Raw genomic sequence first — 57,671 nt, 5'->3', positions numbered from 1 at the left:
TGACGATATGTTCCAGCTTACAGAAGAAGATATGAATCAGCTGCTGGCTCCCGAATTATTTATCGGAAGAGCGCCAGCGCAGGTGGATGAGTTTATTCAGAACTATATTGAACCTATTTTAGATAGTCACAAGGAACTATTGGGTATCCAAGTAGATTTGAAAGTTTAATATAATGAATAATTTGGAGGTGCGTGTATGGCAGTAGTTACTACTATCGAAAGAATTAGCAAATATGTGGATCAAGATGTTACAATCAACGGTTGGTTATTCAATAAGCGATCCAGCGGGAAAATACAATTCCTGCAGATCCGTGACGGTTCTGGATTTATCCAAGGTGTTGTTGTTAAAAGTGATGTATCTCCGGAAGTTTTTGAAAAATGCAAAACCATAACGCAAGAATCTTCTATTATGGTAACGGGGAGTGTCCGGGCGGATGAACGTGCACCTTCCGGCTTTGAGTTAACAGTGAAGGATGTTGAAATTGTAGCAATTGCACAAGAATACCCGATTTCATTAAAAGAGCATGGAACAGACTTTCTGATGGATCACCGGCATTTATGGATTCGTACGCCGAAGCAGCATGCGATTTTAAGAATCCGAGATGAAATCAATAGAGCAATCAGGGATTTCTTCCACGAGAGAGACTTTGTATTGGTTGAACCGCCAATTATTACACCTGCATCCTGTGAGGGAACTACTGAGTTATTTGAAATTGACTATTTTGGACAAAACGCTTATCTTTCACAAACTGGACAGCTTTATGCCGAGGCTGCAGCAATGGCTTTTGGAAAGGTATATAGTTTTGGGCCAACCTTTAGAGCAGAAAAATCTAAAACCAGAAAGCATTTAAATGAGTTTTGGATGGTAGAGCCAGAAATGGCTTATGTGGACTTTGAAGGGAATTTGAAAATTCAAGAAGAAATGATAGCGTATATTGTAAAAAGAGTGCTGGAAAATCGCAAAATGGAATTAAAAACCTTAGAGAGAAATACCGAAAGCTTAGAGAATGTAAAAGCGCCTTTCCCAAGAATTACATATACCGATGCAGTAAAGCTACTGCAGGAGAATGGTTTTGAGTTCGAGTGGGGGGATGATTTTGGAGCACCTCATGAAACCTTTATTGCTGAGCAGTATGATAAACCGGTATTTATTACGCATTTTCCAACAAAAATGAAAGCTTTCTATATGCAGCCAGATCCTGATAACCCGGAGGTAATTTTAGGGGCTGATTTGATTGCACCAGAAGGTTATGGTGAGATTATCGGCGGCAGTCAGCGTATTCATGATCTTGAATTGTTGCTGCATAAGCTGGAAGAAGAAAAACTGCCAAAAGAAATTTATGAGTGGTATATAGACTTAAGAAGATACGGCAGCGTGCCCCATTCAGGCTATGGGTTAGGTTTAGAAAGAACAGTAGCTTGGCTGTGTGGCATTGACCATATTCGACAAACGATTCCATTTGCAAGAACTTTGAATCGTGTATATCCATAAATAAAAATAACCAACTGGTTTGAGCCGGTTGGTTATTTTTATGCCCCTGGATCAGGAATGAAGGAATTTAAGAGCATATATAGAATAAAATATATAGGTTATATGAAGGATATTTTATCATACTGAATAAGGTGTTATTGTGGGGGGTGATCAAGAATGTTGGAAAACAATCTGTTGTATTATCGAATTCGAGAAATATTGTCAACAAATATTTTAAAAATCCTTCCCCATATCTATCTTTCAGAAGCGATTGAAAAAATGCTCTATGAAAACATCCCGGAAGTAATCATTGTAGAAAACTTTTCGCAGAAAGAAATAATAAAAGGGATCCTTACATTGGCAGATGTCTCAAGAATAAAAAAAGAAAATATTCCACTGGACTTACCGGTTGCAGCATTTATGCAAGAAAAAGTTGTGAGTGTTGATATTGATGAACTGGTCAGCCGTGCTAGAGAAACGATGATAGAAAATCGAATCGGAAGATTGCCTGTAACAGAGCATGGAGGAATTGTCGGAATCATTCGCAGTGATAATTTAAGGGATAGTTATTATATGAAGTTGGAGTCAATTAACAGACAGTATAAACAAATTATTCATCATATGCATGAAGCAGTAACCGTGACAGATGCACAAGGCCACATACTTGTGTGGAATAAGAATGCTGAAAAACTATATGATATGAAATGTGAAGACTTGATATATAAAAAGTTAGAAGATTTTTTCCCAAATGCGTTAACTCTTTCAGTACTGAATGAGAGAGAACCAATCGAAAATGTATATCATTCTCCAAAGCCAAACTATTATGTGATTATAAGTGCCCTGCCGATCTATATTGATGATGAGTTTGTAGGGGTTGTGGCTACAGAAAGAGATGTCACAGAATTTACTAATTTGTCATTGAAGCTGGAAAATGCCAATTCAGAAATCAATTTACTTCGGGAAGAAGTGAGAAAAATTACTACTGGAATTTCCTCTCTCGGACATATACAAGGGAAAAATCCTAAAATGCAGAAAAAAATCCAATTGGCCAAGCATGTATCACAAACAGATACAAGTGTACTCATTACGGGAGAAAGTGGTACGGGTAAGGAAGTTTTAGCGATTGCAATACATCAGAATAGCGGACGAACAGGCCACTTTGTACCTGTAAACTGCAGCGCCATTCCCTATACGCTATTCGAGAGTGAATTTTTTGGCTATGTAGGCGGTGCATTTACGGGTGCGTTAAGGGGAGGGAAGCCGGGGTTAATTGAATTAGCAAATGGTGGAACGCTATTTCTTGATGAAATTGGTGATTTATCTATTGAAGCCCAGGCAAAGCTGCTGCGTGTACTACAAGAAAAAAAGGTAGTTCGTGTGGGTGCGGGCAAGCCAATCGATGTAGATATTCGCATTATCTCTGCTACAAATAAAAACCTTAAAGATTTAGTACAGAAAGGGTCTTTTCGGGAAGATCTCTACTACCGGTTAAATGTAGTAGAAATTGAACTGCCACCGTTGAGAGAAAGAAAAGAAGATATTATTTTATTGTTTAATCACTTTCTAAAGGAAATTTGTAGAAAAAACAAAATCCGTATTTCGCATGTTGAAAAGGATGTATTTAATATACTACTGAAGTATGGATGGAAAGGAAATATCCGCGAACTGAAGAATACTGTAGAATATATGGTAGTTGTAAGTAAAAATGGTGTATTGGACATTGATTTGATACCCCAATATATACTGGACAACATCACAACTGTAAAAGTAGACAATAATGATCAAATGAATCTAGAAGAAATCATAAAGCGTTCTGAAGCGGATATGATTAAAAAGGCTTTGACTGAAACAAAAGGAAACAAAGCAAAAGCTGCCAAAATGCTGAACATTCCAAGGAGCACCCTCTACTATAAATTAAAATTATATGATCTGGAAAAAGCGTCTAATAATTGACATGTGTCAGTTATTAGACGCTTTTATTTTTATGCGAAAAGATGAATGAAATGACAGACGTAACAACAAAGTTCTGAAAATTATGAATGAAAAATATAAAAAAAGTGACTAAAATCTGACATGTACGAAAATAAGTTTTTACTTTATGATTTCTGTAAATGAGTGAATAGCTTGAATTTATAAGGATAAAGAGCGGCTGCAATATTTTTTTACTCTTGGCATAAGAATTGCGATAGATAGTCCTATTGTGCTTTGATTATTGTCTATATCTTGCAATGATTGGTAAAAGAAAAAAGGAGGGTAGAGGTCCAAATATAAAAATAATCAAAGGAGGGTGTTTATGAGTCAACAAAAAGAGCAATGGGGAAGCCGATGGGGCTTTATTGCAGCTTCTATCGGAATGGCAATCGGTACGGGTAATGTTTGGAGGTTCCCGAGGGTAGCTGCAGCCAATGGTGGAGGACCTTTTATCATCGCATGGACAATTGCCCTATTTGTTTGGGTACTTCCGCTCCTAATGGGAGAGATGGTAATGGGACGCCGTACAGGGCTGGGTACAATCGGTGCATTCAGAGATTATATGGGCAAGAAATATACCTGGATGGGTACGTGGATTGCAGCAGTCTGTTTACTCATTATGTTCTATTACTCCGTAATCATGGGCTGGTGTGTAAAGTATTTTACACTAGCGGTATCAGGAGCTTTCCAACCGGGAATGGGAACAGAAGCAACACAGGCAATTTGGAATGCCTTCACAACAACACCATCACAAACCATATTCTTTCATTTTATCTCAATGAGTATAGCTGGAATCATCATATATAAAGGGGTTACAAACGGAATAGAAAAAGCAAGTAAAATCATGATACCGACCCTATTTGGACTATTACTCATCGCATTATTCAGAGCGGTCACATTGCCGGGGGCAGCAAAGGGTTTGGAATTCTTATTTAGTCCAAAGCTGCATATGCTGACAGAACCAAAGATATGGCTGGCAGCCTTTACCCAAGCTGCATGGTCAACAGGAGCAGGATGGGGATTTATCATTACTTATGCAGTGTATACAAAGAAGAAGGAAGATATAGCAGGAAACTGTATGATCATGGGCTTTAGCGATAACGTAGGGGCCCTGATCTGTGGAATGACCGTACTGCCGGCAATTTTTGCATTGTCACCGTCAACAGAGTTTGCAGATGCGGCCCTATCGGCAGGAAATACAGGACTGACCTTTATCTATCTGGCGCAGTTATTCCCGACGATGCCATTTGGAAATATACTAGCGGGCATATTCTTCTTTGCAATGTCCATCGCAGCATTATCCTCCCTATTGCCAATGATAGAAGTAGGGGTAAGAAACATCATGGATGCAGGAGTAGAGCGAAAGAAAGCAACATTAATCGTAATCATCGTTGGATTCTTGGCAGGAGTACCATCGGCCTACAGTTTAAATATCAATGACAACCAAGACTGGGTATGGGGAGTAGGCTTGCTGTTAAGCGGACTGTTTGTAGCCATAGCACTGATGAAGAAAGGACTTGAAAAAGTAAGAAACAACGACATCAACACCCCATGGTCAGATTACAAGATAGGAAAATGGTGGAGTGTATGTGTGGCCTTATTCCCGGTATTTACCGTAGTGATTATCGGCTGGTGGATCTGGCAGGCGATTACCTGGTACCCGGGGAACTGGTGGGATCCAAGAGAAATCTTTAGTGTAGGAACGATAATCGTACAGTTTGCAGTACTCATTGGCATTGCACTGCTGACGAACAATTGGCTGGCCAATAAGATTGGGCAGGGACATGACATTATGGAATCAGCCTTAGAGGATACGAGGGGGTCGAAATAATATGTCAACGACATCGATTGTTATGATGATGATTACCTTAGGATTTTATGGAGGTGGGTTTATATACCTTCTGAATAAGGCTTTCCTATCGAAAAAAAGCAACCAATAGATTGTAAGGGATTCTTCTCCTTAAGGAGAAGAATCCCAACTAAAATAGGAGGTGTAGACGTGAGGATTCAGGAACATCCTATATTGTTCTTTGAAAGAGGGAAAAAAGTAAGCTTTACCTACAATAATTCACTGTTGGAAGGTTATGAAGGAGAAACGATTGCAGCTGCGCTCCATGCAGCTGGTGTACGGGTTTTAAGTCATAGTCATGAAAAAAATAGACCGAGAGGATTTTTCTGTGCTATTGGAAATTGCTCATCTTGTCTGATGGAAGTCAACGGAGAGCCAAATGTAAGAATATGTGTCGAAATGGTTAAGGACGGTATGATTGTAAGAACGCAAGAAGGGAAAGGGGATATCTTATGAAGCCTGCAGAAGTTTTAATCATTGGAGGCGGCCCTGCCGGTTTGTGTGCTGCTATTAGTGCAGCAGAATTAGGTTGTAAAGTACTGCTTGTGGATAGAAATAAAAAACTGGGTGGTCAATTAGTAAAGCAGACGCACATGTTTTTTGGATCTGAGAAGCAATATGCATCTATAAGAGGCATTGATATTGCAGATCTGCTGCTTGATAAAATTGAAAATAACAAAAATGTTGAAATATTAAGTGATACTACAATTTTAGGAATCTACGAAGATGGTGTTGTAACTGCCGATCAATCGGGTAAATACTTTAAAATTAAACCAGATGCTATTGTAGTAGCTACTGGAGCGAGTGAGAAAACTCTAGCTTTCCCCTACAATGATCTGCCAGGGGTATATGGTGCAGGTGCAGTTCAAACCCTAATGAATGAGTATGGCGTAAAGCCTGGCAATCGCGTAATTATGCTAGGGGCAGGTAATATAGGTTTAATTGTCAGTTATCAATTGATGCAGGCAGGTGTAGAGGTGGCAGCAGTCGTGGATGCATCCCCTAAAATCGGAGGTTATTTGGTTCACGCTTCGAAAATTCGAAGAATGGGCGTTCCAATCTTTACAGGACATACGGTAAAAGAAGCCTATGGTTCGAAGGCACTGGAAGGTGTAACCGTCTGGCAGTTGGATGACAAATGGAATGCCATAGAGGGAAGTGAAAAGCACTTTGATGTGGATGTTATGTGTATTGCTGTAGGTTTGACACCATTGTCGGAGTTATTATGGCAGGCAGGCTGTGAGATGAAATATGTAAACGAGTTAGGTGGGTTTGTACCGGTTCGAAATGAAGACTTAGAAACCTCAGTAAAAGGAATTTTTGTAGCTGGAGATGTATCCGGTGTGGAAGAGGCAAGCAGTGCCATGGTGGAAGGATATTTAGCAGGGTTATCCGCTGCAAACTATCTCGGCTATACACTATACAATATAAATGAAAGGAAACAGGACTTGCACCAGCAGCTTGATGCACTACGTTCAGGACCAGTAGGAGAGAAGATTCGAAAAGGAATCTCAGAATTGGTCTATAAAAGTGAAGCAGCAGTTTCAGAGGAAGTATAATATATCTTCGGGAGGTGTATAGAATGCTAGAAAGAACGGGCGTACCGACTATAAAAGATCTAAAAAGTGTTATGCCGTCAGAAGAAAGATTGAATAAAGGCCCTGTTGCAGTGATCGAATGTTTTCAGAACATTCCCTGTAATCCCTGCTACACTGCGTGCAATAGGAATGCAATTAAGGAATTTGATGATATAAATGATTTACCCAATATTGATCATGAGGTTTGCAACGGATGTGGTTTGTGCGTAAGCAAGTGTCCAGGACTGGCTATTATGGTTATGGACATGGCCTACTCAGAAAATGAGGCATTGCTGAAAATACCCTACGAATTTTTACCATTGCCAAAGGAGAATGATTATGTAAGAGGATTAGATCGAGAAGGCAAATACGTTTGTGATGTCAGAGTAATCAAGGTAATGAATCCAAAGGCTTTTGACAAGACACCGATTCTCTCGATAGCAGTAAATAAAGAATTTGCTAAGATTGTACGAAATATTGGAATGGGGGATGAAGATGGACGATAAATCAATCGTGTGCCGATGCTCCGATTTAAGTGTCAAGGATATCCGTGATCTCATTGCACAAGGATATACTACCTTTGATGAAATAAAAAGAATTAGCAGAGTGGGAATGGGACCTTGTCAGGGCAGGACTTGCACCCAATTAGTTTTACGGGAGCTTTCCATTGCTACAGGCAAGCCACTTTCTGAATTGCTGCCTGGTACCTATAGACCGCCTGTTAAAGCGATCAAACTAAAGGCAATTTGTGAATGCACCCAGGGAGGTGAAGCACATGATTAAAACGGCTGATGTGGTAATTATTGGTGGCGGTATTTCCGGCTGTGCGATTGCATATAATCTATGCAAAAAAGGCGTAAAAAAAGTTGTCATTATTGAGAAAGGTTATATTTCCAGTGGTGCTACTGGACGATGTGGTGCAGGAATCCGTCAGCAATGGGGCACAGAAATGAATTGTAAGATCTCTAAGCTCTCCTGCGAATTTTTTGAAACAGCGCAAGAAGAATTGCAATATGAAGGAGATATAGAATTTAAACAAGGTGGATATCTCATTGTATCCAGTACAATGAAAGAGCATGAACAATTTAGGAAAAATGTTGAATTGCAAAACCGCCTAGGCATTCAGTCTAAGCTTCTAAGCTTAGGCGAAGCAAAAGAAATCGTGCCTTTTCTAAACACCGATGGATTAATCAGTGCCACCTTCCACCAAAAGGATGGACACTTGAATCCATTCCACGCTACCCAGGCTTTTGCCAATGCAGCGAAAAGACTAGGCGCTGAAATCTATACTTTTACAGAGGTAACAGGAATCCATGTTGAGAATGGAAAGATAAAAGGTGTTCAGACGAACAAGGGGGATATTGCGACAAACCTTGTTGTAAATGCCGCCGGAGGATATTCTCAGCTAGTCGGTAAAATGGCTGGGGTAGACTTGCCTGTTTATTCTGAAAGACATCAAATTTTAGTGACAGAGCCTGTAGAACCTATATTAGATCCAATGGTCATGTCCTTCTCGCTGAACCTATATTGTCAACAAGTGCCACACGGCAGCATTATTATGGGCCGTGGAGACGAAGGAGAACCAAGGGATTTAAGAATCACATCAGGTTGGCACTTCTTAGAGGAAATGGCAAAAACCATAACAAAGGTGCTGCCGCCGCTGGAAAATGTAAGACTTTTAAGACAGTGGGCAGGGTTATATAATATGTCACCGGACCGACAACCTATCTATGGCTCTGTAGATGAAGTAGAAGGCTTCTATCTAGCCATAGGATATAGTGGACATGGATTTATGTTCGGACCTGCTACAGGATTGCTGATGGCAGAAACGATCTTAGGAGAAGAAACGACGCTTCCGATCGATATGCTCCATATCAATCGCTTTAAGACCGGTGAATTAATATTTGAACCGTCGGTTGTATAAATCTCTATTCTTTTCACCGGAAGGGAGTATAATTGTATAAAAGTTTAACAGACTGAAATGATTCCCTGAGGTTTGAAATGAATTAATAATTGACAAATTCATTAAAGAATGTGAAAATACTGAAAAAGCACTAAAATTAATCATCTAGGAGGTGAATCACTTTTGAAACGATTAGAAAAAAATGAAGCGCAATGCATCGCATGCGGAAGATGCGAAGAAGTCTGTTCCAATGCATATTTTAAACAGCAAAACAGGGAAAAATCCTGCATTCAAATCAGCCAGGATCAAGGAGAAAGTAAAATCAATGTATGTAATCAGTGTGGTGTCTGTATCGATATCTGTCCTGTAGAAGCTTTGTATAGAGATAAGAACAATGTGGTTCGAATCAAGAAAGACCTATGTGTAGGCTGTTTTATGTGTGTTGGTTTTTGTCCGGAAGAAGCTATGAGACAACATGATGACTATATTGAACCCTTTAAATGCATAGCCTGTGGTTTATGTGCCAGAGAGTGCCCTACAGAAGCAATTTTTATAGGAAATCGGGAAGTAGATGCAGTAACAGGAGCGATTGAAGAGACAGCAGCCGTTGATGAACAGTAAAGGGGATACTAAGTAAGGGGGATGAAATAAACATGAATGTAAAAGATATGCAAAAAGCTCACAATCTTTTAGCCGAATATAAGTATGAACTTGGAAAATTAGATAAGGGTTATACGAACAGAACTTTGTATGTTAATCTTTCTGATCAAAGAATAGAATCAAAGCAAGTTACGGATCTTATGAAGGAGAAGTTCATAGGCGGTAAGGGTTTTGGGTTATGGTATTTGTGGAATGCAGTAACTTCTGAAACGAAGTGGACAGATCCGGAAAATGAAATTATTATATCCAGCGGACCTATTGGAGGGATTACACAATATCCTGGATCAGGAAAGTCTCTGGTAGTTACCCTATCACCACTTACTGGAATGCCTATAGACAGTAATGTAGGAGGATATTTCGGCCCGTTGTTAAAGTTTTCAGGGTGGGATGCCCTCGAAATACAAGGGAAAGCAGAGAAGGATGTAATCATATATATTGATGGCAATGAAGGGATCGCACGGATTGAAGAAGCACCTTTAGAAGCAGTAGACGGCCATGTGCTGGGAGAGCAGTTGACAGAAATGTACGCGGTTTCTGAAGAAGACAAACGAAATATCTCAGTAGTGACTTCCGGTACCGCTGCTGAGCATACTTTACTAGGCCTTCTAAATTTTACTTTTTACGATATTCGGAGAAAGGTAGCACGATTGAAACAAGCAGGAAGAGGCGGAATTGGAACAGTCTTCAGAGATAAGCGCATAAAGGCATTGGTAGTAAAGTTTAAAGGTGTTAAGGGCGATTTGAATCATCCAGCAGATATTTCACAAATTAATAAAGCAGGAATCAAGCTGCATAAGGAAATCAGCCGTCTCGATCACGTACAGAATCGCATGCGTCAGATCGGTACAGCAAATATCATAGAAATCATGGATGAGTATGATCTGCTGCCTACACATAATTATAAATATGGAAGTCACCCAGACACCTATAAAATTGCCTCCGATGTTTTTGTTAAGAAATATGTGACACAAGGAATGGCAGATGGCTGCTGGTATGGCTGCTCTTTATCCTGTGCAAAGGCAGCTGATAATTTCAAATTGAAAACAGGTCCCTATAAAGGACACTGTGTAACGATTGATGGACCAGAATATGAAAATGCAGCTGGATTAGGATCAAACTGCGGTATTTTTGATCCGGAATATATATTAGAGGCTAACTTCTACTGTGATACCTATGCAGTAGATACCATATCTTTCGGAACGATCACCGCATTTATTATGGAATGCTATGAGAACGGTATATTGGATAAAGAAAAAACCGGTGGATTAGAGCTGAATTTTGGAAATGCGGATGCTGCCCTTGAGCTACTTCATCAAATGAGCAGAGGTGAAGGTTTTGGTAAGATCGCCGGTCAAGGTGTTCGTAGAATGAAGAAAATGTTTGTAGAAGAATATGGTGCAGACCCAGACTTTCTGCAAGACATAGGCATGGAGCAAAAAGGATTGGAATTCTCTGAGTATCTGCCAAAGGAATCCTTAGCACAACAGGGAGGATACGGATTGACAAACAAAGGGCCTCAGCATGACGAAGCATGGCTGATCTTTATGGACATGGTAAATAATCAAATACCGACTTTTGAAGATAAAGCCGAAGCACTCCATTATTTCCCAATGTTCAGAACTTGGTTTGGATTAAACGGATTGTGCAAATTGCCATGGAATGATATTGCGCCAGAGAGTAATTCCAGTTCAGATGAACCAGCTAAAATACCAGAACATGTGCAAAATTATGTAGATATATTTAACGGTGTTACAGGGAAGAATATTGATAAGGAAGAGTTGATCAGGCAATCAGAAAGAGTCTATAACTTCCAAAGAATATTTAATATTCGCATGGGTTACGGAAAGCGGGAACACGACAGAATTCCATATCGCTCTGCAGGGCCGGTTACAGTGGAAGAATATGAGTCCAGAAAAGAAAGATATGATCAACAGTTGAAAGAAGTTTTAGATTTTGATCCTAAAGGAAAGACAACAGAGGAAAAAGTCAAGGAATTGAGAAGCTACCGTGAGGAACAATATGAGAAACTGGTTGATGCCGTTTATTTGCGCCGCGGCTGGACTATGGAGGGTGTTCCTACAGTAGAAAAGCTCAAAAGTTTGGGAATGGACCTGCCAGAGGTTGTAGAAGTCGTTAGCAAACATTTATAATCAAATCATTCGTACCTGGGAGGATATCATTTTGATTAAAGTAAATGGAAGAGATTCTGATTGGGAAGAGAACCTGACAGTAGAAAAATTGCTTCAAAATAAAAGATATACATATCCTAAAATAATCGTAAGAATTAATGGAGAACTGATTAACCGGGAAGAATATGCATCAACGCCCATTCGTGATGGAGATGATGTAAAAGTGATCCATCTATTAGCTGGAGGATAGGGCGGGAAAGGATAAATGGCAGATATGTATCTGCCATTTATTTAAGTCTACTGAAAGATAAAAGTTCATCAAAACCTATAAAATTCATTGACAGGAGATGTGTATTCGGATATAATCAATCATAATATTAATAAGGAAATGCAATGAAGGAGAAAAGTAAAAAAGTAATGTATCACAGAGAACAAAGCATTGGTGAGAGCTTTGTATGCTAGCTTTTTGAACCCGCTCTGGAGTATAACGGCTTGACCACGTTAAGGTCTTTCTAAGTGAGTCTGATGACTAATTAGGGTGGTACCGCGGGTAAACTCTCGTCCCTTATGGGATGAGGGTTTTTTTATATACAAAATAGGAATAATAAGGTTACATAATAATATTATGTAAATTATAAAGGAGTGAATATAGATGTCAAGTTTAATTATTCAATGTAAAAAGCTGCGAGATGCCGCTAAGGTATTGGGTATAGCCGACACAAAAACGAAAAATAAGGCTTTAGCAAATGTTGCAAAGCGACTACGGATCCATCAGGAATATATTATGCAAGAAAACGAAAAAGATGTTTTCAATGCCAGAAAAGCCGGTATAAAAGAAAGTCTGATCGACCGGCTTCGCTTAGATGAAAATAGAATAGAAGATATGATACAAGGAATACAGAAAATTATTGATTTAAGAGATCCTATTTGGAACAGTGATAGGGTATGGACATTGGAAAATGGTTTAACCATCAGTAAAATGACGGTTCCATTGGGTGTTATCGGGATTATTTATGAATCCAGGCCCAATGTAACGATTGACGCTTTTGCTTTGGCTTTAAAAAGTGGGAACTGTATTCTTTTGCGCGGGAGTTCTACATCGATACATTCTAATCGCGCTCTTGTATATGCTGTAAAAGAAGGATTGAAAGAAAGCGGTCTGCCGGAGGAGATTATCGGTTTCATTGACGATGTGGACCGGTCTGTTGTCATGGAAATGCTTACCTTAAATGAATATATAGATTTAATCATACCACGGGGCGGAAAAGAATTAATTCAGTTTGTTATCGAAAATGCTACTGTGCCAACAATAGAGACAGGAGTAGGGAATTGTCATATTTATATTGATGAGCGTGCAAATTTGAAGAAAGCTCTTAGGATTGTTGAAAATGCAAAGATACAACGACCAGGTGTTTGTAATGCATGTGAAACCATACTAATACATGAACAGGTTGCCAGTGAATTTTTACCCCAATTATATAAGCAGTTTGATGGAATTGTTGACATCATGGGCTGTGAAAAGACAAGAGGGATCATCACTGTAAAAACAGCTGAAGAACAAGACTGGATGGAAGAATATTTGGATTATAAGGTGGCCATAAAAGTTGTGCAAAATATCCAGGAAGCCATTTTGCATATTGACCGGTATGGTACGAAGCACTCTGAAGCCATCGTAACGGAAAGCTTAGAAAATGCAAACTTGTTTTTACGGCAAATAGATGCAGCAGCAGTCTATGTGAATGCATCAACACGCTTTACAGATGGAGGCCAGTTTGGATTTGGGGCAGAAATGGGGATTAGTACGCAAAAAATCCATGCACGGGGGCCTATCGGATTAGAAGAGTTGGTTACATCAAAATATACAATAATGGGAAATGGACAAATAAGAGAATAGAGGGATAAAATGCTTGCATCAATTATTGAAAACAGCAAAAAAATTGTTATTAAAATTGGAAGCAATACACTGGCCAATGCAGATGGGAGTATTAATAAGGAATTTTTGAATGCCTTAAGTGATCAGGTAGCAGGTTTAATTGGAAATGGAAAGCAAATTGTGCTGGTATCCTCAGGGGCTAGAATCGCCGGGGTAGCCACCATTGGCAAGTGGATGCGCAAGGCAGATATGCACTATAAGCAGGCTTTGTGTGCAATTGGTCAAGTAGAACTAATGGACGCTTATCGAAAAGTATTTGCTGCCCATCAGATCCATGTAGGGCAAATGCTTTTAACAAGAGATGATTTTTTAGATGGAAGCAGAACCCTAAACATTAGAAATACGCTGTTCACACTGCTGGATGAAGGGGTTGTGCCTATTATCAATGAAAATGATACCGTTAGTGTAGAGGAAATAAAGATTGGAGATAACGATACGCTGGCAGCTCTGACGACGAACCTGTGGAACGCAGACCTACTGATATTATTTAGCGATATAGACGGACTATACAATAGGAATCCCAACGAACATCATGATGCTACTTTGATTGAAGAAGTAGAAGATATAGATCAGCTGCTCACGACGGTCGAAGTTGGAGACACCAGCGATTTTGGTACAGGAGGAATCGCTACGAAGCTGGAGGCAGCAAAAAAAGTAAATAGTTATGGAATACCGATGATATTGGCTAATGGGAAGAAAGAAAGAATATTAGACAGACTCCTCAGCGGAACAGAAAGAGCCACAGTGTTTCTTCCCGGTCACAGTACAACAGGGAAAGAGCAAATAAAAACATCTCCAAAATAAGAATATTTTGGAGATGTTTTTTCATTCTATTTCATGCAAAAGCTCTAGAATACTTTTGAGCCAAGTAAGCTTATGCTGAGAATTCTTTTTGTGTGTCCGTAATGTCTGTTTCTTTAATATCTATTTCAACCCAAAAATCAACACCATTTTCTCTGTTAATAACTCCAAAGTTATTGGAATGTGCCTCCTGGATAGCCCGGACAACAGACAAACCCAGTCCTGTTCCTCCCAAATCCCTCGTTCTGGCTTTATCTATTTTATAAAAGCTGGTCCATACTTTATTCAAGGATTCATCAGGAATGGTTGACCCTGAATTATATACCGAAACCCTGATTTTTTTGCCGATAGATTCTACAGTCAGCTTGATAACTTTGTTTTTGTCTACATGATCGATTGCATTATTAATAAAATTTACGATTATTTGTTCAATTCTTACCGGATCAGCATGTGCCGTCAATTCCTCTTTTATTTCTATGGATATATGGATATTTTTATCGGTGAGGATCGGTTCATATTTTGAAACAATATCTTTAATCAGCGAGGAAATATTGAAATCAATTTTATTGATTGGAAACATGCCCGATTCAATCTGGGAAAGATCCAGTAGGTCTTTAAGCAGGCCCTCCATTTTGTCAGTTTCTTCCATGATAACATCGCAGTAAAAATTCCTTTTTTCTTCGCTCTTAGCTACATTGGCTTTAAGGCCCTCCGCGTAGCCCTGGATTAAGAAAATAGGCGTCCTTAGTTCGTGAGATACATTGGAAACAAATTCACGTCTCATTTTATCCAGATTCCGTTCACGGTCAATGTCTTGCTCCAGTTGCCGGTTTTTGCTGTTTAGTTGGCTGATTGCCTTGTCCAGGCTATAGGACAGGTGGTTTATACTTTGAGACAGTTGACCGATTTCATCTTTATGACCAATTTCTAAAGTTTGGGAAAAATCAAGATTGGACATTTTTTTTGTAATCTTATTCATTTCCATAATAGGGCGGGTAAACTTCTCAGAAATAAACAGTGCCCAAATTCCCGTAATCACAATTGTAATCAATCCGATGATTGTCGTAAAATTGTTGGATATGGATGCGTTTTCGGATATTCCAGTCATAGGAACCCATACCAAAAGGACAAAACCGTTATCCAACTGGGCTTGATAGCGTAATGTCTCAATTTTGAAATTTGGATCCTTGGTTATAAAGAAAAATGAAGTTTCGTCATAAGGTTCCCAGCCCTGTATGTTACGCTTAGGGGTTTTAGGGAGTCTAAAATCAGGCCTGGGAGGCGGACCGGGTTCGTTGTCCGGATTAGGGAGATCCGTTATAAAACCAGGCCGCTGCGGCGGACTATGACCGGTTGAAAGCGGATAATACACGGTTCCGTCTAGTGTACCGATAAAAATAGTTCCGCCGATACTCTTTTCCAACGTGTTAATTTCATAAATCAGATTTTCATCATGGAAGTCGGATTCTCTTCTTTTTTCAGCAATAAGCTCCGAAATTTTTTGACTGCTTTCAATAAGGGTATTTTTTTTATGGTTAATATAATATTTCTCGGCAAAAAATGTGTTGGAGCCATATAAAAGCACTGCAAACAGAACGATATTTACGGTCATATATATTAGCAGTTTAAATCGAATGGACACATTCATACTCATCCCTCAAATCTATATCCGAAGCCTCTGATTGTTGTAATGGCATCGCCCTTTTTTCCGAGCTTTATTCTCAATCTGTTAATATGTGTGTCTACCGTTCTCAAGCTTCCATAATATTCATAGCCCCAGACCAGATTAAGCAATTGTTCTCTGGATATGATCTTGCCTTTATGCTCAACCAGAAACAATAGAAGGGCATATTCTTTTGGACTCAAAATGATTTCTTCATTTTCCACTTTGACAGTATGGGCGGCATCATTAATTTCAAGCCCACCGTGTGCTAATATTTTGTTTTCAGTTTTACCGTTATCTATTCTTCGGAAGAATGCATTGATCCTGGCAATTAAAGCTGTAGGTTTTACCGGTTTTTTTACATAATCGTCAGCGCCAATTTCAAAACCATGTACTTCATCAAAGTCTTCACTTCTAGCCGTCAGCATAATAATCGGTACTTGGGATACCTTTCTAATCTCTCTGCAGACTGTCCAGCCGTCGTATTCAGGAAGCATTACATCCAAAAGAATGAGATCGATGTTCTTACCCGAGTTTTGAAATGTATCCAGTGCATGTTTTCCATCAGGAGATTCTATAATGATAAAACCTTCCCTTTCAAGGAAATCTTTTAAAAGGATTCGTATTTTTAATTCATCATCAACAACTAAAATAGTTTTCTTCTCCAATTAAATCCACCTTACCTTATCGAATAGATGCTTTGCTAGAAAGATTATATCATATTCTTTTTTCCAATCTAAGTGAAAATAGATTTGTTGACAAAACTGTTACAAAACCTATTTTATTTTGTGACAATATGTAAAAAAAACTGAAAAAAACAGAGTGTATGATAGAGATGTGCTCAAACAGGGCAAATAAAATTTTAACCATGAAAGGAGAATAATGTATGAAAAGGAAAGCAGCATCTATCGTAAGCACGGTTGTAATCGGAGGCGCACTTTTGGTCATGGGAGGTGTAGGATTTGCGAATAATGTCAATGTAAATAATCCATTAGATCAAAAACTGGGTATAAACCAATCAAATGAAACAAGTCCCGGAAAAATGGGAGGGGCAATAGGGGAAGAAAGACCCGGCCCAATGGACCAAACTGGAATGAGAAACCAACAGGATATGATGAAAACACTAACGGAAAGTCTCGTAAATGCAGGAATTATTACACAGGAAACCGCAGAGAAGATGGTCAGCTTCTATGAGGAAAAGAATGAAGAACGAAAAGCTGAGATGGAAAAGACAAAAAGCATGACGGAAGAAGCACGTAAATCATATTATGAAAGCAGAAAAGAGGAAAAGCCGGAAGGTAAATCCGATTTTACGGCAGAAATGGTTGCTGCCGGGATACTAACACAGGCGCAGGCAGAGGCCATCCATACATATCAAAAAGAACAAATGGGAGTAAAGATGAACGATAATCAAGAAAAACGTCAGGAAGAAATAGAAAAACAGCTGGCTAGTCTTGTGGATGCCAATACAATTACAAAAGCACAAGCGGGTACGATCCTGGTTTATTTAGAACAGGAAAAAGAAACCCGCAAAGCTGAAACGGAAAAGTCCAAAGACATGACAGAGGAAGAGCGCAAAGCTTATTTTGAAAGCAAAAAAGGCGCAAAACCTGAGGAAGGTGCAGCAGCCGGCCCTATGCAGAAACTGGTGGAGGATGGAACTTTGACACAAGCGCAGGCCGATACAGTTGCCAAAGTGTTATACCCCCAGCGCCTTGAAGGCGAACAGCCAGGCAGGCCGGAAATGAAAACATCAAATAATTAGATTTGAAAAGGTGAATCAATGATGAACACATTGTAATACCGATTAGAAAATCAAAGGCATTATCGATGGATGATGCCTTTGGTTTTTTGATTGTAGTGAAGTGTTCGAGTTTAAAGATCTTTCCGGAGGTGTAGGAAGCATGATTCCAACTGGAATATTTCTTATATGCGGGGAAGTCAGCGTCAGTACCATGCTTGAACGGTGAACCCACATTAATGATATATGAAAGACGCTCCATCTACCATTTCGATATTGCTGTAAGCTTTCAACTGTTCTACTAAATTGAACAAAGCAATATCTTTATTTTTTGCCTCAAGCATGGCATCAAAGTTCCGGTTACAGGTTTTAGCCTGCTGCAGAAAATGATAAAAGAAATTCACATCAACATCATCTGCATGGGCACGGATATTTTTGCCTGGTTTAGGACTGGATACATGAATTTTCGGAGGGTAAATTTCATTATCCCAGGTCTTAAAGATATCTCCCAGCAGCTGGGACAAATTTTCTCCATTATTATTGCACCAGTGGTGATGGATGTCCAGTACCATAGGGATGCCCAGGTCTTTGCAGATAGATAATGCATCACGAGCAGTATAAACCTTATCATCATTTTCCAATACAATTCGATTGCGGATCGACGGCGGAAGCTTGACAAAATTAGTCTTAAAACGTTCAATTGCTTTGGATTTGCTGTCGTAGATTCCTCCGACGTGGAGTACGAGCTTAGCTTCTTTTTCAGATAAATTCATTCCCTCAAATAAATTAACATGATACTTAAGATCTCTGAGGGAAGAAGCAAGAATATTTTCTTTTGGGCTATTCAGTAGTGTAAAGTGATCCGGATGGGCACTTACTCTTAGCTGATGCTGCTTAGAATAGCTGCCAATATCCAGCAGTTCTTGCTCAAAGGCTTTTGTATAATCCCACTGAATCACATCTGGATGAGTGGCTAAGGGAATCAGTTTTGAAGTAAAGCGGTAGACCTTTATATCGTGAACCTGGTTATGAATCAGAATTCTTTTTGTATTCGCCAGATTTTCTTTTACCAAGTCCTTGAGCCGGTAGAGTTTTGATTCATCATCTTTCAGTTTTTCATAGCTTTTATAAGTAATGGTTTTATTAGGTGAAGCTTCATGCAAAGACAAAGAAATTGCAACATAACCGAGACGAATGATCATGATAAATCATTCCTTTCTTTGGGAGCTTATGCAGTTTACCTGGTTCGACAATAATATTCTACTAGATATCTATAACAGACCCTTAAAAAGACAAAAACAGCATCATATCATATGATAAGGGTTATCATTTGATGGAGAAAATAATGTCGAATGTGCGGGCAGCAAGACACCCTTATGATCATTAAAACTAATAATTGTATGATTTGCGATCTGCAGAAATTTATACGAGGGGCTTTGTGGATGAAATACACGGGGAGCCGCTATCAATTGGTGAATATTAACCTGTTGACGGCGGCTCCATCTATGCGGTTGAATAATTTTTAAAAAGAGCTTTTTAAAGGTTCGATCTTAATATCATTGTAAATATATTGATATAAATGATCCGATGTAACCTGAAGGTCCGTAGTTAGATACCATACTTTATTGATGATCTCTCCTTTACAGTATCCATACAGAGGAAATCTATACCAATCCATATCAGAAATGCCAAGCTTGTACAGGTCAACGCCTAAATGGATAATATCTGTCCCGGACATATTTGTTTGTACATAGGGCAGAAGGGATGCGGCAAATTGAGGATATTTGGAAATATCCCGCTCTTGAATTTTTTGTACCAGTGCGGTTAGGACATTTTTTTGCCGTTCGGATCTGTCAAAATCCCCTTCACCTACGTTTCTGATTCGGGCATAAGCAACAGCTTGATTGCCGTTTAACAACTGTTTGCCGGGTTTTTGGAGGGGTGTGGGTTTTTCTTTTTTGATTTTGGCAACTTCCTCCATATATTTGTTAATTTCCTGTATTTCATTACGCTTTATATCAACTTCCACCCCATCTAAGGCATCGACAATTTTGGACAGCCCTACAAAATCCACAGTAGCATAATGCTGGATATCCATATTGAAATTTTCATTGATCGTCCTAACGGCAAGCTCAGGGCCACCGATGGCATAGGCCATGTTAAGCTTTGTTTTGCCCCGTCCCGCAATATCCACATAGGTGTCCCGCATTAGTGAAGAAAGTTTTATTTTTTTATAGATATGATCGACTGTAACAATCATGATGGCATCGGAATGGGCAGCTTCGTGTTTTTCGCGGCCTGTATCAATGCCGAAAAGCGCTATATTCATAACTTTATTATTTTTTTCTTCTGTAGCTTCTTGAGAAGGAGGAGACGTATGCTGGCTTTCCGTATTCTTTTCACCGGGAGGCTCCCGGAAAGAATATGTATAGGTGCCCGCAAGAAAAAGAACAATAAATAACAGTAGTATCAGAATAACTTTGCCCTTCATTTTTTATCCTCCATTTTAAAAAGTATAATCTTCCAGCGTCTTAAAAACATAGCCTTGGACTTGAAGGTAATCAAGGATTGCAGGTAATGCTTCTGCAGTTGTATGCTTGGTATTGGAATCATGCATCAGTATCACTGCCTGATCACGGCCTTGGGTAGTTTCTACAATCCTGTCCACTAACTTTTCAGTGGATACATGCAAGGCTTCTGCATCTCCGTTAAGTGCGTTCCAGTCTAAATACTCATAACCATGGTCTTTAACAGCTTCCCGAATGAGCTGCTTTTTTTTACCAAAGGAGCCTGCAGGAAAACGGATAATTTTTGATGTATAACTTTCTCCTAAAATTGATGCCAATACCTCATCACATTTTTTAATATCTTCAATAAAAGCGGCAGGACTTGCATAGATTTTTTTATAATCATGGGAATAAGAATGATTGCTGACAAAATGGCCTTCTTCATGAATTCTTTTTAAAATATGCGGATGGGTTTCTGCCATTTTTCCCACTACAAAAAAAGTTGCTTTTATCTGATAGCGATCCAAAGTATCTAGAATTTGAGGCGTTATATTTGACGATGGACCATCGTCAAAGGTTAAATAGGCAATTTTCTTTTCTACATCCTCCGCGGCATCTAGATCCTGAATATCGGAGGGCTCAGGTGTTTCTTCATTCGTCTCCGGTTCGACGGGAATTTCTATGTCCTGATTTTTTTCAATAGATGAAGCTTCTACCGTTCTGTCGGCCGAAATATTAGCCAGGTGTCCGCCAAACCCTGTAAGGGGGATGAGCATCAGGAACAGCAGGGAGATCAGAAGGGTTGTTTTGATATAGCGGTGCATAGCATGTCCTCCTATTCTGTTTCGTTTGGATTCGATACTTCTATGCTACAATGTTTCAGTCGACATTGATTTACAAATTTATTAAAAAAGTTTACGAAAAGGTTAAGAGATTTTTACCAATTTTTCTTTTAGGATTGGGAAAAATTTTTGGTAGCCCTAAAAATAAAACTATAGTACAATACCAATTAAGTATAGAGATGGAGTGATTGACATGGAAGAAGAAAAAATAAATGTACTGGTGGTAGAAGATGAAGCTTCTATAAGGAAATTTATATCTATTAATTTAAACAGAGAGGGCTTTGCGGTAGTGGAAGCTGATTCGGGGGAAGCGGCCATAGAGATGGTCAAAATATTTCAACCTGCTGTGATTATCCTCGATGTCATGCTGCCGGGAATAGATGGCTTTGAGGTATGCACGCAAATTAGAGAGAAAATGCCTAATGCAGTAATCATTATGCTGACTGCCCGGAGCCAGGATATGGATAAGATTATGGGTTTAGAGTTAGGGGCAGATGATTATATGATCAAGCCATTTAATCCATTGGAACTCATAGCGAGGATACGTGCAAACCTGAGAAAAATGCAAAAGGTAGCTGTTATACGGGATCAATGGATCTCATTTGCAGGTCTTAAATTGGATTTGGATGGACAACGGTTTTATAAGAAAAATATAGAAATAGAATTGACGCCAACAGAGTTTGCAATCATGAAAGTACTGATGAAAAACCCTGGCAAGGCTTATAGCCGTGATGATATACTGAATCTGGTATGGGGTGAAAACTATTTTGGAGATATGAAGACAGTAGATGTGCATATACGAAGGCTTCGGGAAAAAATCGAGGATAATCCTTCAGATCCTCAATATATTGAAACGGTTTGGGGATTTGGCTATAGGCTGCGGAGGGATCAATAAATGAAAAGTATTCGCAAAAGATTGGTATTTTACTTTATGTTTATTATCATCATCACCGTTGTTACGCTGGAAATTTTCCTGATCAATAATGTTAAACAAAATTATTATAAAAACCTGGAGGATAGCCTGCATAATCAAATCAAGGTATCTACCGATCTTTATCATCGATATTTTGCTGATGCTACTCTTCATGAAAATGTGCTGAACAATGTGGATACCTTTTGGAAGCAGACCTCTGCGCAAGTGGAGATTATTGATACAGATGGAAATGTTCTAATGGATTCCATTGGGATCATCCCTGCTAATGTGGTTGGTATGGAGGATGTGAATAAAGCGCTTCAAGGACAGACGGGAAAATGGATGGGTAAAGTAGAATATGACAATGAAAAAGTGATGGCCGTATCCTATCCGCTGTATTCTGGAGAAGAAATTGTAGGTGTACTACGTTTTATTACTTCTTTAAAAGAAGTGAATAAGGATATTCGGAAAATAGCTACAGTCTTTATGGCCTTTGGCGCCTTAGTAATCGTGATTTCTGGATTTGTCAGCATTTTTCTGGCAAGTACCATTGTAGACCCGCTGCAGGAAGTCACTGCGGCAGCTGAGAAGATGGCTTTAGGTGATTTTAAGACCAAGAGCCAGAAAAGAGTCGATGATGAAATCGGCAAGCTCTCCGACACATTAAACTACATGGCCAGCGAAATTCTTAAGAAAGAGGAATTGAAAAATGACTTCATTTCATCGGTTTCCCATGAACTGAGAACGCCGCTAACCTCTATCAAGGGTTGGGCGGTTACGCTAAAGCAAGGATATGAGGATCGGGAAATGCTGACAGACGGCCTGGAGATTATAGAAAAGGAAAGTGATCGTCTGACCCATATGGTTGAGGAACTCTTAGATTTTTCAAAGTTTGTTTCAGGAAAAATAACCCTAGAGAAGCAGCCAGTCGATATAACTGGAATTCTGGAACACATCAGAAAGCAGTTAACCCCTCGTGCTATAAGAGATCAAATTGACTTTCAGATTGTATATCCGAAGGGATTACCAATAACTTATTCTGATGAGAACAGATTGAAGCAGGTATTTATTAATATATTGGACAATGCATTCAAGTTTACATCTCCAGAGGGAAGGATAAGGCTGGAGACTTCCTATGAAGATGGTCAATTTCTATTTCATATACGAGATACGGGATGCGGTATTCCTGAAGAAGAACTTCCAAAGATAAAGGAAAAGTTTTATAAAGGGAAATCCAGTAAATCCAAAAATGGAATAGGTTTATCCATTTGTGATGAAATAATAAAACGAATGAACGGGAAATTGGAAATCACCAGCAAACTGAATGTGGGTACAGAAGTTGCAATAATATTGCCATTGCAGGAGCGTGAATAAATGAAAAAGATTAGGCTGATTATTTTATTAACGCTGATAACCCTATATGTTACCGGTTGTGTTAACATAACTACTAATTCCGTACAAATGCTTACGGCACCGAAGAATCAGCAAATACCGGTAGGCGGAACCTGGAAGATTATTGAAGTTTTGAAGACCGCAGCTAAAGATTCAGTGACTGTAGAAGAAGCATGGTTGGAGAAAACTGTGCAATTTACTCCGGATTACATGGTGTTAGGAGAGTATTTATTAAAAGAGCCTCGCTATAAAATAAAGAGAGTAGACGGAGAAGAGTATCTTTTATACAGTCGAAGGTCTATACCTAAAAATATAGCGCTGCCTTCTAAAGAAATAGATGTGATTACTATAACTGATCAAGATAAGTATTTTTGCGAAATTCTGAGGTTAGATGCAGATAAGCTGGTATTAGAAATTCATAACTATAGTTTTTACCTGGAAAAAATTTCTGATGAAACGACCCATATAGTACTGAATACTGACGAAGAGAAGAATCGTGCACAGAGCTTAAATATTGTCAATTACCGTGAAGATAATTTGACTCGGACAGGAGTTTTGGTAGGACTTCGGGCTTTAGAAGAAAATGGAGATCCTGTGCCTAAGTATCGATATAGAACGCTATGGATTGCAGCAAAGAACAAGGAACTGCATCCGATTCTAGAGACTAAGGATATTTTTTTTCCAAGGAAAAGCGGTTTCTGGAAAATGGAAGTCCAGAGAGAAATGGAAGGCGATTGGGCTGAAGATTTTCTTTTAGCCTATAATGTGGCAACAGATAAAACCAATAGCACTTGGGATTTTGAAACAGCACTGCAGAGAGAGCCGGATAAAACAGGAGGGATCAGCAGACAGATAAATTATGTAGGCAATGACTATGTATCTATTGAAACCGCAGGCGTTGGAAGCTATAAAGGCAGCAGCGGGAAATGGAAGGAAAGCAGATTACAGATCGTGCCGATAGATAACCTGTCTAATAAAAGAGGTGTTACAATCAGAGATTTGGCAGGGGAAGAGGGGATCTCTTCCATGGAAGCAGGCAGACAGAGAGTGCTTCAAGACCGAAAACTTCGTAATCAGAAGATTATGGATGCGGCGAGGCTGGAGGAAAACTTTGGGTTAGAGAGAAAGATGGGACATTGGTTTTACAAAGGGAGAGTCAGCTATTTTGAAGGGGAGGATATTCATTTTGTGGATTACAATATCAACTTAATCCCTTCTCTAAAACTGGTGTTTTATGATGAACTATCTGTCCCGTGGACACAAATTAAGGATAAAATACCAGGAACCATTGATGTATATACTTCTCCAAACAAAGATATTGCATTGGTGGTTACAAAATCAGAAATTATGGTTTATGGCATTGACAATGGTCAGCTTCAAAGCAATCCTTTGGGTAAAATCGCACTCGAAAAGGGAGAAACGATCATTATGGCCGAATGGGCCACCGGTTCCTATGTGGAAAACTGGGAACAGACCTTTATGAGTGTAAATACGCCCTAAAAAGATTTTATGGCAATTATCTTCAAAATTCTTTAGGGGAAGAAGACTTGCAACATTCCATTAAGTTGTCTCAGCTGGGAAATAATAATAGTCTGTATAAATGGGTAAAAGTAGAGGAAATAAAAGAAATTACCGATTTATTTCCTCCAAGTAAAAAAGTCATAGAGGTATTTATCCATGAACTGTTCTAAAAGCTTTAGTCTAAGACAGCATAAATGATTATTTTATAAGAAAGGTTGAGTATTGAAGTCCACTTATTTTCCATTTTTCATTCTCGTATTTCCATAGGGATTCTACTTCAGAGATTGTGTCCGCATTGCAAGAGCCAATGATCCGCTGATAACCGCAGATTTCATAAGTACCATCTCCATTATAGTCAATAGGACTTAGTTTTGAAAAGGGTATGGCATAGGGGATTGTTTCTGATAGTAGTTTCCCGTCTTTATCATAAATACCCAAATCGATATATGCATCTTTGCTGGAACTCAAATCCAATCGGATAGTCTTACCCAGATGGATAAATTCTATTTCTGCCAGAAATCCATCTATATATTTTCCGTCAATGGTTGCTCCATAATTATCCTTTTCCCCAAATATAACTATAGAAGTATTATCCTTAAAAGAAGCGATTAAATGTTGAATAATTCCGCCGCTCCCACCAGTTGCTGCGGATAGCATTACATCTTTTATTTTGTCTCCATCAAAATCCCCTAAAAAAAGGGTGCCTTCATAACCTGACAGGTTTTCGCATGTAGCTTCTGAGTATATTTTAGATTTACCATCCTGAACGATAATCCTTAGATTTTCAGCATAAATATCATCTTTACTATTCAGCTTATCACCTATCAGCAGGATATGATCCGCTTCATTGTCCCCCGTAACATCTGCCGATTGATAGTCAATAATATAAGTATTTTCTGTAGTATTTAATGCTTTATTTGAAAACCTGTTACCGATTTGATATTTATTCTCAGCTGCTTGCGCCCGCGTTAAATTGGATGCGCTTAGTGCGATAGCACCTGCCAGTAGCAGAGCAGCAGCTGCTTTTGAAATTTTTTCCCTATCCATTGAGGTTCCTCCTTGATATGTATTTTATATTATCAATTTTATATGCCATAAAAAAACAAGTCGTTACAAAGAAGTTACAAAACAATATTATGACACTACTTATGATAAAATATATATCAAGGAGTGATCTATTTTATGGAAGATAACCAGGTATCCAGCCCTATTTACCACTTCGATAATAACTTGTTCCCAATTCTACATCTATATCTATTTCTTTTTCCTTAGCATATTCTGTTATTTTTCTCTTTCTACTATTAGGCTCGCTTGGATTCAAGGTCTGAATAATCCCTTTTGCTATTGTAGAAAACATATGAAAAGGCATGCCAACTCCCATTTCATTGTCATTCCATTTAGCTGCAAGTCTTGTATTTGCACATAAAAGTGATATATTCAAGTCATTATTTTCATATGGGGTAGCAGTGCATTCCGAGCACAGTCCCTGATTACCGGTAAGTTTAATGTTTTTAGCAATACCATAATGGTATGAATAACCCTGTACTATCCTCATGGCCTGATAAGGATTAACAATCATTATAACAACATCAGCTTCTTCTTCAAAGCATTGAAGTGGTTTCACAACAATACCATAAATTTTATGGTCAATATAGGTTACGTTTTTTTGAACTTCTTTTGCAATGCCAACGCTGTTATACATTTTAAACGAGTAGTATAGTCTGCCTGATATGATTTCATCATTTACATCCATTAATCCTAAAGCCCTTGCAGATGCTTTGCAAAAAAAATGATTCAAATTTGCTTTAAAACTTCTTCCTTGTGAAGCAAGTCTTACTGTATTACAATAAGACATTTTAAACTTAACTTGTTCTACATTGATATGTTCAAATTCTTCTTCAGTAAATATAAATTTCACTCCAACAATATCTCTTGAAAGGTCTAAGATACAATCTAATGTTTCAATTTCGTTAAATAATTCCATGTATATCACCTTCAGCCTATTTTTAGATTTATATCTACTATATCATAGTAGCGACAATAAAAAGTCGAAAAATGATTTTATAAAATGTTTTGAGCAGAGGTCAGGGGAGATTAGAACTGATATATTTTGGTTACCGCAGGAGCTACAGGTAATTGCCAGACTGAGCAGTATCATATCATTGATGCATTCACGATTTACGGGAAGTACTTAAAAAATAACGCACTCATAAGGAAAACTTAAGAAATTAATAAGAAATTATTTAAAGAAAGCCTATCCCTCTTCGGTAGAATGAAGTTATCGAACGGATAGGCTTTCATAATTTCAGAAAGGGGATCTCGGAGATGAAAAGAAAATAGATCATGCAAATGTTTAGAAAGCTTCATATGGTTGATTAAAGTAAGGCATATGACTTAAAAGTGAATTATATCGCAGGAGGATGGAGGATGTCAGCATTATTAAAGTCAGGAAAAAAATATAATAACAAAACAGCACTATTCTTTCTTGCACCAAGTCTTATCGGGTTTTTGATCTTTTTCTTTGTACCCTTTGTAGGCGGGTTATATTATTCATTCGTAGACAGTCCGGTGGGTGGCAGCTTCGTTGGGCTGGCAAACTATATCGATCTCTTGAGAAATGCTGTTTTTTTAAAGGCCGGATATAACACCATGGTTTTTACAGCAATTGCAGTTCCTCTCAATATTCTGTTCTCTCTTGGGTTTGCTCTGCTGCTTAACAGGAGGATTTACGGCAGGAATATTATACGTATGGGTTTTATCATACCCCTGGTGGTTCCGGTGGCATCGGTTGTTCTGGTATGGCAGATATTGTTTGATATTAACGGCTCCATAAATGCCCTTATTTCTTCCTTGGGCTTATCGCCAATAGACTGGATGAAGACTGAATATGCAAGGCTTGTAGTCGTAATAGTATATTTGTGGAAGAACACCGGATATAATATGGTGCTGTTCCTGGCAGGCCTTCAGAACATACCGCCGGAGTACTACGAAGCTGCCGATATTGATGGGGCAAGCAATTGGCATAAGTTTAGAAACATCACACTGGTTTATCTGACACCTACAACATTTTTCGTATTCGTAATGTCTATAATCAATTCCTTCAAGGTGTTCAGGGAGGTATATCTGATTTCCGGGGCATATCCTCATGACAGCATTTACATGCTGCAGCATTATATGAACAACAAATTTGCATCCCTGGATTACCAGATGCTAACATCAGCTGCATTTATCATGGCTGTTGTCATTTACATACTTGTACTGTTTTTATTCAGGATTCAAAGAAGAATCAACAGTACAATAGGAGGTTGATAAAGTTATGCAGGCTACCAAGCATATAAAGAGAAGACTTAGAAAGGTAGTACTGTCGGTTGTATTGCTTGCCATGGCGGTAGTATTCTTATTCCCTCTGATATTGGCTGTAACAAATTCTTTTATGAGCGAAAAGGAGATAGAGAATAGCTACAGCATGGTAACTTCAAGCAACTCAGGCCAAAAGGACAGTACTTTATCCGGAAAATATGCCAATATAAAGTTTATACCTGATATGGTGACCATTAAGCAATACTATACGGCCCTGATCAAAAGGACACAGTTTCTTATCAAATTCTGGAATTCATTGATAATAGTGGTTCCGATAATATTGGGGCAGATACTTGTTTCATCCATGGCTGCATATGCCTTTGCGAAGCTGGAGTTTGTTTTCCGTGACAAGCTGTTTTTTACATACATCATTATCATGATGATGCCCTTCCAGGTCACGTTAGTCCCCAATTATATAATGGCCGACAAGTTGGGCCTTGTGGGGAGCTACTCCTCCATCATACTGCCCGGCATATTCGGAACCTTCGGTGTATTTTTGATGAGGCAGTTTATGATGTACATTCCGGATGCATATGTCGAATCTGCAAAAGTGGATGGTGCCAGCCAGCTCAGGATATTTTTCAGCATTATTCTCCCCACGTCGAAAACAGGGCTTGCCGCACTTGCCATACTGGTTTTCATAGACAACTGGAATATGGTGGAGCAGCCGCTGATATTCCTGCAGGATGTCAATATGCACCCTTTGTCGACTTACCTGTCCAGCATCAATAGCGGCGAAATGGGGATAGCTTTTGCCGCATCGATCATCTATATGCTGCCTATGCTGTTGATTTTTCTTTACGGAGAGAATTATCTCGTGGAGGGGATACAGCTATCGGGACTTAAAGGTTGATACAGGCGGCAGCTTTAGTATAGAAAAATGTAGCAAATCGGAAAGGATTGGAGGTAGGCCATATGAATGTAATAGATGAGGATGCAAGCATCAAGAGAAGAAGGATAACGGGAAGAGCAACAGTTGTTTTCATTACAGTAATGTTTCTTTTAACCTTTTTCTCAAAAAGCATAAATAACTTCACCCTGCCAAAGGTGACTTATGAAACTCCTGCAAGCGGGGCATTGATCAAAGAGGTCTCAGGCACAGGCAATATAAAGGCTAATAATATCCAGGACCTATATGTAAGCAGCAGTATGAAGATTACGGGAGTAATGGTCGATGTAGGAGACTCTGTAAAACAGGGACAGACGCTTCTGATCCTTGATACAAGCGATATAGAAAATCAATTGGAGGATGAGCTGGATAAGTATGCTCAGAAAAAGCTGCATTTTGAAGAGCTCATGGAAGCCGGTTCGCCGGAAAGCATGATGAGTCTGGATAAAGCGGTTCAAATTGCACGGCAGAATGTAGAAAAGGCCCAGAAAAACTACGACAGCAGCAAAGTTCTTTATGAAGCAGGTGCTATAACTGCAATTAATCTGACTGATGCAGAAGTGAATCTTGATAATACCAAGCTGGACTATGAGATAGCAAAGAATAATAAGGATAAAGCAATAAGCAGTAATAAAAGAGATATTGAAAGCACGAAGTTTGATATAAGTATGGCGGAGCGGAAAATAGCCGAGCTTACCAAAGAAATGAACATGAGCACAGTAACGGCCCCCTGCGATGGGGTGGTCACCGAGCTGTATTATTCAGCGGGTATGACGGCAAATGCTTCCCAACCGCTATACAGAATTGCGGACACAGGTGAGGGATTCCAATTTGTAGCCTCTGTAAATATAAGTGCTGTAGAATACCTGGAGTCCGGAGATGGGGCTGAAATAACTATAAATTCATTGAATGGCAAAATGATACAGGGGAAAGTAAAACAAATCAGAAACAATCAACAGCAAATTGGCGTAAAAAAGGATGTCGTCATCGATATTCCTTTGAATGGACTGGTTGGAGGAGAAAGCGGCAAGGCAGACATTAAGAAGAATATCGGATCTTATAAAACACTCGTATCTAATTCAGCCGTTGGGCAGGACATCCGCGGATATTTCGTATATGTGCTTAAAGAAAGAAAAGGTCCGCTGGGGAATGAATTTTATGTGCAAAAAGTCACAGTCAGCATCGGTGACTCAGACAACACAAAAACCGTGGTTCTTAGCGGTATAAACGCTATGGATAAGGTGATCTCAGACAGTGATAAGCCATTAGCCGACGGCTCGCCCGTTATGATCGCCAATTAAGGAGTTGGTATGATGAAAAGACGAAAAGCTGTATGGGTTCTGACATTTTCCGGAATTTTGCTGATGCTTTCATTTATTATATTGGGCGGAGCATTGGTTGAGCAGTGTGTCCGGTTAAATGGCGCTTATTCCATGCAAAAGGTGCTGGTGTCCGGTAAAAACCAGGCAGATCCACAGGGAAAGAATTCTTTTTCCATTGATGATATAAAAAGGCTTAAGAAAGAGCTTTCAACAAAGGATATCAGTTATACTGCACGATCCGGTCTTGTTGACACTCCGGTATCCAGTGGCAGTATGGCTTTTCCTGTCAGGCTGATCGGTACTGATTATATGTATCCGATGTTTAGTGGTCTGTCATTGGAAGAAGGGAGCTTTATTACACAAAAACAGGAAGAAGAGGGGGCGATGGTTGCTATAATCGATGAGGAGGTGGCCTGGGATATTTTTAGAGCAAAGAATGCTACCGGCAAGACGATTGATATATTTGGTGCCGCCTTCAGGATCATAGAAGTTATGGAAAAGGATGATTCAATCATAGGAAAATTGACGGATGACGGCCTGCCGGAGGTATACATACCTGCTTCGGTAATGCTGGAGTTGGATACTACGGCTCGTATTAACGATCTTCAAATAAAAACAGCCGATGCCAATACTCTGGATCAGAATACCACCGAAATTTCGGCTGCTATCAGGCAAATAGGCAAAAATCCTTCAAACTACAATATCAATGACTATAACCTTAAGCTTGCATTAATGAAGCAGAAGCCGCTTTTGCTGGTATTTATAATTGGAATTGCATCAATGCTCATATTGTTGTCACATGTAAAAAGCCTAATCAAAGAGATATATTTTCTGATCAGAGATAGGTGTAAGACAGATTATTTTTCAAATGTAATTAAACACAATCTGAAGGGAATAGGGCTCTGCATCCTTGAAATGGCACTTTCACTAACGGGAATCGTGCTCATCTGGATAGGGATCAGATTCACACTTTATATTCCACCGCAGAATATTCCGGATGAGTTGATAAATATTTCTTACTATTCGGATCTGCTCAAAGCAGCTATTCAAGGAGGCATACAAAACAGGGGCTATCTAGCACCTCAGGTCGAGTTGATTGTTAATGTCTCCGATATGCTCCTGAACCTGTTTTTCTACATTTCCTTCATACTGGGCTCCCTGCTTTTGTATGCAGGCCTCCGGGAGCTTAAGGAATTAAATATGGATTCCAGCAGGCTTACACCTGTATTAGGTTTGTTGTTCATTCTTTCAATGGTAATTCAGATTGCGGCAGCTTTTTTGTTAGGCTTGCCGTATGCAACGGATGTAAAGGGTGTCTTGGTGGCATGGGTCTTTATATATATAAATTTTATAATAAAAAGAAAGGGAAGTGGTGTTAAAAATGTATAAAAAAACTATAAGTTTGTTATTGGTAATAATTTTTGCAATGGGCTTATCTGCTTGTGGTAGGGGAAATGAAAAGGTTTCTCAGGAGAACGGAGACAACACAGTTCAAGATCAAAAAGTAATCACTGTATCAGTTCCTGCGTCCAATAGACAGCTTGAAATAGCAGCAAGCAAATTCCAGAAGGAGCACCCTGAGTACAGGATAGATATACAGACATATCCAAGCAGCGATTATGAAACATATGTGAAAAACCTGAATACACAGATAATGTCGGGTAAGGGAGCGGACATCATATCTGTTGCCGGGCTGCCCTTTGAGAACTATATAGATAGGAATATACTGGCTGATATAGGTGATCTGATGGCTAAAGACAGCAGCTTTGATATGAGCAAATATTATACCAATATCTTCGATGCATTGAAAAGCAACGGCAGCCTGTATGTTCTGCCCACGAGCTTTACTTTCAATGTTTTGATGGCAAATCAGGAGATACTTGACAAGGAAGCAATAGAAATTGATGACAGTAAGTGGACGTGGAATGATTTCAAATTAGCCTCGGAGAAAGTGACTCAGAAGGACGGAGCCGGTGCGGGTAACCGGGCAGCATTACCCGGCGTAAGCTCTATGGATATGCTGAATCTATTTACCGGCGGCAGCTATAGTAATTACATTGACGCTGATAACAAGAAAGCCAGCTTTACTTCTGAGGGCTTCATAGACCTTCTGAATACAGTGAAGGCTTTTGGTGATGAAACGCTTGTCAACAGCAATGTACAAACAGATATGGTTTCGGTTTTGGAGGCTGCGGGCAGAGGATCGATAGTCTTCTATCCCTGCAACATCGATGATTATTTTATGTACTGGTTTATGAAATCTGCACTTAACGACCATTTAAGCCTTTACAATATTCCTTCTGCAGGCAATTCCGGTTCGAGGACCTTTACGACAAATTCGCTTTATGCCATAAACAAGAATTCCAAATATACAGAAATAACCTGGGAATTTTTGAAGGTGCTTTTGTCCGATGAAATCCAATCACAGGCATTGCAGGAAGAGGGGGCGCAAGGGAAACCTGGAGCATCAGGTGGTATAGCCCTTGGCGGTTTTCCAATAAACAGAACTGCACAGCAGCAGAAAGCACAGCTGGCTATAGATATATCAAAAGACATGAAAATGAATATAAGGTTGAAGTTGGATGGCCCCGGCGAGATTTCATTAAGCCCGGCAGCCATGACTCAAGCGGATATCGACTATATAGACAAGTTTATCTCAGAGTTGAATACTTATGCCAATGCAGATCCCAATATCGACAAAATCATTCGGGATGAAGCAAAAGCGTTCTTCAACGGGGATAAATCAGCGGAAGTAACTGCAGAGCTGATACAGAGAAGGGTAAATACCTATCTTGGAGAATAGGTAAGACCGTATATTGATAATTTAACTTCTAGGGACTGTCCCTAGAAGTTAAATTATTCAATTGGAAAAATTTTCACAAAATACAGGACTTTCAAAAAAGGCATCGAATATATAATCATAAAATTTATTAGAACAGTGGAACTACAGATACAATTGGACGCCTTATGCTGTAGGGATGTGGTGGCGTAACCGGCTAACAATCATTTTTGTATTGTTAGCCTTTTTTTACAGATTTTATTGTCTATTTATGAGGCTTAAACGCACTTTGTGACAACTGAGAGGACGGAGTCTGATGAATGCCAAGAATAAGCGATTAGGAGACCTGCTGGTAGAATCAGGATTGATTACAGAAGAGCAGTTGATGCATGCATTGCAGCTGCAAAAGAAACTGAACAAAAAGCTAGGAGAAGTCCTCATAGAGGAAAAGATTCTAGAAGAAAAGCAAATTATCGAAGTATTAGAGTTTCAATTAGGCATTCCCCATGTGGTATTGGACAAATACTACATCCAGCCCGATATCCCAAAGCTTATCAGTGAACGGTTGGCCAAAAGACATTTATTGATCCCGATTCGACTGGACCGAGGAAAACTGATAGTAGCCATGTCCGATCCACTAAATATCTTTGCCATGGATGACATCAAACTTATCACAGGATACGATGTAGAACCGGTGATCGCAACCAGAAAAGATGTACTGATGGCCATAGATCAGTACTACCAAAAAGCAAGCGCAGAAAAGGCATTGGAGGAATTTAAAGAAAGCTATGATGAAGTAGTCGAGGAAATAGACGAAGAGAGCCTGGCACAGATCAAAAATGCACCGGTGGTCAAACTGGTTAACTCTATCATTTCCCAAGCTGTCAAAATGAGAGCCAGTGATATACATATAGAGCCTTATGAAAAGATCCTGCGGGTACGCTTCCGTGTAGATGGAGAACTGCAGGAAAATATGACACCTTCCAAATCCAGCCACTCTGCCATTGTCACCAGGATCAAGATCATGGGCAAGATGGACATCGCTGAAAAGCGGATTCCCCAGGACGGCAGGGTAGAGATGAATGTTGAAGGCAGAGATATTGATATGCGGATCTCCATACTGCCTACCGTGTATGGAGAAAAGATCGTTATCCGTCTCTTAGACCGCAGTGGTGTGGTGATCTCCAAAAGCGAGCTGGGTTTTACACCACAAAACCTACGGGTCTTTGACCAAATCATTAAGAATCCTCATGGGATCATCTTGGTCACGGGGCCTACCGGAAGCGGTAAAACGACCACGCTTTATGCAGCCTTAACGGAGCTTAATGATGTCCATAAAAATATCATCACCGTAGAAGACCCGGTAGAGTATAGATTGGAAGGAATCAACCAATCACAGGTAAACATCAAGGCTGGACTTACCTTTGCCAGCGGACTGCGTTCCATTCTGCGTCAGGACCCGGATATCATTATGATCGGTGAAATCCGGGATGGAGAAACTGCACAGATCGCTGTTCGTGCAGCCATCACAGGGCACTTGGTTCTCAGTACCTTGCATACCAATGACACCGCATCTACCGTAGCCCGTTTGGTTGATATGGGAATTGAACCCTACTTGATCTCCAGCTCCGTCGTAGGGATCGTAGCCCAGCGTCTGGTAAAAAGAATCTGTAAGAATTGCAAGATTGCCTACCACCCCAGTGTAGGAGAAATCAATCTGCTGCAGCTTCCCCACGGAGCTATGCTTTACAAAGGCGAAGGCTGCAACGCCTGTAACCAGACCGGTTATAGAGGCAGAACCGCAATCCACGAAGTTATGCCGGTCACGAAAGATATTAAAAAGCTCATCGATGAGCGTAAGAATACAGAGGATTTAAGAAAAGCTGCAGTTGAACAGGGGATGACGACACTTCGTCAAAGCTGCAGAGAATTGGTCATCAACGGTATCACTACAATAGAGGAGCTGCTCAGAATGACCTACAACTTAGATTAGGAGGAACGTGAATGGACATTTTAAGTTTGTTGGAAAGGGCCGTAGCTGCAAGAGCATCCGACCTGCATATCACCGTTAATGTCCCGCCAATCATTCGGGTTGACGGACAACTTATAAAAATGGGAGAGACAACATTAAGTGCTGAGGATACGGCCAGCCTGGCAAGGCAAATGCTGACAGCAGAACAAATCAAGCAGCTGGAACAAACGGGAGAACTGGACTTGTCCTTTTCAAACTCAGGCTTGGGCAGATTTCGTATGAACATCTATAAACAACGGGGCAGTTATTGTATGGCCATCCGTGTCGTCAATATCCGGATTCCATCCTTAGAAGAACTGGGCCTGCCTGCCAGTGTCAAAGAACTGACTAAAAAAACAAGGGGACTCATTTTGGTGACCGGTCCTACGGGAAGCGGTAAATCTACTACTTTGGCGTCCATGATTGACTTAATCAATCATGAAAGAAGTGCCCATGTATTGACACTAGAGGACCCGATCGAGTATTTACATAAACACAATAAATGTATCATCAACCAGAGAGAAGTAGGAGATGATACACAAAGCTTCAGCAAAGGACTCCGTGCAGCCCTGCGTCAGGATCCGGATGTCATTTTGGTAGGGGAAATGCGTGACCTTGAAACCATGAGCATTGCCATTACTGCAGCAGAAACCGGCCATCTGGTACTATCTACTCTGCATACCCTGGGGGCTGCTAAAACCATCGACCGGATCATCGATGTATTCCCGCCTTATCAGCAGCAGCAAATCCGTATCCAGTTGGCTGCAGTATTGGAAGGCATTATCTCACAACAACTGCTGCCGAAGGAAGAAGGAAAGGGCCGAATAGCCGCCTTTGAAATCATGTTGGCAACCAATGCTATTCGAAACCTGATCCGTGAAGGCAAGACCCATCAGGTCCAAACCTCCATCCAAACAGGACTCAAGTTTGGTATGCAGACTATGGATCACTCCCTTACAGAGTTGTATAAGCGCGGCATCATTTCTCGGGAAAATGCACTGACCTATTCACTGGATCACGACATGATGAAGAAAACCATTGGTTTTTAATTGATAACGGACCTGCAGGTCTACCTAAAAAACATGGGGATGGACCTCGTGTCTACCAGAGTATAACAAAATAATGTGTAGGGAACGACGCCCTCGTCGTTCCGCAAAACTCACACAGCGAACCGAGGTGATCAAATGCCTACATATAAATATAAAGCCATCAGCGTCAACGGTCAAAGCCTCCAAGGCACCTTCGTGGCAAACAGCCGGAATGACGTCATCCAGATGCTCCGGGGCAACAACAGCTATCCTGTGATGATCCAAGAGGACGTAGACAGCCAGATGCGGGAGGTAAACCTCTTCGGCGGAGTAAGAACGAAAGATCTCGCCGTATTCTGCCGCCAGTCCTACTCCATGCTCAATGCCGGCGTACCGATTATTAACTGTTTGGATATTCTGCGGATGCAGACAGAACATAAAAAACTGAAAAACACAATCGGTGAAGTCTATGAAAATGTACAAAAAGGCTTGACCTTCTCCGAGTCTCTCAAAAAACACCTGGATGTATTTCCGGAACTGCTGATCTATATGATAGAAGCAGGTGAAGCCAGCGGCTCCCTTGATACCATCCTGGAGCGAATGGCAGTCCATTATGAAAAGGAAACCAAGATCAATAGCAAGATCAAAGGGGCTATGGTTTACCCCATCATCCTCAGCATCGTGTCGGTAACAGTGGTGATTTTTTTATTAACCTTTGTTATGCCGACCTTCATCGGAATGTTTCAAGGCAGCGGCGTACCACTGCCGCTGCCTACGAGAATTCTAATGAAATTCAGTGAACTTCTGAAAAATTACTGGTATCTGTTTTTATCCGGAACCATTGCATTGATTTACGGCACCAAACGCTATATCCTAACTTCCGCCGGACGACTTCAGTTTGATAGACTGAAACTTCGTCTGCCAGTAATAGGTAGCTTGAACCAGAAGATTATCACAGCCCGATTTGCGAGAACCCTGTCCACTCTGATGGCCAGCGGGATTCCACTGCTGCAGGCCATGGAAAACGTAGCCAATGTAGTAGGCAATAAAGTGGCTGCTGACGGCATCATGAAGGTACGGGAGGAGGTACGCAGGGGAGCCCCTTTAGCCCCACCGGTAAAACGATTGGGTATTTTCCCGCCCATGGTGGATAATATGATTCATATCGGTGAAGAATCCGGTACCTTAGATGATATCTTAGAGAAAACAGCCAACTTTTACGATGAGGAAGTGGAAGCATCCCTGCAGAAGATGATTACATTGTTTGAGCCTGTAATGATTTTAGTGATGGGATTAGTCATCGGATTCATCGTTATCGCTATGGTACTGCCCATGTTTGATATGCTCAAAACAGTGCAATAAGACGGTTTTGTGGATAAATAGAAGCTGGCTATCATTTATCCTGAATAGTAGATTGAAAAGCAACTATAGGCCTTATCCTGGGGGTGATGGGTAAAAAAAAGAGTAGAAAGAACATAGGAAGATATAGGAGGAGAAAGAGAGAGAATAAAACTAAGGAGGAGAAATGTATGATTAAAATGTTCACAAAAAGAATGAAAAACAGAAAAGGCTTCACGCTTATTGAACTGATTGTCGTTATTGCAATTTTGGGTATTATTTCTTTAGTTGCTGTTCCTAGACTAAGTAATCTGCAAAATAACGCTCGTATTGATGCAGATAGAACAACAGCAAGGCAGATTGTAAATATGACAAAAGTCTATATAGCAGATAAAAACCTGACAAATTCGGATTCAACTGCTGTAACAGTTACTAAACTAGTAGAGGCTGGATTATTAGAAACAATTCCTAAAACTCAAATGACAGATACCAATTTTACAATACAAGTAACTGTAGTTGCAGCAGTAACAGGAGTACCAGAGCATTTAAAGTTTGTAGTAAAAGATACTGCTACTAGTGCTGAAGTAATCTATGATTCTTCTGTAACAACTGCACCATATGGAGCAACAGGAAAATATAGAAAATCAAATGACCCTGCTGTTACACCTACTACATAAAAAAGAATCAAGAGTCCGAGATACTGCTTCTCTATAAGTCAATCGGGACGGTTCTCTTTGACTCACCAATATGCTAACCATCAAATGTGGATGGCTACCATTACCACATTTGATAGAAGTGGGATGTTTGATTACATCGTGAGATAGATGTTAGAAACCTAAAATAAACACTAAAACATAAATGGGGGTCAATTGATAGCATTGACTCCCATTTATGAATTTTCTTCCATACTAAATGAGAAAAAATTTTTCTTCTAAGGGATCTTAATAAAACACATAAACTAGAAAACAAAAGCAAAGCTTATCACATAAACCTATTCTCAAATCATATCCAGGAGGGGTCATGATGTATAGATACTTAAAGAATCAAAAAGGTGGAGCCTTAGTAATGGTTCTTGTAGTTATGGTGGTACTATCCATATTAGGCGTCTCTCTTTTAGGTTCTAGCGTAGCAGAAACTAAATTTGCTGTTCACCAGAATAACAAAATAAAAGCATATTTTTTAGCTAAATCGGGTGCCGAAGCCACGGCTGCATGGATGAGAAATCCCGCTAACAATGGCTCAAGTCTAATCAATAAAACTGCAAATAATAATACGATTGTGGGAATTGACGGTGCTTTTGATATTATTACAACACAAGATGCTGTGGATCCTGACTTAGTTCATATAAAATCTATTGGAAGAGTAAATAATGCACAGTCAGAAGTAATACTTACACTAAAAAAAACCGTTACCAGTTCCCCAGGAGTTTTTACAAATGCCTTAAGTGCAACAAATATGATAGCCCTTGCTGGGGAATCAAAAATATTTAATGGAGACATTCAAAGTGGAACAATAAATAATTCTGGAGGGCTCACATTAGCCCAAAGACTTAATGGATATAGCGCATCTTATGACTCTTTTACTGCGTCTCCCTTTGGATTTCCTGTTGACCCATCAGGCTACGGAAATATTCTAATGAAAAGTAGTGGTGGTGGTAGTGTGCAGCCTGCAAGATTAAATGATGATGGTTCTTCTAACCTGCTAGTATATAAAAAATTTACTGTTGAAGGTAGAAATACAATTGCAAAAATAAATACTGGTGGAACAGGCAATATAGTTGAGTTAGTTGTAGAAGAACTTGATTTACAAAACGGGATATTTAAAATAGACGGTAGCGGCAAACTGTATATCTATGTTAAGAGTAAGGCTTTCTTCGGTAATTCAGCAACAAACTTTATTAATGAAACCACTCCTGATTCTCCATCGAAACTAGTTCTTTTTCTGGGTAACAATATGACTTCTACCACTATACTAGATTCTAACACTGGTTTTAGCGGATTTATCTATGCACCTGAAGCAGATATAACGATAATGGGTTCAAGAGGATTCTATGGTGCAATCATAGGAAAAAATGTAACGGTATCTGGACAGGGAAAAGTATATTTTGATGCAGCCGCCGCAGGAAGCATAGGTATTACTAGTCCTATTATAAGTTTTGATAAAGTACGATGGGAAAAACCGTAGAAGTGAGTTCTTTAGGTTTATGAATCTAGGAGGTTATATCATGAAATACTTTAACAATAGTAAAGGTTTGACACTCGTAGAACTCATTATAAGTATAGCTATCGTAGGAATTATTGCCGTTGCTTTTTTAGGCATTTTTACATCAGGTATCACAGGGATTATTTCCGGTGGTAACCTCACGAAAGCTGGATATGTTGCTCAACAGGCTATGGAGAACCAGATTGAAGGATTAGCTATCTCATCCACAGCTGTAACAGCCTCTACTAATCCCCCTATTCCTTCATTACCGCCTGTCGCTGTAACTCTTAATTTTACAGGAGTTGCAGTACCTATTACAGTTAATGGTAAAGTTGAACAGATAGAATATGATGATGGCAGATATAGAATAAACATTGGTACGTTTATTCCTAATCCATAGCCAAATGGAGGTATTCTCATGAAAAGACCATTGAATAATAGTCGTGGCATAACCTTAATAGAACTGCTTATCACTCTAGCCATTATCAGCATCGTTACCTTAGTAATATCTTCATTTCAAATCTTTGGAATTAGAACCTTTAATATCGGTCAAAGTCAGACCAGAGTTCAGCACAACATAAGGATGACGGCCGACTATATTACAAAAGAAATGAGATATGCATATACAGTTGAGTTTTTTGATGCCCTGCCTACTCCACTGGAAGATGGGAAAAGATATTTTGTTGTAGAGGGAAATACAATCAAATATTATATAGATAACGTAGTTGCTCCACTGGATGTCCTCAATGAAACATCAGTAGATTTTTCGCCAATACTTAAATTTGAAAAGAAGTCTAATAAAACGTTAAATTTTGCTATTGAAGGAACCTATAAGGGGCAGGACTATAATATCTCTTCTGACGTAACAAGCCTAAATCTTATAAGTAATATACCTGATGGAGATGGTTCAGTAGTGGCTTTTAGCAGTCCTATTTCAGATAAAGAAGCTGTTTATATTGATTGGAGTTTAGTCAACTTAAATAACGTTTTTGTAGAGGTTATTGGCAATTATTATAGATACTCACAAAGTGCGTCGCTAATACTTGGTTATACAAATACTACTTCTCCTAAGTGTGGGTCAACTGTCACTTGGACATCTAGTGATCCTAGTTTAATAGGACATAATGGATATATACAGCAACCTGCTGATCCAGCTGATCCTCCACTTACAGGAACAGCTACTTTGACTGCAAAAATTAGAAAAAATGATTCAACAAGATACAAAACTTTTGTAGTTGAAGTTATCCCGTAGGGTGCTATTAAAAGTTGCAGTATAGCTGCTTTTAATAGCACCTAGGTAGAGAGAAAACCCTAATCTTAATAATTATTGAAAGGGGAGCCATATGACTATAGAAGCTCATAAGAAAAGAAAAACTGCAGGTTTTACACTCACAGAACTGATTATTGTCATTGCAGTTTTAGGAATATTAAGTGCCATTGCTGTGCCGCGATTTCTCAATCAGATCACATCCGCACAGAATAGGGTCGATGACGCAAATGCCAGGCTGTTAACAAATGTTGTTAATATTCAGCACGCAGAAGGCACCTCTCCGCCTTGGTATAATGGTGAGCGTTTTAATGCGGTTAACGCAGGTACAGTACACCATTTAACAGAGAAAGTGGAAATACAAAATCCAGCCAATGAGTTTGTCTATGATTCTTCTACAGGTATTGTAACCGTAGTCCCAGTCAGTGGCGCGAGCGGCGGCGATGGGAGTGGTGAAACTGAGGAACCTCCAGAACCCGGAGTACCAACGGTTGAAGAAATCATACAAGCTGCACTTGACAGTATAGTAGATTTAAGTTTCTCTACTGCAGCTACAGATGATCAACCGCGTATAGTGGTACCACCTGAAGCAGATGGGATTGTATTTACGTTTACCAGCACAACAATACATCATAATCACATTGATATATCTTCTGATAATAAGTCAGCAACCTTCACCAGACATAATAATCAAATAAGGGAAGGAAATCTGACACTGACAGCGACAAAAGATGGAAAAAGCAGTACGATTACATTCAAAATAGTTATACCAAGCAAAAATGCCGCAAATAAAGAAGTAACCGTTACAAAAATATCCTGATAAGGAATCTATAAATCTGTTTTTTTCATACAGTAAAACAACAGGATAAAATAATATTCTTTCGATCGGTGGAAAGATACTAAAGCATTCTTATAAGAAGAGAAAAGTACCTAATCTTGTGAATAGGATTAGGTATTTTTTATATCTAAATACAGTACATAGATTGCTTGCAACCTATCAGAATATATAGTTTTGAATGCTAATACAAGTACTTATCAAGACAGATAATAATTGTCAAAATATGCAGAAAATAATTCATTGACTCGCCTCTACGTATGTCTTATATTTAACATATAGGCAATTGTTACCATGATCTACTACTTTTTACCCATAAACGAATCACTTATGCCTAATTTCAACAGCATATCATGGAGGTGAGTCAAAGCTACATCAATATTTGGGCTTTAAAACTTGGGGTAGCTGAGAAGTATAGTCCGTATATGGACACTTGGGCTATATGGAGCTAGTAGTGTAACCGACCCTCTTGCAATGGAAAATTTTAAAATGTGAGAGGAGAATGGCAAAATGAAAAAAGTATTAGCAATTTTATTAACGTTAGTAATGGTATTAAGTTTAAGCATGACAGCTTTCGCTACAGGTTTAACTATCACAATGAATGAAATTGGTGATTTATACTTTACAAGCTTTCCACAGACAGTTCAAGTGACTGGTGCAGTCTCAGGTTTTGAGTCCCCTCATGGTGTAGAACTAAAACTCTATGTGAATGATGTACAAGTTGGCTCAACTCAGCAATATGCAACCAATCCATCATCACAAAACGCTATAACTTCACCATACAATTTTAGCTTTAATTGGGCTATCGCAGAGCCAAATATTTATGAGGTAAAAGTAACAGCTAAACAAAGAAGCACTACTGTTGAAGATTTAGAAGAAGTAGTAGTATCCTATCAAACAGTAACCGCTACATATCCTGCAGCACCAGCAGTAGCTGCTGAATTATTAAGCGAAGCCGGATTAAAAGCCAAGTACGGAAAGAATGGCAATTACATCTCAGATGTAGCAAAAGAAATGGGACCGGGTGCAACGTTTAAAGGTATTCAAAAATCTGATGTAAATGCTTATAGAAATGCTGTAAAAGCATTCTTAATCGAACTTGGAGCTGACTTACAATAAAATTATATAGGTATTTCTTCTTCTATCTTTACTTTAAGATCATGGAAGCAATAGGTACGGTTTCCTATTGCGCTTGATAATATTAAGGAAATTGAGTTGGTGTCTTAGGATGCTGGCTCTTTTTCATGCTAAGACATCAAAAAATATTATTCATTTTCTTCCATGATTGTTAAATGAAACAAAATGATTTAATAAGGTTCTACTTATCAGAGCATACCTAGGATTGTGAATATTTCAATATTATGGTATAATTTTCTAGTAATATTGTCCTATTTTTATAAATTATCAGTGAAGGGAAGAAGCTTGTGAATATCATTATTTTTATTTACGGACTATTAATCGGTTCTTTTTTAAACGTCTGTATTTATCGTATTCCCATAGAAAAATCCATCATTTTTCCAGCCTCTCACTGCCCTCTATGCAGTACTTCTCTAAAACCGATTGATCTTATCCCTGTAGCAAGCTATCTCTCAACAGCCGGAAAATGCCGGTATTGTGGAGAAAAAATTTCTCTAAGATACCCTACTTTTGAACTGATCACTGCGTTAATTTTTTCTCTACTTTATTATATCTTCGGATTATCAGTAGATTTTTTTGTTTACACCTTCATTGCCTCTCTGCTGATTGTTGTTACTGGAATCGACCTTGATTATCAGATTATCCCGGATGAAATCGTACTGATCGGCATAGGCGCTGCTGTGATTTACATACTATATAGTTATTTTATCCTCAAAATTCCGATAAGTCTATTGAGCCACTTGGGAGGTCTGCTGGTTGGCGGTGGCCTCTTTCTTCTGATTGCCATAGCTTCAAACGGCGGCATGGGTGGGGGAGATATCAAGCTGATGGGCATGCTTGGACTCTGGTTAGGTATTAAAGGCATATTAATTACGACCTTCTTATCATTTATTATTGGTGCAGTTATATCTTTGATTCTATTAGCCACAGGACAAAAAACACGCAAAGAAGCGATTCCTTTCGGTCCCTTTATCGCTGCAGCTGCACTGATTACCATCTGCTTTCAAGAAGAACTGTTGACTTGGTATATCCAAAGGTTTATTTCATAAATCCAAAAGGAGGAGACACCTTGAGAAAAAGTAAAGCTGCTTCGAAGGAGAAAGAGCTTTTGTCACTGGATATCGGTACATACAGCTTAAAAATAGTCATAGGAAAAATCGACAAAGACATGATTATGCTAGATAAAGCCTTTACAGTACCAATACCTTCGGATCTCTATCAGGATGGACAAATCATTAATATTCAAAAGCTGAAAGATGTTATCGAAGGGACACTTGAAGCAAATAAAATTCGTACCAAGTCTGTTGTATGTACGTTGGAAAGCAGTACGATTATTACTCGGGAAATAGTTTTACCGATGGTAAAGCCACAAGAACTAAAGGAAATGGTTCGTTATGAAATTCAACAGTATCTCCCCATCGAGCTTGAGCAATACGTCATTCAGTACAAGTTGTTGGAAGAATTTAAAGAAGGGGATACAAAGCATGCCAATATTTGGGTGGCTGCATTACCCAAAACCATCGTAGAAAGTTATCTTTCTCTTTTAGAATCCCTCAACTTAAAACCGGTTGCACTGGATATCCATTCAAATACAGTTGCTAAGATTATCGATTCAAATTGCCAGATCAACAAGGCCGCAGCTATTTCCGACAAAACGGTTGCGCTCATTGATTTAGGCCATCATCATATGAATGTTACTATATTGGATAATGGAAGCTTTAAATTCAATCGGCTGTTAAATATGGGTGGTAAAGACATTGAAACAAATCTGTCCAATTTTTTGGATTTTTCAGTGGAACAAGCAAAAATCAAAAAGTTGGAAGCAAGTGATATTTCTGAAATCGAAGGAGATTATTCAGAGGAATCTCGAACGCTTAACATCATTAAGTCCAGTATTGATACTTGGATTGATGAAATAGAGCGGGTTTTTAAATACCATACTACCAGAAGTACAGGTAATAAAATTGATGAAATTTACTTGTTTGGCGGAAGTGCCAACCAAACAGGTATTGAAAAATACATGGAGGAATCCGTTAATATTCCTACCTATAAGATTAAGACTATCAGCAATGTTAATACATCCGGCATCAAGGGCAATATAGATTTAACAGGATATATCAATGCCCTTGGAGCCATGATTCGAAGATAAGGAGGGTAGCCATGAGAGATATAAACTTTTTTGAACCCTATGTAATGAAAAATAGAGGTAAAGAAAATAAACAAAAAATTTTCTATGGCATCACAGCCTTATCAATCGCTGCTGTCGTATCTTTTCCCGTATTTAATTTATTTTATGTACAGAATATGAAAAGAGATATTCAGCATATGAAAACAACATTGGAAGCACCGGAGGCAAAGGAAAAGTTACAGCGGGTTGAAGACAAGCAGGCAAAGTTGGAAGAGATTAAAAAAGTTCTTCCGATCATACAAAATAATGAAAAAGAGCTGCAAAAAATTGAAATACTCGATGAACAATTCATCCAAACCATTATGGATTCGATTCCAAAAGATCTACAGTTTGATTCTTTGAATATTTCAGATTCTAATGTCAATATTGCAGGAAAAGCACGAGACAAGTCTGCTGTTGCCGAACTGCAATACAATCTGCGTGCTACCAATAAATTTTCTGATATCCATGTTGCAAATATAAGTTTTAAAGAAAACGAGTATGATTTTTCATTGCAGTTCGCAGTAAAGGATGTGAATTAGAATGAAGCTGACGAGACGGGAAAAAACACTGGTATCCCTCCTGGGGGCTGTTGTCTTTTTATGGGGATATTATCAGTTTCTTATTACACCTCAGCTCCTTCAGGTCGATGCATTAAAACAGGAGAAGCAGCGTTTTGAAACCGAGATAACAAAGCTGGAAAATGCTCCTGCGGTGGAAAAACAGCTGGATGATAATATTTTTCAAATGAATGAGCAAATCTATGAAATCACATCCAAATACTTTACCAATACTGAGCAGGAAGAGTTAATATTGCTTTTCAATGAATTCTTCCAAGATGATACTTTCAAAGTAGAAAACATTACCTTTACGCCTTATACAAAAGAGCAACTAGGGGAAATAGAAATAGACGCAGCAACTGTCAATCTGTCATATGAGGGTGATTATTCCTCTCTCATGAAACAGCTTAGGACTTTTTGGAAATTTCAAAAGAAAATCGTGGTCAAAAATATCAACATGACCAGTAAAGAAAGCAGCAAGCTTACAGGAAATCTCGAATTAGTCTTTTACCGTATGCCGAATAGTCCCGATTTAAAAGACGACTTGTTCCGATGGTACATAGATGAAGATTACTTTAAGGAAAATCCATTCTTAGCAGTAACTCCGCAAGGGGGTTTAAACATTAATTACCTGTTTATCGGTGGAGATCCTTCAAAGCTGAAAAATGAAGAGTATAAGTCCTTTGCGGATATCAAAGGGCATTGGGCGGAAACGGAGATCAACGACTTTGGCGGCAAGTTTTATGTTAGAGGAGACGCAGACAACAACTTTAAGCCTGATGAAGCTATGACCAGGGGAGAATTTGTCATCATGCTAGACCGGCTCTATCAGTGGCCAATGCCGGAAGAAAAAATCGATCTGACAAAATTTGAGGATTATGGAACATTAGGCAGCTATGAAAACTCCATGGCTAAAGCAATCTTTAAGGGATATTTAGGCGGTTATGTAGCCGGCTATAAGGACAATACCTTGCGTCCACGAGCACCTATCACCTACGGGGAAGTGGAGTATATGATGCGTCCCGTACTATCTAAACCGGACTTTAGCTGGAATCAGATGGGTGAGAAAATCAAATCCGAAAAGAATATTATTTCCAATGGACTGGATAATAAAAATGCATATCTAACGAGGGCGGAAGCGGTTTATTTGTTATATCATACAAAATAAATAAAAAGCGATTGAGTTTTCAAGAGTGGAAACTCAATCGCTTTTTATTTAAGATATTACCGACTCATCATCTTGATAAATGTCTTTGCAATATGTGGATCAAACTGAGTTCCGGAACATCGGTTAATTTCTCTTAAGGCATCCTGCTTACGCATAGCCTTCTTGTAAATCCTGGAATGGGTCATCACGTCATAGGCATCAACGATGGAGAGCATCCGCGACAGCTTGGGAATTTCCAATCCCTTTAATCCATTCGGGTAGCCTGTACCATCCCATCGTTCATGGTGGTGGAGTATGTATTCTGAAATATGTGAGAGCTTCTTAGAGGACTCAGCGATCCGATAGCCGATTTCTGGATGCTTTTTCATCGTCTCCCACTCTTCGGCGGTGAGCTTGTCCGCCTTCATCAGAATGCTGTCGGCGATGGCGATTTTACCAATGTCATGAAGAAGGCAAAAAAGACTCAAGTCATCTTGTTCCTTATCTGCCAAGCCGAGCTCTAATCCTAACTGATGGCAGGTTTTGCGCATCCGCTGTGCATGCGCTTCAGTCTCATGGCTTCTTTCATAGAGAGTCTTCTCAAGAGAGGAGATGATCACACTATGATTGCTTTGGCTCTCTAACAGCTTGTGCTGATACATGCGATCCTCAGCCTCCTTAATAATTTGAGATACTTCTTGGTTCATGATGGACTTGGTAGCACTTCCCAGAGAAATACTGGGCTTGATCAGCTCACTTTCTGCCTCTACGCAGGCAGCATTAATCCGTGCACAGATCTCCTGACTTACTTTTTCATCGGTCTTAGGCAGGATGATGGCATACTCATCACCACCCCAGCGGGAGATGATGTCGCTTTTTCTACAGCTGCTCCTTAAGATGTCGGCAATCTTGATCAGCAGCTTGTCTCCCTCGTGATGACCGAAAACGTCATTGGTCAGTTTAAGTCCATTGAGGTCTCCGATGATAATAGAGAGGGGGAGCTGTCTTTCTGTATCCAGTCTTTTTAGTTCCTCTTCAAAATAGGCGCGGTTGTATAAGCCTGTCAGTTTATCGTGAAAGCTGAGGTAGCGAACTTCATCCTCAGCTTTTTTTCGTTCATTAATATCTGTATGGGATCCTGCCATACGGATAACATTGCCTTCTTCATCCCATATGGCCTGAGCTCGGGCCAATATCCATTTATAGGTGCCGTCCTTGCACATCATTCGATGCTCTAGGGAATAATAAGATATGTTTTTCTTCATATGGTCATTCATGGCCTTCATCACTTGCCCGATATCATGGGGATGAATCAGTTTTGTATAGCTATAGAATGTATTATCCAGTTCATGATCTTCAAATCCTAGCATTTCTTTCCAGCGGGCAGAGTAGAAGGCTTCATTGGTCTTGACATTCCAGTCCCAGATTCCGTCACTGTTGCCTCGAAGTGCCAGCTGCCAGCGCTCCTCGCTTTCCCGGATGACTTCCTCCGCATGCTTGTACGCGGTTATGTCGGTTACATATTCTACAACCATTTCCAGATTACCTTGCTCATCAAAGAGAGGGAAGCAGTTAAGCTCCATCCATCTGCTGTTCCGCATCTTCACCTGCTTACCCACTAATGGCTTCTTGGTTTCAAAGACAACCTTCGCTACACAGTTGTTATAATTTTCTTTTATATATTTGCAGGTACGAAAACATTTTTCACCCAAGATCGTCTTTATTTCTAATCCCGTATCAAATTCAGGCCAGTTGCTGTATACCACATTATAGTAACAGTCAATTACAGAAAGTATACCAGGAATGGAGGAAACCACATTCATCAAGAGTTTATGGAGGTTTTCAAATTTTTCATCAGCCTTTTTTCTATAGGTGATGTCACGGGCAAAGATGCAGACATATTCTATTCCTTGAAAGTTCATATAATCAAAGGTAACCTCAACAGGAATAAGGGCCTTCATCTTTGTTTTCATGGAAGTATCATAAGACATGGTATGATAACGGGTGATCTCTGTCCAATGATCTTCCCACTGACTTTGTGAATAATTGTTTAGAATATCGAAAACAGTCATCGTTAAAAACTCTGGTTTATGATAGCCTAAAAGCTGGCAGGCTGCCTTATTGGCAAAGAACAGTTTCCCTGTATATTCAATCCAAAAGATTAGATCCGTGGCATTTTCAACAGTGAATTCAGCCATCATTAGAGTTTCTCTCAAAAGGCTGCCATCAGCAGTTTCCTTTCTATTGCCTGCGACCATAAAGGAATGATCGTCGGCGGAGTATCCCATATTAGTTTTTGCAAATAAGTTGTCGCTTCTCATCATCTATTCCCTCCATAAAATCAAAAGGCCATAGAAGCTATTTCGCCATGCTACATAATTTTCCTCTTTTTATATGATATTCGACAATTATCACGTACTAAATCTTTTGATTATGTGAAATTTTTACAATTTTCTTTATTTTAAAAAAGGATTTTTTTGGAAGATATAGAATTCATTAGTATATTGATTTGAGTTCGGAGGGGTTGTGTATGAAGAAGCAGCTATTCTACAAAGGGGGACTAACTCTCATAGAAGTTATTGTGGGGTTTGCTCTGATTGGCATTCTCTTGATACCCATTTCAATGCTGTTTATAACTACCCATCGAATCAATCAACAATCTAGAACGATGTTAGAACACACACATTTGGCACAGCAGTATATGGAGCGTGCGAAGCACACCGCAGATATCAACACAAATCCCATGGAGATCATTCTGCCAGATAAAAATGTAAAGATCATATGGAGCATTGAACCTCATTCCGACTCCAGGCTGTCTCATCGGCTGCAAAAGCTGGAGATTCAAATAAGAGACTTAGAGAATGACCGGGAAATACTCCGAATGTTGAGTCTTCGCACAAACACTTAAGGAGGAGATACTCGTGAAACCTAAATCCCATCCTTCAAATCAAGGCTCTGTTTTGGCCGTTGTTCTGATTTTTTTTGCCATCCTCAGTACTCTTGGTGCTGCCCTATTGGACCTGAGTACGATAAACTACAAGATGAAGCTGGTCAGTCAGCATCACAAGCATGCCTTTTATCTTGCAGAAGCGGCCATAGAAGAAGCTTATGCCTTAATTGCAAATGAAATAGAAACAACCTTACATGCAATTTCTGTCGATGAAATAAATAATGTGCAATGGAAACAGCAGTATATTACGAAGCTGAATGAACAATTATTGCCCCTTCTGCAAAATCATACCTATACACACCTTGATACCGTGCATTCAGAAACACCGCCGATGGTAACCCTCTTATCCTTTGAGTCCTTTCGTAACCATTATGAACCCTGCAAAATTCTTCTTGAGTCCACGGCTACTTATTATAGGGTTTTCCACGACCAAAAGGCGCGTATCGAAATTGACGTTCCAAATAATCCGCAACACTTAACTGCTATAAATCCGGAAAGTTTAATCCGTATCATCTATCTTCCTATAGAATAGGCAGGTGACTCCAGTGAAGGTAAAGCAAAAGGGATATACCTTGATTGAACTGGTTTTGGTAGTCAGTTTAATGAGTCTGTTGACCTCAATAGCAGCACCTCGTATGGACAAAACCTTTTTTAACATGAAGGTCTATAGCCGGGAACTTTGTGCGGATATACGGTATATTCGGCTTATGAAGATGACAGAAGGGGGAGCATATCGGATTTTGCTCCATGAAGAATATTATCGGGTTTTGAATGGTTCAAAGGAATTGAAAACCGTTGAGCTTCCAAAACATATGCAACTTCTTTATCCTGCTCAGGTTATCCGTTTTAATCAAAATGGTGCACCTTCTTGGTCCGGCACCATTTCTGTGCGTGATAAAAAATCCGGCAGATATTATGAAATTACGATTGTACCTGCCAGTGGGAGAGTGTTATTGAAGGATGAAATCAAAAGCTCTTGATCAAAAAGGCTACAGCGCAATGGAATTATTGGTGACATTGGCAATTGCCTGTCTTGTTTTATTTCCACTGTATACCTATTTTCTCTACCATTATCACTTTTTTGTACAGGCTGAGGAACAGCTAGAGGTGCAGTATCATCTACAAATCGCCATGGAAGAGCTGGTAGATAATTTAATTTTTACCAAGGGAATTCAACATGTAGACTTTTATGATGCAGCACGGGGTCATGTGAAGAAAATTATTTTTGACAACAGTCCTCAGGGTAATTTAGCAAAAAAGAAGCTGGTGATTGAGCATAAAAAAAGTCTTAAGAGTCTGTGGTATGGCTATGGAAGCGAGGCCAATGTAATTTATGCCAATGATATTGAGCTGTTGCAGATTGAACCCATAGAAGAAACTTACCAAAACTGCAGAGGAATACGGATCTTTTTGGTCAGCAGCCGCGGAAGTGCGAAGTTTGAGGCAGAAAATGAAGTATATTTTCGAAATTATTAAAATGAATAATGTATAAAAAGAAAGGATTTTTCTCTTTTTTATGGAATTCTTCAAAAAAGCACATATTAAGGGGGTCAAATTATGTTGAAAAATTATATGGAAGACGTGGTAGAGCATATACTGCCTTCTATGTTAAAAGCTTTCCCAAGTATCTGCACTTGTGAACAGTGTATTCTCGATATTAAGGCGATCACATTAAACAACCTGAAACCTCATTATGTGGTGACACAAGAAGGTGAGGTTTACAGCAGGGTCAATGAAATGTATCTGCAGTTTGAAACCGATGTAATCAGATCAATTATTCATGCCATCGATATTGTCTCCAATAACAAAAGACATCATTAAATGTCTGTGTGTTTTGTAAATTTCTCTGATAGTTGGTTATAATATGTAGTAATCCTTTAAAAATTGTATTCAAATAAGCAAAATTGTGTTATCATATTATAGGATTCTGCAGAGGAATTCTTTAGCATCATTGGAAAACTTATGAATATTTTCTGAAAAGGGGGCTCACTATGGAGATAAGGATTGCTAAGCTTCGAAAACTGCTGGAGGAAATGAAGCTGGACAGCGCATTAATCTATAAACCAGAAAACAGAAGATATATGAGCGGTTTTACCGGTACTTCCGGATATGTTTTTATCACCACAGATAAAGCTTATTTTATCACAGATTTTCGTTATGTAGAACAAGCTGCTGTCCAGTGCAAAGGTTATGAGATCCTTCAGCATTCCAGTGAAAAAACCCTTTATCAAATTTTAGAAGGCTTTCCAATTCAGCACATGGGTTTTGAAGGTGACTTTGTTACCTATCAAGAATATAAGGAGCTTACTGAAAAGCTTCCCCGTATTGCTTTCGAATCCTTGGGGAGTACCCTTGAAAAGTTGAGAATCATAAAAGATGATCAAGAGATTGCATTAATTGAAAAAGCAGCCAAAATAACCGATGAAGCCTTTTCTCATATCTGCCGATATATAAAACCGGGTGTTACTGAGTGGGAGATCGCTTTGGAGCTAGAAAGTTTTATGAAGAAAAAGGGCGCCAGCGCGACTTCCTTTGATAGTATTGTAGCTTCTGGAAAGCGTTCCTCACTGCCCCATGGAGTAGCTTCAGACAAAATGATTGAAACAGGCGATTTTGTCACCTTGGATTTTGGTTGTGTCTACCAAGGCTACTGCTCTGATATGACGCGAACGATTGTAGTAGGAAAAGCCTCTGAAAAGCAGCGGGAGATTTATACAATCGTATTAGATGCTCAGTTAAAGGCATTAGCATTTATCAAACCGGGTGTCACAGGTATCGAAGTAGATCGGGTTGCCCGTGATATTATCTCCGCCAAAGGCTATGGAGCATATTTTGGACATGGACTAGGGCATGGTGTTGGATTGGAAGTCCATGAATCGCCCCGGCTGTCCCCTTTAGGGAAGGATGTACTGCAGCCAGGCATGATTGTGACCGACGAACCCGGTATCTACTTACCTGACTTTGGCGGCGTAAGAATAGAAGATTTGGTATTGGTGACGGAAACAGGCCACCGTACATTGTCTAAGTCTACAAAGGAATTAATTGAATTATAGAAGCGCCATTCTAAACGCAGTGAAGAATCTTAATCATTGAGACCCTTCGCTGTTGCTATGAATGACAACCTTATAAAAAGATTTGAAAGGGAAAAAGCTATTGGTTCTCTATAAACCGATAGATAAATATATTCAATTATAAGCATATGGAGGGATATACATGATTTCAGCTTCAGATTTTAGAAAAGGTGTTACATTTGAAATAAATGGCGAACCCTTTGTTGTGGTTGATTTCCAACACGTAAAGCCTGGTAAAGGAGCTGCTTTCGTAAGAACAAAGTACAAAAGCGTAACAACTGGATCTATTCGTGAGGAAGCTTTTAACCCAAATGACAAATTCCCAAAGGCCCATATCGAAACGAAGGGAATGCAGTATCTCTACAATGATGGAGATTTGTACTATTTTATGGACAACGAAACATTTGAACAAATTCCATTAACAAAAGAGCAAGTGGAAGACGCGATCATTTATTTAAGAGAAAATGATACTGCCACGGTAAAATTCTTCAAAGGTAAGGCATTTCAGGTAGATCCACCAAACTTCGTAGAACTGCTGGTAACCTATACAGAGCCAGGAGTAAAAGGAGATACAGCTACGAATGTAACGAAGCCTGCAACAGTAGAAACTGGTGCTATCATCCATGTTCCCATCTTCATTAATGAAGGGGATAGAATAAAAATAGACACCAGAACTGGTGATTATTTATCAAGAGCTTAGGTAATACTAATAAAGTATATTTAATACAAAGGAGGGTTTCGTAATGAATTATCTGTATGAGAGAGTAGCCTATTTAAGAGGTCTGGCAGAAGGTATGGAAGTAAGCGATGAGTCAAAAGAGGGTAAGCTTCTATTAAATATCATTGATATTTTGGAAGATTTTGCAGACGCTATCGATGAGCTCAAAGAAGAGGTTACAGATCTAGATGAATATGTTGAAACCTTAGACGAAGATTTGGCCGATGTTGAGGATGAAGTGTTTGGTGAATTAGAAGATGACGAAGATGATGAAGAGGACGAGGACATCGATTTTGTTGAAGTAGAGTGTCCAAATTGTCATGAAGTAATTTACCTGGATGAAGATTTAATATATGATGAAGAAGATAGCGAAGTGATTTGTCCTAGCTGTCATGAAAAAATCCATATAGAAGAATGCGATGAGCATGACCATAGTCACGGCTGTTGCGGACATCATCATCACGAATAGTAAGTTTCTTAGATAACCTGATACCCATGTATCAGGTTTTTTATTTTTTGTCCTCAAATTTTAAGCATATTATTGGGTTTTCCAAAATATTAATGTTATAAAGGAGGGACAGGTTATGAACCAATCTAAAGATAAAAACTTTGTAAACAGAAAAGAAAGCAAACAACTCCGCAAAGAGATATTGGATATTCTGCCCATTCGTTTGCGGGGAATTTTTGAGCAGTTTCCACCAGAATATGTTGAGTCAGTTGAAGAGATTCGGCTTCGCGGAGAAAGACCATTGTGTGTCTCCATGCGAAATCGTGATTATTATATCGATGATAACGGCGTACTTTTGTCTCAGCCTGCCAGTGCCTATCAGGTAAAAAAGGAGGATATCGAAAAGGCCTTTCATTTACTGACAGATTACTCCGTATATGCGCTGGAAGAAGAAATCAGAAATGGCTTCATTACGATTAAAGGCGGGCACCGTGTAGGGCTCAGTGGTAGAGTAGTGCTAAATGGCCCAAGTATCAAAACCATGAAGGAAATATCCGGTTTGAATATACGTATCTCCAATCAAAAGCTGGGGGTTTCTGATCCAATTATGGGACATCTGATTCAGGGACCTTATCAGATTTATCATACTTTGATCGTTTCACCTCCCCAATGTGGAAAAACCACTTTGTTGAGAGATATTATCCGAAATATCAGCAATGGGATGGAAGTCTTTGATTTTAAGGGATTGAAGGTAGGCGTAGTAGATGAACGTTCAGAGATCTGCGCCACTTATCAAGGTATCCCCCAAAATGACGTGGGGATTCGCACCGATATATTGGATGCCTGTCCGAAGGCAGAGGGGATCATGATGCTGATTCGTTCTATGTCTCCTCAAGTCATCGCTACCGATGAAGTAGGTAAGCGTGAGGATGTCCATGCAGTGGAGGAAGCCCTTCATGCGGGGATAAAGCTTTTAACTACGGTACATGGCAGCAGTTTAGAAGAAATAAGAAAACGTCCATACTTAAAGAATATTTTAGAAATGGGTGTCTTTGAAAGAATCATTTTGCTTTCAAATCTACCCAAAGTAGGTACGGTGCAGTCCATACTAGATGGCAGCAGCCAAGAGCCTATATTTAGATATGCAACCGCAAGGGGGCGTGAATACAGTGTTGGTTAAGGTGCTTTTCTCACTATTTATTCTTTTTTCAACTTCCTTGATTGGATATATATATGCATTCCGTTATAATCACCGCGTACAGCAGCTGCGCCATATTCTCCATGGGCTGCAGCTATTGGAAACTGAAGTTCTCTACTCCTCTAATTCACTGCCTGAAGCAATGAAACGGGTAGGAGAGAGAAGTCACTCCAGTATTGCAAATATTTTTTTAGATACGGCGGAGTGTCTCTTTAGCAGAAAAGGCATTAGTCTGGAAGACGCATGGGGTAGGGCAGTAGAAGGTCTGGGCGCCTATAGTTCCCTCCAGAAAATCGACCAAGAAGTTTTGATCGATTTCGGAAAGCTATTGGGCACATCAGATAAAGAAAACCAGAAAAAAAACTTTCATATCGTTACTTTAGAACTGCAAAAGCAGCAAAAAATTGCTGAAGAAGAACGAAGCAAAAACGAAAAAATGTGTAAGAGTCTAGGCATCCTGGCAGGGTTGGCCATTGTGATTGTTTTTATTTAAATAAAATATAGAATTAACATCATTTAAGGGGGATTGTCAATGAATGTCAATGTAGATTTAATATTTAAAATTGCTGCTGTGGGGATATTAGTTGCTGTGCTGAATCTGGTTCTGACACGCTCCGGCAGGGAGGAGCAAGCGATGATGACTACCTTGGCCGGTTTGGTTGTTGTCCTGTTAATGGTGATTAACCTGATTAGCAATTTGTTTAATACTGTAAAGACCATGTTTCAGCTTTACTAATACATAAAAGGTGTGGTACGTTATGGAGATATTTAAAATTGTAGGCATCGGTTTGGTCGCCACCATACTGGCAATTCTTTTAAAACAACAAAAACCAGAGATTGCGGTGCAGATCAGCATCGCTACAGGAGTAATCATATTTATTTTCATTGCAACACGATTAACAGTTGTGCTGGAAGTATTAAATATGGTTGCAGGTAAGATTGATATTGATTTAGTTTATATCACCACGATATTTAAGATCGTTGGGATTGCATATGTTTCAGAATTCGGCGCCCAGGTTTGCAGAGACGCAGGAGAGGGCGCCATAGCATCCAAAATCGAATTTGCTGGCAAGATTCTCATTATGGTGCTGGCCATCCCGATTCTGGTAGCACTGCTGAATTTGATCGTAAGATTAATGCCATAGGGATGTGATAAAAAGTGAAACGCCTGACATTGATTCTTATATTCTTTTTTTTGATGAGTACCAGCGCTTACGGGATGACGCAAGATACTGGAAATCTCATTACTGATGATATGATCTTAAGCCAGCTTCAAAATATGAATACAGATGATCTGGAAAAGATTATTAATCAGATCAACGGAGACACGGAGAACTATCTCCCCAAGATTGATTTAAAAGAGGGTGTCCGTGGACTGATTCGAGGGGAAAGTAACTTAACTCTGAGAGATACTATGAATGGCCTATTTAGGTATTTGTTCAAGGAAATTGTGGCGAACTCTATGCTGTTGATCAGGCTCATTGTTTTGGCAATCATCTGTGCTTTTCTAAACAATCTTTCTGATGCCTTTGAGAGCAATGCTGTTGGAAAACTGGCCTACATCGTGTGTTATCTCGTGATTATTGCTATTGCCATACAGAGTTTTTCTATCGCTACGGCTGTGGGAATTGCAGTAATCAACGATATGGTCATGTTTATGCAAGCCTTGCTGCCCCTGCTATTAACCCTGTTAATGGCTATGGGAGGGATTACTTCATCGGCTATGTTTCAGCCGATTATCATTGCAGCAGTGGGTACAATCAGTACACTGATGAAGGATATTATTATGCCAATTATATTTTTTTCTGCCATATTATCCATTGTGAATAATCTTTCTTCCAAAATTCATGTTTCTAAGCTGGCATCCTTATTAAAGCAAGCCTGTGTGGTTTTATTAGGATTTACACTGACGGTTTTTATCGGCATTATTACGATTCAAGGAGTTGCTGCTTCTACTACCGATGGGGTAACCATTCGAACAGCTAAGTTCGCAGTAGATCGATTTATCCCTGTAGTAGGTGGTTTTATCTCTGAAGCTGTGGATGCCATTATCGGCTGTTCACTCCTTCTAAAAAATGCGATTGGAGCCCTTGGCTTATTTTCATTGGCATTTATCGTAATCATGCCCCTTTTAAAAATCTTTTCTCTAATTGTGATCTATAAGATTGCAGCAGCAATTATAGAACCGATTACAGATAGCCAATTGGTTAGCTGTTTAAATGATATGAGCAGTTCCTTGGTACTCATTTTTGCCACCGTACTTTCAGTCGCAGTCATGTTTTTTATGGCAGTCACTGTAATCGTTGGGGCAGGCAATCTAACACTGATGATGAGGTAGGTGAGCTTTATGATGGCATTTTTAAGAACCTGG

General features: G+C 39.4%; 59 protein-coding genes, 1 riboswitch and 1 other annotated feature (2 of these 61 cut by a window edge). Of the genes, 51 read left to right on the top strand and 8 right to left on the bottom strand.

Features of this window, described 5'->3' with window-relative positions; all coding sequences use genetic code 11:
* From purB to proB, 14 genes are all read left to right on the top strand, one after another.
* Positions 1-169 carry the end of an adenylosuccinate lyase gene (purB, locus tag Gferi_RS00600; protein WP_083273294.1) on the top strand. It extends 1,262 nt beyond the left edge of the window, so 169 of the gene's 1,431 nt are visible here — the last part of the coding sequence; the start codon falls outside the window, past its left edge; it ends in the stop codon at positions 167-169.
* 27 nt (positions 170-196) lie between these two features.
* Positions 197-1,492, top strand: a complete 1,296-nt coding sequence (asnS, locus tag Gferi_RS00595) for an asparagine--tRNA ligase (RefSeq protein WP_069973767.1) — start codon at positions 197-199, stop codon at positions 1,490-1,492.
* A 156-nt stretch (positions 1,493-1,648) separates the two neighbouring features.
* The gene (locus tag Gferi_RS00590; protein ID WP_069973766.1) at positions 1,649-3,424 is read left to right on the top strand and encodes a sigma 54-interacting transcriptional regulator; all 1,776 of its coding nucleotides are present in this window, start codon (positions 1,649-1,651) and stop codon (positions 3,422-3,424) included.
* A gap of 340 nt (positions 3,425-3,764) precedes the next feature.
* The gene (locus Gferi_RS00585) at positions 3,765-5,273 is read left to right on the top strand and encodes a sodium-dependent transporter (protein ID WP_069973765.1); all 1,509 of its coding nucleotides are present in this window, start codon (positions 3,765-3,767) and stop codon (positions 5,271-5,273) included.
* A 168-nt stretch (positions 5,274-5,441) separates the two neighbouring features.
* A complete protein-coding gene (locus tag Gferi_RS00580) occupies positions 5,442-5,747 on the top strand; it encodes a (2Fe-2S)-binding protein (protein WP_069973764.1) in 306 nt (101 codons plus the stop codon).
* Positions 5,744-6,850, top strand: coding sequence for an NAD(P)/FAD-dependent oxidoreductase (locus tag Gferi_RS00575; protein ID WP_069973763.1), 1,107 nt, complete (start codon positions 5,744-5,746; stop codon positions 6,848-6,850). Before Gferi_RS00580 ends, Gferi_RS00575 begins: the two co-directional genes overlap by 4 nt.
* Positions 6,851-6,873: 23 nt before the next feature.
* A complete protein-coding gene (locus Gferi_RS00570; RefSeq protein WP_069973762.1) occupies positions 6,874-7,374 on the top strand; it encodes an NADH-quinone oxidoreductase subunit I in 501 nt (166 codons plus the stop codon).
* Positions 7,364-7,651: a (2Fe-2S)-binding protein gene (locus Gferi_RS00565; protein ID WP_069973761.1), complete on the top strand. Its 288-nt coding sequence runs from the start codon at positions 7,364-7,366 to the stop codon at positions 7,649-7,651. Before Gferi_RS00570 ends, Gferi_RS00565 begins: the two co-directional genes overlap by 11 nt.
* A complete protein-coding gene (locus tag Gferi_RS00560; RefSeq protein WP_069973760.1) occupies positions 7,644-8,792 on the top strand; it encodes an NAD(P)/FAD-dependent oxidoreductase in 1,149 nt (382 codons plus the stop codon). Before Gferi_RS00565 ends, Gferi_RS00560 begins: the two co-directional genes overlap by 8 nt.
* A 162-nt stretch (positions 8,793-8,954) precedes the next feature.
* On the top strand, positions 8,955-9,392 hold the full coding sequence (locus Gferi_RS00555; protein ID WP_069973759.1) for a 4Fe-4S binding protein: 438 nt from the start codon (positions 8,955-8,957) through the stop codon (positions 9,390-9,392).
* Positions 9,393-9,424: 32 nt separating this feature from the next.
* Positions 9,425-11,581, top strand: a complete 2,157-nt coding sequence (locus Gferi_RS00550; RefSeq protein WP_083273293.1) for an aldehyde ferredoxin oxidoreductase family protein — start codon at positions 9,425-9,427, stop codon at positions 11,579-11,581.
* 31 nt (positions 11,582-11,612) lie between these two features.
* Positions 11,613-11,810 (top strand): sulfur carrier protein ThiS, encoded by a 198-nt coding sequence (gene thiS / locus Gferi_RS00545; protein WP_069973758.1) that lies wholly within the window; start codon positions 11,613-11,615, stop codon positions 11,808-11,810.
* Positions 11,811-11,944: 134 nt separating this feature from the next.
* Positions 11,945-12,129: a binding site (T-box leader), on the top strand.
* 83 nt (positions 12,130-12,212) lie between these two features.
* Positions 12,213-13,454: a glutamate-5-semialdehyde dehydrogenase gene (locus Gferi_RS00540; RefSeq protein ID WP_069973757.1), complete on the top strand. Its 1,242-nt coding sequence runs from the start codon at positions 12,213-12,215 to the stop codon at positions 13,452-13,454.
* Between the two features lie 9 nt (positions 13,455-13,463).
* Positions 13,464-14,297 (top strand): glutamate 5-kinase, encoded by an 834-nt coding sequence (gene proB, locus Gferi_RS00535; RefSeq protein WP_069973756.1) that lies wholly within the window; start codon positions 13,464-13,466, stop codon positions 14,295-14,297.
* Positions 14,298-14,367: 70 nt separating this feature from the next.
* Here the strand turns inward: proB and Gferi_RS00530 are convergent, their stop codons facing one another.
* Both Gferi_RS00530 and Gferi_RS00525 read right to left on the bottom strand, forming a co-directional pair.
* The gene (locus Gferi_RS00530; RefSeq protein ID WP_069973755.1) at positions 14,368-15,942 is read right to left on the bottom strand and encodes a sensor histidine kinase; all 1,575 of its coding nucleotides are present in this window, start codon (positions 15,940-15,942) and stop codon (positions 14,368-14,370) included.
* Between the two features lie 2 nt (positions 15,943-15,944).
* Positions 15,945-16,625 carry a response regulator transcription factor gene (locus tag Gferi_RS00525; protein ID WP_069973754.1) on the bottom strand — a complete coding sequence of 227 codons (681 nt, stop codon included), beginning with the start codon at positions 16,623-16,625 and terminating at the stop codon, positions 15,945-15,947.
* Between the two features lie 218 nt (positions 16,626-16,843).
* Here Gferi_RS00525 and Gferi_RS00520 point away from each other — a divergent pair, with 218 nt between their 5' ends.
* Complete coding sequence (locus Gferi_RS00520) at positions 16,844-17,722, top strand: hypothetical protein (protein WP_069973753.1); 879 nt, start codon at positions 16,844-16,846, stop codon at positions 17,720-17,722.
* Positions 17,723-17,934: 212 nt separating this feature from the next.
* On the opposite strand, the gene uvsE is transcribed toward Gferi_RS00520, so the two are convergent.
* The 3 genes from uvsE to Gferi_RS00505 form a co-directional block, all read right to left on the bottom strand.
* Positions 17,935-18,900, bottom strand: coding sequence for a UV DNA damage repair endonuclease UvsE (uvsE, locus tag Gferi_RS00515; RefSeq protein WP_069973752.1), 966 nt, complete (start codon positions 18,898-18,900; stop codon positions 17,935-17,937).
* Positions 18,901-19,220: 320 nt separating this feature from the next.
* Complete coding sequence (locus tag Gferi_RS00510) at positions 19,221-20,189, bottom strand: LCP family protein (RefSeq protein WP_069973751.1); 969 nt, start codon at positions 20,187-20,189, stop codon at positions 19,221-19,223.
* Positions 20,190-20,204: 15 nt separating this feature from the next.
* A complete protein-coding gene (locus tag Gferi_RS00505) occupies positions 20,205-21,029 on the bottom strand; it encodes a polysaccharide deacetylase family protein (protein ID WP_069973750.1) in 825 nt (274 codons plus the stop codon).
* A 211-nt stretch (positions 21,030-21,240) separates the two neighbouring features.
* Here Gferi_RS00505 and Gferi_RS00500 point away from each other — a divergent pair, with 211 nt between their 5' ends.
* The 4 genes from Gferi_RS00500 to Gferi_RS27865 are packed head-to-tail and all read left to right on the top strand — an operon-like array spanning position 21,241 to position 25,043.
* Positions 21,241-21,942, top strand: coding sequence for a response regulator transcription factor (locus Gferi_RS00500; RefSeq protein ID WP_069973749.1), 702 nt, complete (start codon positions 21,241-21,243; stop codon positions 21,940-21,942).
* Entirely contained in the window at positions 21,943-23,334 is a 1,392-nt protein-coding gene (locus tag Gferi_RS00495; protein ID WP_069973748.1) for a sensor histidine kinase, read from the top strand.
* Positions 23,335-24,852, top strand: a complete 1,518-nt coding sequence (locus Gferi_RS00490; RefSeq protein ID WP_069973747.1) for a hypothetical protein — start codon at positions 23,335-23,337, stop codon at positions 24,850-24,852.
* A gap of 47 nt (positions 24,853-24,899) precedes the next feature.
* A complete protein-coding gene (locus Gferi_RS27865) occupies positions 24,900-25,043 on the top strand; it encodes a hypothetical protein (RefSeq protein ID WP_156782290.1) in 144 nt (47 codons plus the stop codon).
* 28 nt (positions 25,044-25,071) lie between these two features.
* Here Gferi_RS27865 and Gferi_RS00485 read toward each other — a convergent pair whose 3' ends face one another.
* Entirely contained in the window at positions 25,072-25,920 is an 849-nt protein-coding gene (locus Gferi_RS00485) for a hypothetical protein (RefSeq protein WP_069973746.1), read from the bottom strand.
* 160 nt (positions 25,921-26,080) lie between these two features.
* Positions 26,081-26,857: a DUF169 domain-containing protein gene (locus Gferi_RS00480; RefSeq protein WP_069973745.1), complete on the bottom strand. Its 777-nt coding sequence runs from the start codon at positions 26,855-26,857 to the stop codon at positions 26,081-26,083.
* A gap of 443 nt (positions 26,858-27,300) precedes the next feature.
* On the opposite strand from Gferi_RS00480, the gene Gferi_RS00475 reads away from it, so the two are divergent.
* From Gferi_RS00475 to Gferi_RS00390, 18 genes are all read left to right on the top strand, one after another.
* Positions 27,301-28,182 carry a carbohydrate ABC transporter permease gene (locus tag Gferi_RS00475; RefSeq protein WP_069973744.1) on the top strand — a complete coding sequence of 294 codons (882 nt, stop codon included), beginning with the start codon at positions 27,301-27,303 and terminating at the stop codon, positions 28,180-28,182.
* Between the two features lie 7 nt (positions 28,183-28,189).
* Positions 28,190-29,086 (top strand): carbohydrate ABC transporter permease, encoded by an 897-nt coding sequence (locus Gferi_RS00470; RefSeq protein ID WP_069973743.1) that lies wholly within the window; start codon positions 28,190-28,192, stop codon positions 29,084-29,086.
* A 62-nt stretch (positions 29,087-29,148) separates the two neighbouring features.
* Positions 29,149-30,423 carry an efflux RND transporter periplasmic adaptor subunit gene (locus Gferi_RS00465; RefSeq protein WP_069973742.1) on the top strand — a complete coding sequence of 425 codons (1,275 nt, stop codon included), beginning with the start codon at positions 29,149-29,151 and terminating at the stop codon, positions 30,421-30,423.
* A gap of 9 nt (positions 30,424-30,432) precedes the next feature.
* The gene (locus Gferi_RS00460) at positions 30,433-31,833 is read left to right on the top strand and encodes an ABC transporter permease (RefSeq protein WP_236932675.1); all 1,401 of its coding nucleotides are present in this window, start codon (positions 30,433-30,435) and stop codon (positions 31,831-31,833) included.
* Complete coding sequence (locus Gferi_RS00455) at positions 31,826-33,247, top strand: ABC transporter substrate-binding protein (RefSeq protein ID WP_069973740.1); 1,422 nt, start codon at positions 31,826-31,828, stop codon at positions 33,245-33,247. The genes Gferi_RS00460 and Gferi_RS00455 overlap by 8 nt, the downstream gene beginning before the upstream one ends.
* 292 nt (positions 33,248-33,539) lie before the next feature.
* Positions 33,540-35,216 carry a type II secretion system ATPase GspE gene (gene gspE / locus Gferi_RS00450; RefSeq protein WP_069973739.1) on the top strand — a complete coding sequence of 559 codons (1,677 nt, stop codon included), beginning with the start codon at positions 33,540-33,542 and terminating at the stop codon, positions 35,214-35,216.
* 11 nt (positions 35,217-35,227) lie between these two features.
* Complete coding sequence (locus tag Gferi_RS00445; protein WP_069973738.1) at positions 35,228-36,283, top strand: type IV pilus twitching motility protein PilT; 1,056 nt, start codon at positions 35,228-35,230, stop codon at positions 36,281-36,283.
* Between the two features lie 135 nt (positions 36,284-36,418).
* Positions 36,419-37,624 (top strand): type II secretion system F family protein, encoded by a 1,206-nt coding sequence (locus Gferi_RS00440; protein WP_069973737.1) that lies wholly within the window; start codon positions 36,419-36,421, stop codon positions 37,622-37,624.
* 167 nt (positions 37,625-37,791) lie between these two features.
* Positions 37,792-38,277 carry a type II secretion system protein gene (locus Gferi_RS29105; protein WP_069973736.1) on the top strand — a complete coding sequence of 162 codons (486 nt, stop codon included), beginning with the start codon at positions 37,792-37,794 and terminating at the stop codon, positions 38,275-38,277.
* Between the two features lie 343 nt (positions 38,278-38,620).
* The gene (locus Gferi_RS00430; RefSeq protein ID WP_156782289.1) at positions 38,621-39,784 is read left to right on the top strand and encodes a DUF7305 domain-containing protein; all 1,164 of its coding nucleotides are present in this window, start codon (positions 38,621-38,623) and stop codon (positions 39,782-39,784) included.
* A gap of 40 nt (positions 39,785-39,824) precedes the next feature.
* On the top strand, positions 39,825-40,202 hold the full coding sequence (locus Gferi_RS00425) for a prepilin-type N-terminal cleavage/methylation domain-containing protein (protein ID WP_069973734.1): 378 nt from the start codon (positions 39,825-39,827) through the stop codon (positions 40,200-40,202).
* An 18-nt stretch (positions 40,203-40,220) separates the two neighbouring features.
* Complete coding sequence (locus Gferi_RS00420) at positions 40,221-41,054, top strand: immunoglobulin-like domain-containing protein (RefSeq protein ID WP_069973733.1); 834 nt, start codon at positions 40,221-40,223, stop codon at positions 41,052-41,054.
* A 91-nt stretch (positions 41,055-41,145) separates the two neighbouring features.
* A complete protein-coding gene (locus Gferi_RS29090; protein WP_069973732.1) occupies positions 41,146-41,889 on the top strand; it encodes a type II secretion system protein in 744 nt (247 codons plus the stop codon).
* A gap of 407 nt (positions 41,890-42,296) precedes the next feature.
* Positions 42,297-42,379: riboswitch (cyclic di-GMP riboswitch) on the top strand.
* A 35-nt stretch (positions 42,380-42,414) separates the two neighbouring features.
* Positions 42,415-43,023, top strand: coding sequence for a hypothetical protein (locus Gferi_RS00410; RefSeq protein ID WP_069973731.1), 609 nt, complete (start codon positions 42,415-42,417; stop codon positions 43,021-43,023).
* 305 nt (positions 43,024-43,328) lie between these two features.
* Positions 43,329-44,090 carry a prepilin peptidase gene (locus Gferi_RS00405; RefSeq protein ID WP_083273290.1) on the top strand — a complete coding sequence of 254 codons (762 nt, stop codon included), beginning with the start codon at positions 43,329-43,331 and terminating at the stop codon, positions 44,088-44,090.
* 20 nt (positions 44,091-44,110) lie between these two features.
* On the top strand, positions 44,111-45,190 hold the full coding sequence (pilM, locus tag Gferi_RS00400; protein WP_069973729.1) for a type IV pilus assembly protein PilM: 1,080 nt from the start codon (positions 44,111-44,113) through the stop codon (positions 45,188-45,190).
* Positions 45,191-45,201: 11 nt separating this feature from the next.
* Positions 45,202-45,750: a PilN domain-containing protein gene (locus tag Gferi_RS00395; RefSeq protein ID WP_069973728.1), complete on the top strand. Its 549-nt coding sequence runs from the start codon at positions 45,202-45,204 to the stop codon at positions 45,748-45,750.
* 1 nt (position 45,751) lies between these two features.
* Positions 45,752-46,936 carry an S-layer homology domain-containing protein gene (locus tag Gferi_RS00390; RefSeq protein ID WP_069973727.1) on the top strand — a complete coding sequence of 395 codons (1,185 nt, stop codon included), beginning with the start codon at positions 45,752-45,754 and terminating at the stop codon, positions 46,934-46,936.
* Between the two features lie 56 nt (positions 46,937-46,992).
* Here the strand turns inward: Gferi_RS00390 and Gferi_RS00385 are convergent, their stop codons facing one another.
* The gene (locus Gferi_RS00385; RefSeq protein ID WP_069973726.1) at positions 46,993-49,239 is read right to left on the bottom strand and encodes an HD domain-containing phosphohydrolase; all 2,247 of its coding nucleotides are present in this window, start codon (positions 49,237-49,239) and stop codon (positions 46,993-46,995) included.
* A gap of 206 nt (positions 49,240-49,445) precedes the next feature.
* On the opposite strand from Gferi_RS00385, the gene Gferi_RS00380 reads away from it, so the two are divergent.
* The 14 genes from Gferi_RS00380 to spoIIIAF form a co-directional block, all read left to right on the top strand.
* Positions 49,446-49,823 (top strand): type IV pilus modification PilV family protein, encoded by a 378-nt coding sequence (locus tag Gferi_RS00380; protein ID WP_069973725.1) that lies wholly within the window; start codon positions 49,446-49,448, stop codon positions 49,821-49,823.
* A gap of 13 nt (positions 49,824-49,836) precedes the next feature.
* Complete coding sequence (locus Gferi_RS00375; protein ID WP_069973724.1) at positions 49,837-50,397, top strand: hypothetical protein; 561 nt, start codon at positions 49,837-49,839, stop codon at positions 50,395-50,397.
* Between the two features lie 13 nt (positions 50,398-50,410).
* On the top strand, positions 50,411-50,845 hold the full coding sequence (locus Gferi_RS00370) for a type II secretion system protein (RefSeq protein WP_069973723.1): 435 nt from the start codon (positions 50,411-50,413) through the stop codon (positions 50,843-50,845).
* Positions 50,826-51,341, top strand: coding sequence for a hypothetical protein (locus tag Gferi_RS00365; protein WP_069973722.1), 516 nt, complete (start codon positions 50,826-50,828; stop codon positions 51,339-51,341). The genes Gferi_RS00370 and Gferi_RS00365 overlap by 20 nt, the downstream gene beginning before the upstream one ends.
* Positions 51,342-51,422: 81 nt before the next feature.
* Positions 51,423-51,686, top strand: a complete 264-nt coding sequence (locus Gferi_RS00360; protein WP_069973721.1) for a late competence development ComFB family protein — start codon at positions 51,423-51,425, stop codon at positions 51,684-51,686.
* A 170-nt stretch (positions 51,687-51,856) separates the two neighbouring features.
* Complete coding sequence (locus tag Gferi_RS00355) at positions 51,857-52,918, top strand: M24 family metallopeptidase (protein WP_069973720.1); 1,062 nt, start codon at positions 51,857-51,859, stop codon at positions 52,916-52,918.
* Positions 52,919-53,078: 160 nt separating this feature from the next.
* Positions 53,079-53,636, top strand: coding sequence for an elongation factor P (efp, locus tag Gferi_RS00350; protein ID WP_069973719.1), 558 nt, complete (start codon positions 53,079-53,081; stop codon positions 53,634-53,636).
* Between the two features lie 43 nt (positions 53,637-53,679).
* Complete coding sequence (locus tag Gferi_RS00345) at positions 53,680-54,123, top strand: CD1247 N-terminal domain-containing protein (RefSeq protein WP_069973718.1); 444 nt, start codon at positions 53,680-53,682, stop codon at positions 54,121-54,123.
* A gap of 115 nt (positions 54,124-54,238) precedes the next feature.
* Positions 54,239-55,282, top strand: a complete 1,044-nt coding sequence (spoIIIAA, locus tag Gferi_RS00340) for a stage III sporulation protein AA (RefSeq protein WP_069973717.1) — start codon at positions 54,239-54,241, stop codon at positions 55,280-55,282.
* Positions 55,263-55,793, top strand: a complete 531-nt coding sequence (gene spoIIIAB / locus Gferi_RS00335) for a stage III sporulation protein SpoIIIAB (RefSeq protein WP_169832945.1) — start codon at positions 55,263-55,265, stop codon at positions 55,791-55,793. The genes spoIIIAA and spoIIIAB overlap by 20 nt, the downstream gene beginning before the upstream one ends.
* A 39-nt stretch (positions 55,794-55,832) precedes the next feature.
* On the top strand, positions 55,833-56,036 hold the full coding sequence (gene spoIIIAC / locus Gferi_RS00330) for a stage III sporulation protein AC (protein WP_069973715.1): 204 nt from the start codon (positions 55,833-55,835) through the stop codon (positions 56,034-56,036).
* 22 nt (positions 56,037-56,058) lie between these two features.
* Positions 56,059-56,445, top strand: coding sequence for a stage III sporulation protein AD (gene spoIIIAD / locus Gferi_RS00325; protein ID WP_069973714.1), 387 nt, complete (start codon positions 56,059-56,061; stop codon positions 56,443-56,445).
* A 14-nt stretch (positions 56,446-56,459) separates the two neighbouring features.
* The gene (gene spoIIIAE / locus Gferi_RS00320) at positions 56,460-57,638 is read left to right on the top strand and encodes a stage III sporulation protein AE (RefSeq protein ID WP_236932674.1); all 1,179 of its coding nucleotides are present in this window, start codon (positions 56,460-56,462) and stop codon (positions 57,636-57,638) included.
* A 9-nt stretch (positions 57,639-57,647) separates the two neighbouring features.
* A protein-coding gene (gene spoIIIAF / locus Gferi_RS00315) for a stage III sporulation protein AF (protein ID WP_083273285.1) crosses the window boundary here: on the top strand, positions 57,648-57,671 show its beginning. It continues 609 nt past the right edge of the window; 24 of the gene's 633 nt are visible here — the first part of the coding sequence; its start codon is at positions 57,648-57,650; its stop codon lies off the right edge, out of view.

The sequence above is a fragment of the Geosporobacter ferrireducens genome, from assembly GCF_001750685.1.
GTDB lineage: Bacteria > Bacillota > Clostridia > Peptostreptococcales > Thermotaleaceae > Geosporobacter > Geosporobacter ferrireducens.
Note: the sequence above shows the minus strand (reverse complement) of the source record. Positions and strands in the feature narration are given on the sequence as shown.

Excerpts from the sequence above, each read along its gene's own strand:
- Gferi_RS00420 (WP_069973733.1), top strand. The coding sequence starts at position 40,221 with ATGAAAAGACCATTGAATAATAGTCGTGGCATAACCTTAATAGAACTG.
- spoIIIAA (WP_069973717.1), top strand. The coding sequence starts at position 54,239 with ATGAACCAATCTAAAGATAAAAACTTTGTAAACAGAAAAGAAAGCAAA.
- Gferi_RS00550 (WP_083273293.1), top strand. The coding sequence starts at position 9,425 with ATGAATGTAAAAGATATGCAAAAAGCTCACAATCTTTTAGCCGAATAT.
- Gferi_RS00570 (WP_069973762.1), top strand. The coding sequence starts at position 6,874 with ATGCTAGAAAGAACGGGCGTACCGACTATAAAAGATCTAAAAAGTGTT.
- proB (WP_069973756.1), top strand. The coding sequence starts at position 13,464 with ATGCTTGCATCAATTATTGAAAACAGCAAAAAAATTGTTATTAAAATT.
- efp (WP_069973719.1), top strand. The coding sequence starts at position 53,079 with ATGATTTCAGCTTCAGATTTTAGAAAAGGTGTTACATTTGAAATAAAT.
- Gferi_RS00490 (WP_069973747.1), top strand. The coding sequence starts at position 23,335 with ATGAAAAAGATTAGGCTGATTATTTTATTAACGCTGATAACCCTATAT.
- Gferi_RS00500 (WP_069973749.1), top strand. The coding sequence starts at position 21,241 with ATGGAAGAAGAAAAAATAAATGTACTGGTGGTAGAAGATGAAGCTTCT.
- Gferi_RS00575 (WP_069973763.1), top strand. The coding sequence starts at position 5,744 with ATGAAGCCTGCAGAAGTTTTAATCATTGGAGGCGGCCCTGCCGGTTTG.
- Gferi_RS00470 (WP_069973743.1), top strand. The coding sequence starts at position 28,190 with ATGCAGGCTACCAAGCATATAAAGAGAAGACTTAGAAAGGTAGTACTG.
- uvsE (WP_069973752.1), bottom strand. The coding sequence starts at position 18,900 with ATGATCATTCGTCTCGGTTATGTTGCAATTTCTTTGTCTTTGCATGAA.
- spoIIIAC (WP_069973715.1), top strand. The coding sequence starts at position 55,833 with ATGAATGTCAATGTAGATTTAATATTTAAAATTGCTGCTGTGGGGATA.
- Gferi_RS00395 (WP_069973728.1), top strand. The coding sequence starts at position 45,202 with ATGAGAGATATAAACTTTTTTGAACCCTATGTAATGAAAAATAGAGGT.
- Gferi_RS00430 (WP_156782289.1), top strand. The coding sequence starts at position 38,621 with ATGATGTATAGATACTTAAAGAATCAAAAAGGTGGAGCCTTAGTAATG.
- Gferi_RS00445 (WP_069973738.1), top strand. The coding sequence starts at position 35,228 with ATGGACATTTTAAGTTTGTTGGAAAGGGCCGTAGCTGCAAGAGCATCC.
- Gferi_RS00360 (WP_069973721.1), top strand. The coding sequence starts at position 51,423 with ATGTTGAAAAATTATATGGAAGACGTGGTAGAGCATATACTGCCTTCT.
- Gferi_RS00540 (WP_069973757.1), top strand. The coding sequence starts at position 12,213 with ATGTCAAGTTTAATTATTCAATGTAAAAAGCTGCGAGATGCCGCTAAG.
- Gferi_RS00425 (WP_069973734.1), top strand. The coding sequence starts at position 39,825 with ATGAAATACTTTAACAATAGTAAAGGTTTGACACTCGTAGAACTCATT.
- Gferi_RS00410 (WP_069973731.1), top strand. The coding sequence starts at position 42,415 with ATGAAAAAAGTATTAGCAATTTTATTAACGTTAGTAATGGTATTAAGT.
- Gferi_RS00385 (WP_069973726.1), bottom strand. The coding sequence starts at position 49,239 with ATGATGAGAAGCGACAACTTATTTGCAAAAACTAATATGGGATACTCC.
- Gferi_RS00590 (WP_069973766.1), top strand. The coding sequence starts at position 1,649 with ATGTTGGAAAACAATCTGTTGTATTATCGAATTCGAGAAATATTGTCA.
- Gferi_RS00365 (WP_069973722.1), top strand. The coding sequence starts at position 50,826 with ATGAAATCAAAAGCTCTTGATCAAAAAGGCTACAGCGCAATGGAATTA.
- Gferi_RS00480 (WP_069973745.1), bottom strand. The coding sequence starts at position 26,857 with ATGGAATTATTTAACGAAATTGAAACATTAGATTGTATCTTAGACCTT.
- Gferi_RS00510 (WP_069973751.1), bottom strand. The coding sequence starts at position 20,189 with ATGAAGGGCAAAGTTATTCTGATACTACTGTTATTTATTGTTCTTTTT.
- Gferi_RS00520 (WP_069973753.1), top strand. The coding sequence starts at position 16,844 with ATGAAAAGGAAAGCAGCATCTATCGTAAGCACGGTTGTAATCGGAGGC.
- asnS (WP_069973767.1), top strand. The coding sequence starts at position 197 with ATGGCAGTAGTTACTACTATCGAAAGAATTAGCAAATATGTGGATCAA.
- Gferi_RS00455 (WP_069973740.1), top strand. The coding sequence starts at position 31,826 with ATGTATAAAAAAACTATAAGTTTGTTATTGGTAATAATTTTTGCAATG.
- Gferi_RS00440 (WP_069973737.1), top strand. The coding sequence starts at position 36,419 with ATGCCTACATATAAATATAAAGCCATCAGCGTCAACGGTCAAAGCCTC.
- Gferi_RS00380 (WP_069973725.1), top strand. The coding sequence starts at position 49,446 with ATGAAGAAGCAGCTATTCTACAAAGGGGGACTAACTCTCATAGAAGTT.
- Gferi_RS00505 (WP_069973750.1), bottom strand. The coding sequence starts at position 21,029 with ATGCACCGCTATATCAAAACAACCCTTCTGATCTCCCTGCTGTTCCTG.
- Gferi_RS00485 (WP_069973746.1), bottom strand. The coding sequence starts at position 25,920 with ATGGATAGGGAAAAAATTTCAAAAGCAGCTGCTGCTCTGCTACTGGCA.
- Gferi_RS00460 (WP_236932675.1), top strand. The coding sequence starts at position 30,433 with ATGATGAAAAGACGAAAAGCTGTATGGGTTCTGACATTTTCCGGAATT.
- Gferi_RS29105 (WP_069973736.1), top strand. The coding sequence starts at position 37,792 with ATGATTAAAATGTTCACAAAAAGAATGAAAAACAGAAAAGGCTTCACG.
- Gferi_RS00390 (WP_069973727.1), top strand. The coding sequence starts at position 45,752 with ATGAAGCTGACGAGACGGGAAAAAACACTGGTATCCCTCCTGGGGGCT.
- Gferi_RS00495 (WP_069973748.1), top strand. The coding sequence starts at position 21,943 with ATGAAAAGTATTCGCAAAAGATTGGTATTTTACTTTATGTTTATTATC.
- Gferi_RS00465 (WP_069973742.1), top strand. The coding sequence starts at position 29,149 with ATGAATGTAATAGATGAGGATGCAAGCATCAAGAGAAGAAGGATAACG.
- Gferi_RS29090 (WP_069973732.1), top strand. The coding sequence starts at position 41,146 with ATGACTATAGAAGCTCATAAGAAAAGAAAAACTGCAGGTTTTACACTC.
- Gferi_RS00530 (WP_069973755.1), bottom strand. The coding sequence starts at position 15,942 with ATGAATGTGTCCATTCGATTTAAACTGCTAATATATATGACCGTAAAT.
- Gferi_RS00355 (WP_069973720.1), top strand. The coding sequence starts at position 51,857 with ATGGAGATAAGGATTGCTAAGCTTCGAAAACTGCTGGAGGAAATGAAG.
- Gferi_RS00560 (WP_069973760.1), top strand. The coding sequence starts at position 7,644 with ATGATTAAAACGGCTGATGTGGTAATTATTGGTGGCGGTATTTCCGGC.
- Gferi_RS00475 (WP_069973744.1), top strand. The coding sequence starts at position 27,301 with ATGTCAGCATTATTAAAGTCAGGAAAAAAATATAATAACAAAACAGCA.
- Gferi_RS00565 (WP_069973761.1), top strand. The coding sequence starts at position 7,364 with ATGGACGATAAATCAATCGTGTGCCGATGCTCCGATTTAAGTGTCAAG.
- Gferi_RS00345 (WP_069973718.1), top strand. The coding sequence starts at position 53,680 with ATGAATTATCTGTATGAGAGAGTAGCCTATTTAAGAGGTCTGGCAGAA.
- spoIIIAD (WP_069973714.1), top strand. The coding sequence starts at position 56,059 with ATGGAGATATTTAAAATTGTAGGCATCGGTTTGGTCGCCACCATACTG.
- gspE (WP_069973739.1), top strand. The coding sequence starts at position 33,540 with ATGAATGCCAAGAATAAGCGATTAGGAGACCTGCTGGTAGAATCAGGA.
- Gferi_RS00585 (WP_069973765.1), top strand. The coding sequence starts at position 3,765 with ATGAGTCAACAAAAAGAGCAATGGGGAAGCCGATGGGGCTTTATTGCA.